Here is a 42,774-nt window from a genome sequence, read left to right as displayed (position 1 = left end):
TCCTGCCGGACAAGGCGATCGACCTGATCGACGAGGCGGGCTCGCGGATGCGGATCCGCCGGATGACGGCGCCGCCGGACCTGCGCGAGTACGACGAGAAGATCGCGAATGTGCGGCGGGAGAAGGAGTCCGCGATCGACGCGCAGGACTTCGAGAAGGCCGCGGCGTTGCGGGATCAGGAAAAGCAGCTGCAGCTGAAGCGGGAGCGGCGGGAGAAGGAGTGGAAGGCCGGCGACATGGATGTCGTGGCCGAGGTGACCGAGGAGCTCATCGCCGAGGTTCTGGCCACCGCCACCGGTATCCCGGTGTTCAAGCTGACCGAGGAGGAGTCGCAGCGGCTGCTGCGGATGGAAGACGAGCTGCACAAGCGGATCATCGGTCAGGACGACGCGATCAAGGGGCTGTCGCGGTCGATCCGGCGCACCCGCGCCGGGTTGAAGGACCCGCGCCGTCCGGGTGGGTCGTTCATCTTCGCCGGCCCGTCGGGTGTGGGGAAGACCGAGCTGTCCAAGGCGCTGGCGGAGTTCCTGTTCGGCGACGAAGACGCGCTGATCATGCTTGACATGTCGGAGTTCATGGAGAAGCACACCGTTTCGCGGCTGTTCGGCTCCCCGCCCGGTTATGTCGGGTACGAAGAGGGCGGTCAGCTGACCGAGAAGGTGCGGCGTAAGCCGTTCTCCGTGGTCCTGTTCGACGAGGTCGAGAAGGCGCACGGGGACATCTTCAACTCGCTGCTGCAGATCCTGGAGGACGGTCGCCTGACCGACGCCCAGGGCCGGGTGGTCGACTTCAAGAACACCGTCATCATCATGACGACCAACCTCGGCACGCGGGACATCTCCAAGGCCGTGGGGCTGGGCTTCGCGAAGGCGAACGACGAGGAGAGCACCTACGAGCGGATGAAGGTCAAGGTGCAGGAGGAGCTCAAGCAGCACTTCCGGCCCGAGTTCCTCAACCGCGTCGACGACATCGTGGTCTTCCACCAGCTGACGCCCAAGGAGATCATCCAGATCGTGGACCTGATGCTCGCCCAGGTGGCCGAGCGCCTGAAGGACCGCGACATGGGCCTGGAGGTGTCTCAGGCGGCCAAGCAGGTGCTGGCCGACCGCGGGTACGACCCGGTGATGGGCGCCCGTCCGCTGCGGCGCACGATCCAGCGCGAGCTGGAGGACACGCTGTCGGAGAAGATCCTCTACGGCGAGCTGCGGCCGGGCCAGGTCGTCAAGATCGACATCGAGGGCGAAGGCGACGCCGCGACGTTCACCTTCGTCGGCGAGACCGCGCCCGCCGCCGTCGCCGCGCCGAGCACCGCCGCGTCGAACGGCTGATCCCGGCGCATGCCCGACCAGCAGGCGTTCTGGATCGACGGCCGATCCGACCGCGAGCGCGTCCGCTACAGCGGCGTCAGCCACTACTCCGAGCGGGTGTGGGAGAACATCGGCGAGTTCGATGGGGTGTGGGGTGACATCGCGCCGGTCGCGTTCGCGTGCGCGGCCTGGCGGATCGCCACCCCGCCCCTGACCTCGCCGGGGTTCGTGCGCTGGCACCGGCGGATCCTGTCGGCCTCCTGCGACCGCAACACCTGGGACGGGTCGCTGACGGCGCGCGTCACGATCGTCTCCCCGCCGCCGGCCGCGCTGACGGTGTCGCGTGACTGGTGGCGCGACCGCGGCTGGCGGGATTGGCCGGAGATCTTCGGCCAGTTCGTCGAGCCCGCCGAGCAGGACCTCGCGAAGGTCCCCTATCTGCGTCCGACCCTGGTCGTGGACGCCCCGGTGCCGCTGGACGACCTGCCCGCCGCGCCGGACGGTCCCGCGCACGACCTGGCCGAGACGGCGCACCGGGCCCTCGCGGTCCTCGTACGCGAGCTGAACGACCTGCTCGCCCCGGTCGTCACCCACCTTGAACAAAACCCCCGCTAACCCCACCCCCATCGCAGATGGGAGGTCTTGTCCGCGATTTTTTGCAAGATCGTCAGGGGTGTTGCTGCAGACTGCGGCATCGCGTGCGACAAACTGCAAGATCACGCGGACTTTTTTGGGCTCTTGACACTGGCCTTGCACGGCCTCAGTCTGTTGCGCATAGTGCTATGTGTTTCGTCTTGCACAACCACTGCACGCTGACTGATCGAGGGAAAGAGAGACATGGCGCACGAAGTCCGCGGGGTCGTCGCGAGGGGCAAGGGACAGCCGGTCAGCCTGGAGACCATCGTCGTCCCCGACCCGGGTCCGGGTGAGGCGCTCGTGGCCGTGCAGGCCTGCGGGGTGTGCCACACCGACCTGCACTACCGCGAGGGCGGCATCAACGACGACTTCCCGTTCCTGCTCGGTCACGAGGCGGCGGGCGTGGTCGAGGCGGTCGGCGCGGGCGTGACCGACGTCGCCCCCGGCGACTTCGTCATCCTCAACTGGCGCGCGGTCTGCGGCGCCTGCCGGGCCTGCCTGCGCGGACGCCCGCAGTACTGCTTCGCCACCCACAACGCCACGCAGAAGATGACGCTGGCCGACGGCACCCCGCTGTCCCCGGCGCTCGGGATCGGCGCGTTCGCCGACAAGACGCTGGTGGCGGCCGGTCAGTGCACGAAGGTCGACCCGAGCGCCTCCCCGGTCGCGGCCGGCCTGCTCGGCTGCGGCATCATGGCGGGCCTCGGCGCGGCCATCAACACCGGCGGCGTGACCCGCGGCGACTCGGTGGCCGTCATCGGCTGCGGCGGCGTGGGCGACGCGGCGGTCGCGGGCGCGCACCTGGCCGGGGCGACCACGATCATCGCGGTGGACGTGGACGACACCAAGCTCGACTGGGCCCGCCGTTTCGGCGCCACGCACACCGTCAACTCCCGGGAGACCGACCCGGTGGAGGCGATCCGCGACCTCACCGGCGGGTTCGGCGCCGACGTCGTGATCGAGGCGGTGGGCCGCCCCGAGACGTACAAGCAGGCCTTCTACGCCCGCGACCTGGCCGGGACCGTCGTGCTGGTCGGCGTGCCGACCCCGGAGATGCAGCTCGAACTGCCGCTGCTCGACGTCTTCGGCCGCGGCGGCGCGCTCAAGTCCTCCTGGTACGGCGACTGCCTGCCCAGCCGCGACTTCCCCATGCTCGTGTCCCTCTACCAGCAGGGCAGGCTCGACCTGGACGCGTTCGTCACAGAGACGATCGCGCTCGAGGACGTCGAGGCGGCCTTCGAGAAGATGCACCACGGCGAGGTGCTGCGCTCCGTCGTGGTCCTGTGACCGGCCTCCCCCTGATCATCTCGATCCCCGACGTGCGACGTACGACCTTCAGGAGCGACCAGTGAGCACCACGAGCCTGCCCCCCAGCCTGATGGCCACGCTGCCGGGCGAGCACTACACCGACCCCCAGGTCTTCGCGCTGGAGCAGAAGCACATCTTCGAGTCGATGTGGTTCTGCGCGGTCAGGGCCGCCGACCTGCCCAAGCCCGGAGCGTTCAAGACCGTCCAGGTCGGCACCGAGAGCATCCTGATCACCCGGGCGCGGGACAACTCGATCCGCGCGTTCTACAACGTCTGCCGCCACCGCGGCGCGCGGATCTGCACGGAGGATTCCGGCGAGGTCAAGCGGGCCTTCCAGTGCCCCTACCACGCCTGGACGTACGACCTGGAGGGCAAGCTCATCGCCGCCCCCAACCTCACCAAGATGCCCGACCTCGACCGGGTCGAGTTCGGCCTGGTCAACGTGGCGGTGCGGGAGTGGCTGGGCTACGTGTGGGTGTGCCTGGCCGACGAGCCGCCCTCGTTCGAGGACACGGTGCTCGGCGAGGTGCGCACGCGTCTCGGCGACGTGGCCTCCCTCGACAACTACGACGTCGCCAACCTCGCGCTCGGCCGCCGGATCGTGTACGACGTGAAGGCCAACTGGAAGCTCATCGTCGAGAACTTCATGGAGTGCTACCACTGCGCGACCATCCACCCCGAGCTGACCGAGGTGCTGCCGGAGTTCGCCGACGGCTACGCGGCGCAGTACTACGTGGGCCACGGCGCGCTGTTCGGCGAGGGCATCCAGGGGTTCACAGTCGACGGCTCCGAGGGGCTCGACCGCATCCCGACCATCAGCGAGGATCAGGACAGGCGCTACTACGCCATCACGATCAAGCCGCAGGTGTTCGTCAACATGGTGCCCGACCACGTCATCGTCCACCGGATGTTCCCGCTGGCGGTCGACCGCACGGTGGTGGAGTGCGACTGGCTCTACCTGCCGGAGGTCGTGGCCTCCGGCAAGGACGTCAGCCGGTCGGTTGAGCTGTTCCACCGGGTCAACGAGCAGGACTTCGACGCCTGCGAGCGCACCCAGCCCTCGATGAGCTCCCGCACGTACGCCAAGGGCGGCGTGCTGGTGCCGAGCGAGCACCACATCGGCCTGTTCCATGATTGGGTGCGTGGCAAGATCGGCGAGTGAGTTCGGAGGAGATGCGGCGTGACACGTAAGCCCCCTCGGGAGGATGTCGGAGACGAACGCCTGGAGATCGGCTCGCCCAAGACCTGGGCGGGCGGGGTCCCGGCGGTCGGCCACGCGCTCGGCACGGCCTACCGGCAGATGGGCGCGGGACGGACGATGCTGACCCTGCTGCGGGTCAACCAGAAGTCCGGCTTCGACTGCCCGGGATGCGCCTGGCCCGAGGGCGACGGTCACCGCAGCCCCGCCGAGTTCTGCGAGAACGGCGCGAAGGCGGTGGCCGAGGAGGCGACGGTCCGCCGGGTCACCCGCGACTTCTTCGCCGAGCATCCGGTGAGTGAGCTGGCCCGGCGCAGCGACTACTGGCTGGGCCAGCAGGGCCGGCTCACCGAGCCGATGTACAAGCCGGCCGGCTCGGACCGCTACGAGCCGATCTCGTGGGAGGACGCCTTCGGCGTCGTCGCGCGCGAACTGGCCGCGCTCGACCACCCGGGGCAGGCCGTCTTCTACACCTCCGGCCGCACCTCCAACGAGGCCGCCTTCGCCTACCAGCTTCTCGTCCGCAGGTTCGGCACCAACAACCTGCCCGACTGCTCCAACATGTGCCACGAGTCGAGCGGCTCCGCGCTGACCGAGACGCTCGGCATCGGCAAGGGCACCGTGCTGCTGGAGGACCTGCACCAGGCCGACCTGATCTTCGTGGTCGGCCAGAACCCGGGCACCAACCATCCGCGCATGCTCACCGCGCTGGAGCGGGCGAAGCGGGCCGGCGCGCGGATCGTGGCGGTCAACCCGCTGCCGGAGGCCGGGCTGCTGCGGTTCCGGAACCCGCAGCGGCCCTCCGGCCTCGCCGGGACCGGGACGGCGCTGTCCGACCGGTTCCTGCAGATCCGCCTCGGCGGTGACCTGGCGCTGTTCCAGGCGCTGTCGCTGCTCCTGCTGGAGGCCGAGGACGCCGCGCCCGGCACGGTGGTGGACCGCGAGTTCATCGAGGCGCACACGCACGGGTTCGACGCCTGGGAGAAGCACATACGCGGGCTCGGCAGTGCCGATCGGTACTGGGACGAGGTGCTGGAGGCGACCGGGCTGACCCGGGCCGAGATCGAGGAGACGGCCCGCGACGTGCTGGCCGCCCGCTCGGTCGTGGTCTGCTGGGCGATGGGCCTCACCCAGCACCGCAAGTCGGTCCCGACGATCAGGGAGATCGTCGACTTCCTGCTGCTGCGCGGCAACGTGGGACGGCCGGGCGCGGGCGTGTGTCCGGTACGCGGGCACTCCAACGTGCAGGGCGACCGGACGATGGGCATCTACGAGAAGCCCAAACCCGAGTTCCTCGACGCGTTGGAGCAGGAGTTCGGCTTCCCGCCGCCGCGCGAGCACGGCCATGACACCGTGGAGGCCATCCGCGCCATGCGCGACGGGGACGCCCAGGTGTTCTTCGCCATGGGCGGCAACTTCGTCTCCGCGACGCCGGACACCGCCGCGACGGAGGCGGCCCTGCGCCGCTGCCGGCTCACGGTGCAGGTGTCGACCAAGCTGAACCGGTCGCACGCCGTGTGCGGCGAGCAGGCGCTCATCCTGCCCACGCTCGGCCGCACCGAGCGGGACGTCCAGGCCGGCGGCGAGCAGTTCGTCACCGTCGAGGACTCGATGGGCGCCGTGCACGCCTCGCGCGGACGGCTGCGCCCCGCGTCGGACACGCTGCTGTCGGAGGTGGCCATCGTGTGCCGGCTGGCCCGTGAGCTGCTCGGCGACGACCCGCACGTGCCGTGGGCCGAGTTCGAGGCGGGGTACGACGCGATCAGGGAGCGCATCGAGCGGGTGGTGCCGGGGTTCGGCGACTTCAACGCGAGAGCGCGCAGGCCGGGCGGCTTCCTCCTGCCGAACGCGCCGCGCGACGAGCGCCGCTTCCCCACGGCCACGGGGAAGGCGAACTTCACGGTCAACCCGCTGGAGGTGCTGCGCGTGCCCCCGGGCCGGCTCCTGCTGCAGACCGTGCGCAGCCACGACCAGTACAACACCACGATCTACGGCCTGGACGACCGCTACCGCGGCGTCAAGAACGGGCGCCGGGTGGTCTTCGTCCACCCCGACGACCTGGCCGAGCGTGGTCTCGCCGACGGCGACATGCTCGACCTGATCAGCGAGTGGCCGGACGGCGAGCGCGTGGCCGAGGGGTTCCGGGCCGTCGCCTACCCGACGGCGCGGGGCTGCTGCGCGGCCTACTTCCCGGAGACCAACGTGCTGGTGCCCCTGGACTCGGTGGCGGAGACCTCGAACACGCCCACGTCCAAGAGCGTCGTCGTGCGGCTGCGGCGCGCGGCGGAGGGAGAGGGCTAGCCGCCGAGGCGGTGACTGATCTCCTCGGCTCCCTTGACGAGGAGAGGGGCCAGCTCGCGCATGCGGCCCTCGCTGAACCGGTAGGCGGGCCCCGACGCGCTCACCGCCGCCACGACCTCTCCGCCGAAGGAGCGGACGGGAGCGGCGAGCGCGTTCAGGCCCACCTCCAGCTCCTCCAGCGTGAGCGCGTAGCCGCGCTCGCGCACCGTCGCCAGCTCCCGCTCCAGGTCCTCCGCCGAGGTCACCGTGCTGGGCGTGTAGCGCTGGAGGCCCGCGACGCGCAGCAGGTCGTCGCGGCGCTGCCGGTCCACGTACGCGAGCAGGACCTTGCCGCTCGACGTCGCGTGCAGGGGCGTGAGCTGACCCACCCAGTTGTAGGCGGTGACGGCGGAGGGGCCGCGCACCTGGTCGAGGTTGACCGCGTAGTGCGAGCGCAGGACGGCGATGTTCACGGTCTCGCCGATCTCCTCCGCCAGGCGGTGGCAGACGGGCCTGCTCTGCTGGGTGACGTCCATCCGCATGGAGACGCTTCCGGCGAGGCGGACGAGCCCGAAGCCGAGGCGATACTTGCCGCGGTCCTCGGTCTGCTCCACGAGCCCGCGCGCCTCCAGGGCGCCCAGCAGGCGGAACGCGGTCGACTTGTGGACCTCGATCTCGGCGGCGATCTCGGTGACCCCGGCCTCTCCGCGGTCGGCGAGGATCTCCATGATGCTGATCGCCCGGTCCACGGACTGCACGCCGCCGCCGCTGGCCTCGGTCCTGCCGGAAGCGTCGTTGCTCATAGCCGGACTGTAGCGCTTGAGCTTCCACGTCGCCCGGCCTCCGAGCCGCGGGCCGGCTCCCGGGGATGGGACGCGTTGAACCGGGGCTACCGGTGCCGGTCCGCCGCGGTCGTGAGGATGGCGAGAGTGGACGCGTCCGGCTGGTCGAGTGCGGCCGCCGACTCGTCGGCGAGCCCGGTCATGCGGCTCACCTCGGCGTCGGTCAGGTCGTCGGCGACCTCGGCCGCGGCGACGTTGGCACGCAGATGATCGGGGTTCGCCGTGCCGGGGATCACGACAACGGCCGGGGAACGGCGCAACAGCCAGGCCAGAGCGACCTGGGCCGGCGTCGCGCCGAGTCGTCGTGCGGGGCCGGTCAGCTCGGCGTAGGCGGTGAGCCGCCCGGAGGCGAGCGGGAAGTAAGGCACGAACATGATGCCCTGCCGCTCACAGTCGGCGAGGACCTGCACACCGCTGCGGTCGAGCAGGTTGAACCGGTTCTGCACGGCCGCGATCGGCGTCATCCTCTGAGCGCGGGCCAACATCTCCGGCGACGCCCCGGACAGGCCGATGCGGCGGATGAGGCCCTGGTCGCGCAGTTCGACGAGCACGCCGAGCGAATCCTCCAGCGGCACCTCACTGGGGATTCCGGGGGTGTCACCTCCCAGCCGCAGATAGGTCAGCTCGCTGATCTCCGTACCCATGTCCGCGAGGGCCTCGTGGACCTGCCGGCGGACCGTTCGGGGGTGACCGGTGACGAGCCATGACCCGTCCGCGCCACGCCCGGCGCCGACCTTGTTGCCGACGATCACCCCGTCCGGGAACGGCCGCAGTGCCTGCCCGATCAGCCGGTTGACGGTACGCGGCCCGTAGGCGTTGGCGGTGTCGAAGAACGTCACGCCCAGCTCGACCGCGAGGCGCAGCACTCGCCGGGCCGACTCGGGATCATCCGGCAGGTCCCAGACGTTCGGCCCGGCGAGTTGCATGGCGCCGTATCCGACTCGATTCATGGAATGTCTCCTCGATGTGGCGGATCAGTGAAACGCTCGAATGCGTAGCACTGATACGTCTCAGTGATACGCAAAAATGCGTAGCATTGCAACCGTGTACGAGGCGAAGAAGCGGCAGATCCTCGAGGTGGCGGCCGGCATCCTGGAGCGCGAGGGCGCTCAGGCGGTCTCCACGCGCTCGGTCGCGGCGGCGGCAGGGGTCCGCGCCGCGTCCCTCTACCAGCTCTTCGGCGACAAGGACGGCCTGCTCGCGGCTCTGGCCATCCTCGCCTTCGACCGCTACCTGGACGAGAAGCACCTCCTGCCGTCCACCGGCGATCCGGTCGACGACATGCGCCGTGGCTGGGATGCCCACGTCGACTTCGGTCTGCGCCACCCGGCCTTCTACCTGCTGATGTTCGGCACCGACCGGCCCGGCCGCCTGCCGCCCGCCGCGGCCGAGGCTCACGACCTCGTGCTGAAGTTCCTGGACCGCGTCGCGGCCGTCGGCCGTCTGCGGGTCCCGCCCGTACTGGCCGCCCGCCTCCTGCAAGCCGCCAGTACGGGCGTCACCCTGTCGCTGATCGCCGACCCGGATGAGAACCGCGACCTGGAGATCTCCGCGAGGGTGCGGGAATCCGTCATCGGCTCCCTCGTCACCGACGCGCCGCCGGACGCGTATTCCGGTCTCGCCTCCCGGGCACTCGCCCTCGACGCCGCCATCGCCGCCGCGGATCAGGCCGGCCTTCCGCTGCGGCCCGCCGAAACGGCACTCCTGCGCGACTGGCTCCAACGGCTCGCCCGCTGACCCGTGCCCGGCTGCGCCCCTGATCGGCCGATCGCGCTCGTCGGCGGATCCCAAGAAGCGTGAGCAAGCGAAGTCGGGCCGGGCACGCTGCGCCAGATCTGTGCCGGCTCCCCACGACGCGACCCGCGCCGTGGGGAGCCGGCATTTTCTACCGGTGGGTGCGTTGTATCTCCGGGAACGTCCGCGGATGCGGCCGGCACTGTCGCTGCTCGCACTGATCAGGGGAGAGGCTGTGATCACGGGCGGAAATGGGGGCTGAGGTAGTGGTGGATCGCCTGGGGTGGCGCGGCTATTCGTCTTTACCTGTGGCGGATCTGGTCAGCGCACCGACGTACAGGAAGGTGTTGGCCGGAGGCTGGCTCGGCGTGGTGGTGGATCCGGCATGGAAGGCGTTCATGTGCCGTCCGTCGTCGGTGACCAGTGTCCAGTAGACCAGTGAGGTGTCGCCTGTCGCGGTGTGGCAGGTCTGCGTGGCGGGATCGAGTTCGGCGGTGTCGCCGCGCACGGTCAGTGTCCAGTCGCAACCGTCCGGAGTGTGCGCGTTGATCCTGCCCTTCTTGTCCGTGGCGCTGAACCGGACCGTGCCCTGTTCCGGGTAGACCGTGCCCTTGTCGGTGGAGACGACGTTGGTGAGGGTGTGGAAGTCCGCCGGGTCGTAGCGGTAGTCCCCGAGGAACCGCTTGACGAATTTGCCGCTGTCCTTGCCGCCGACCACCTTGGTGCGGGAGCCGGACTTCATGGTGCCGATGAGATCCACTCCGTTGGGCTGATGGCTGACGGCCACGATCGACTCCGTCTCTCGGTTGCCCTTCACCTGGACGGACCATTTCGTGATGTTGCCCAAGGAACCGACCGCCCGGTTGACGCACTGCTGGGTGGTGGACGACAACTCCAGCCCGGTGCGCTGGACACGGAAGCCGCGTTCGTATCGGTGCCGGCCGATGCCGCGGTCGGCGTCGCCGTCGCGGCGAAGAGCGCGGCAACGGCCGCCGACAGAGCGAGTGAGGTTCGCGCAGCGATCGCGCAGGCGCGTGCGAGGCGAGAAAAAGGTGACATGAAGTGTTTCCTCGTTGCCTGGGGTGGTCAGCGGAGTGCGGGCAGGATCAGAAGCATCCGGGCCGGGAAATCCCCGTCGAAGTCTGCGAGGGCGAATCCGGGAGAGGGTGCGAACCAGAGGGTTCGGCGCGCGGCATCCCCGCGGCGTCCGGGCTCGCGGCTCGGAGCCCGGACGCCGCGGGGGGTCTCAGCTCAGGACTCATCGATTCGCGTTGTCACAGCCGTGACGTCGGGAAGACGCTTGTCCTCGGCCGATGTGGGCACCAGTCGCCGTACGGAGTCGGGAACGGGCCCGATCGTGAACACCTGCACGGACTGACCGACGGTGACGGCCCCGAATGAGGCTTCCTTGGGAACGTGGTGAGGGATCGAAATGACGTGGGCACCGGGGTCGAGGGTGTTCTCGTATACCCGCTCGGAGACGCTGGTCGACTCGGGTGGGGTGAACGATGTGGCCCACCAGACCTCCACGCGTACGTCGGCGGACTCGTGGATGGTGAGTCGCACGCAACGGTGGTCCGCATCGTAGGCGACTTCGTCGCCTTCCGGCAGCGGCGGACATGTGGCCGCCGCTACCTGCGCCGCGATCAGCTCGGGTATCCCGAACAATCCCTGGATGACGCGGGCGTCGGGATTCAGCCGCGTCAATTCATCGCGCACGTGCTGCTTGATGTCCGGGGGCACCATGCCCCCGAACACCAGGATGTCGACTCCGCCGGCGTCGTAATCGGTGAGAACCCTGTCGAACTGGTTCGTCGCGTTCGCGGTGTATCCCGTCTTGCGCAGGATGTCGACGGCGGTGACCAGGGCGCTCGGACTGCGGCCGACGACGAGGACGTTTGCGCCCGGGGGCTTCGCGGTCGGCTCGTGCGGGGTGCTCATCGACAGTTCTCCTTGATGTGGTCGGCCCCAGCCGTTTCGCAGGCGGGGTTGGCCCATCCAATGTTGGCCGGACCAATGTTGGTCTCGCCAACATAGCAAGTGTTGGTGAGACCAACAACTCTGTATGCTGAGCGGCATGCCCATGCGCCACCAGCCGGATCGGACTCCTGATCGCGTCAAGGACCGCCCCACCTGGATCGTCAGCCGTGTCTTCGCCCGCTCCTCCGCTCTCCTGGCGGCCGCATTCGAGGCCCACGCCGATGGCCTGCGCGGCTACCACTACCGACTGCTCGCCGCGCTTGAGCAATGGGGCGCCGCCAGTCAGGCGGACCTCAGTCGTGGTACGGGAATCGACCGCAGCGACGTCACGGGTGGCCTGACCGAGATGGAGGGTCGCGGACTGGTCGAGCGTCGTCCCGACCCCGAGCACAAACGCCGCAACATCGTCACCATCACCGAGGCCGGAAGGGAGGCACTTCTGAGACTGGACGACATCGTCGACGGCGTCCAGGCGGAACTGCTCGCACCGCTGTCGCCCGCTCAGCGGAAGCAGTTCATCGAGATGGGTCGTCTCGTGGCTGACCGGCGGGCCTGATTGACCTAATCGGCCATGGCAGCGCGTGCACGGCCTCTACGCCGGACGGTCATCGACGTCCCGGTCGGCGGGCGGACAGTAGTGGTGTCGGTGACAGTACGGCGCTTGGTCTGCCCGGCGCTGGGGTGCCCGTGGCAGACGTTCCGCGAATCTGAAACCGGCGAGCGCATCGAATAGCGGGACTGTAGCGCCTGACGCAATCCTGAGCTGGGGCGTCGCGGGATTCCCAGGAGAGAGTCGGCGGCACGCCCCGGAATCCACCGATCGGTGGAGTCGCTCCACCGCCTGGGCGAGTCGCCGCTTCCACCGCCCGCTCGGGAGATCGGGCGATCCGTTTGAGGTGCCTCTGTTGCGACGCTGAATCCCGTCGCGAACGAGAAGACGGAGGCACACTGACATGCGCAATGTGGTCTGGCTGATCAGCGGGTACGCCGCGGTCAGCCTGCTGACACTGGTGGCGATGATCGTGTTTCGGCACGACGCGACGATGGTCACCACCGAGGTCTGGGTCCGCGGTGTGATCGTCGCCGTCGGCTCGCTGCTCACGCTGTTCTTCGCGGTCCGGGCGGCCCGCGGCGACCGCCGGATGCTGTTGCGGCTGCGCGTCGTCACCGCGGTCATGGTGGTCGCGATCGCGGTGATCATCGCGCTGCCCGGACTGTTCCCGCTCTGGTTCAAGCTCGAGCAGGGCGTCTGCGGCCTGCTCCTGCTGGCCGTGGTCGTGCAGGTCAACCGGCGCTCGGTGGTCCGGCCGTGAGTGCGGTGATCGAGTTCGCTCTGCTCACGTCGCCCGTGTGGGCGGTCGGGGCGGCGGCTAGATTGTCCCACTGGGAGTAGGTACGCGATGCAGAGTTGGCAGATGGCCGGGCCGGCGGGCTGGGAACAGCGGTTCCGGCCCATGGTCACCGTGGTGCCCTACGTGCTGCTGGCCGTCATGGCCGCCCTGACCATCGCCTTCAAGCACGACCAGCCCGGCTCCCTCGCCATCGATCTCATGCTCTGCGCGGCGGCCGCGGTGTGGAGCCTGGCGCTCTTCACACTGCACCCGGCGTGGCGCGACCGGGTCGGCGTGATGGGCGTCTTCCTGGCAGGCCTGATCCTGTTCGGGCTGGTCATGGTCCTGCGCAATCCGTGGTTCGGCTTGTACACGCCGGCGCTGTACTTCTACGCGTACCGAATCATCGGCTGGCCGCGCGAGCTGTACTTCATCGCCGGCGTCGCGGTGGTGGCCGGAACCGCGCAGTCGGCCGGCCTGGACACCGGCTCCTGGGTCGGCCGCCTCGAGTACCTGGGGATCCTGCTCGTCAACATCGCGCCGATGTGCCTGCTGGCCTGGATGGGCCAGATCGGCGAGCGGTACTACGACTCCCGGGAGGCGGCGCTGCGCGAGGCCCGGGAGGCCAACGCGCGGCTGGCCGCGGCGCTGGCCGAGAACGCGGCGCTGCAGGGCCGGCTGGTGGAGCAGGCCCGCGCGGCCGGCGTCCTGGGCGAGCGGGCCCGGATGGCCCGGGAGATCCACGACACGCTGGCCCAGAGCCTGACCGGCATCGTCACGCAGTTGCAGGCCGCCGAGCACGCGGCGGACGACCCGGCCGCGTGGCGCCGGCACCACGAGGCGGCGACCGCGCTGGCCCGGGAGGGCCTGACCGAGGCGCGGCGCTCGGTGAACGAGTTGCGCCCGGAGCCGCTGGAGACCGGCCGCCTGGCCGACGCCGTCACCGAGGTGGCGGCCAGGTGGTCGGCCCGTCACGGCATCCCGGTCCAGGTCACGGTCACCGGCGAAACCCGCACGTTGCGCCCGGAGGCCGAGGTCGCCCTGTTACGGGTCGCCCAAGAGGCATTGGCCAACGTCGCCAAGCATGCCGGCACCGTCACCCGCGTCGGTCTCACGCTTTCCTACATGGACCAGCAGGTGGCCCTCGACGTCCGCGATGACGGCTGCGGCTTCGACCCGACCGCCCAGGTCGAGCGCGACGGGGGTTTCGGGCTGGTGGCGATGCGGCAGCGGATCGAGGCGCTGCCGGGCACGTTGCAGATCGAATCGGAGGTGGGGGGCGGGACGGGGATCTCGGCCTGCCTGCCCGCCGAGGCGCCGGAGGTGCGCGCGTGAGTGACCCGATCAAGCTGCTCATCGCCGACGACCACCCGGTGGTACGGGACGGGCTGAGCAGCATGTTCGCCCGCGACCCCGAGTTCACCGTGGTCGGCGAGGCGGCGGACGGGGCCGAGGCGGTCCGGCTGGCCGAGGCGCTCGGGCCGGACGTGATCCTGATGGACCTGCGGATGGCCGGCATGGACGGCGTCACCGCGATCGGCGAGCTGACCCGGCGCGGCGTGCCGGCCCGGGTGCTGGTGCTGACCACCTACGACACCGACAGCCACGTGCTGCCCGCGATCGAGGCCGGCGCCACCGGCTACCTGCTCAAGGACGCGCCGCGAGACGAGCTGCTGCGCGCCGTACGCGCGGCCGCCCGCGGCGAGGCCGCGCTTTCTCCGTCGGTCGCCGCCCGCCTGATGAGCCGGCTGCGGGCCCCGGCGCCGTCGACCGGCCCGTTGAGCCAGCGCGAGCTGGAGGTGCTGCGCCTGGTCGCGGCCGGGCACACCAACCGGGAGGCGGCCGCCCGGCTGTTCATCACCGAGGCCACGGTCAAGACGCACCTGCTCAACATCTATACGAAGCTCGACGTCAACGACCGTGCGGCCGCGGTCGCGGAGGGGTACAACCGCGGCCTGCTCGGTGCTCCCGAGCGTCCGTGAACGTACTCGGCGGTGAGGGGGTCAGCGGAAGACGACGGTGCGGTCGCCGTTGAGGAGGACGCGGTTCTCGCTGTGCCAGCGCACGGCCCTGGCCAGCACCTGCGCCTCCACGTCGCGGCCCGCGGTGACCAGCTCGCCCGGGTCGAGCGAGTGGTCCACGCGTGCCACGTCCTGTTCGATGATCGGTCCCTCGTCGAGGTCGGCGGTGACGTAGTGCGCGGTGGCGCCGATCAGCTTGACGCCGCGCTCGTGCGCCTGGTGGTAGGGCTTGGCGCCCTTGAACCCCGGCAGGAACGAGTGATGGATGTTGATCGCCCGGCCCTCCAGGCGCTTGCACATGTCGTCGCTCAGGATCTGCATGTAGCGGGCGAGCACGATCAGATCGGTGTCGAGCTCCTCGGCCAGCTCCAGGACGCGCCGCTCGGCCTCGGGCTTGGTGCCGGGCGTGACGGGCACGTGGTGGAACGGCACGCCGTAGAACTCGGCCAGCGGTTCGAGGTCCCGGTGGTTGGAGACGATGGCGGGGATCTCGACGTTCAGCGCGCCGACCCGCTGGCGGTAGAGCAGGTCGTTCACGCAGTGGCCGAACCTCGACACGAGCACGAGCGTCCTCGTCGGCGTCACGGCGTCCTTGATCTGCCAGGTCATCTGGAAGGAGTCGCCGACGTAGGAGAAGCCGCGGCGCAGCTCCTCGATGTCGCCGCGGCCCTCGGGCACCTCGAAGTGAACCCGCATGAAGAAGTGGCCGTTCGTGCGGTCGTTGAACTCCTGGCTCTGCAGGATGTCGCCCGCGTGCTGGACGAGGAAGCCGCTCACCGCGTAGACGATCCCCGGCCGGTCGACGCAGGAGAACGTGAGGACGAACTCGCGACCCTGGCGAGCGGACATGGATCCTCCTGAGTGCGTAATACGCAACATGGTGACGTATACGCAACAGAGTGACCCGTTGCGAGAAACAGGTCAAGAGCTTGATGCGCAATATGCGTAGAGTTGTGTCATGAGCAACGGGTTGGGTGACGGGGCGACCGTACAGTCCGTAGACCGCGCACTCACCATCCTGAAGTTGCTCGCCCGGGACGGCGAGCTCGGCGTCAGCGAGCTCGCGGCCACCCTCGGCGTGCACAGGTCCACCGCGTTCCGCCTGGTGGCGACGCTGGAGAGCCACGACCTGGTCGAGCAGGACACCGACCGCGGCAGGTATCGGCTCGGCGTGGGCGTGGTCAGGCTCGCCGGGGCGACCAGTGCGCGGCTCGACCTGGTGCGCGAGAGCCGGGCCGTCACGCCCGCGCTCGCCCGCGCGGTGGGGGAGACCGTCAACGTGGCCGTCCTCGCGGGCCGGGAGGCCCTGTACGTCGACCAGGTCGCCGGACCGTCGGCGCTCCAGCTGCACCACTGGGTGGGTCAGCGGATCCCCCTGCACGCGACGTCCAACGGCAAGGCCCTGCTCGCGCACGCGCCCGCCGCGCTGCGCGAGGAGGTGATCGCGGCCGGGTTGCCCGTCCTCGCCACGCGGACCGTCACCGATCCCGGCCGGCTGCGCGCGGAACTCGCCGAGGTGCGCCGCCGTGGGTACGCGACGGCGGTGGACGAACTGGAGGACGGCCTGAGCGCGGTCGCGGCGCCCGTCCTCGGTGCGGACGGCTCCGTCGTGGCCTCGCTCAGCGCGTCCGGCCCGAGCTTCCGGATGCCCGAGACGGCGATCGCCGCCGTGGCGGAGCAGGTCATGGCGGCAGCGCAGGAGGTGTCCGCCCGGATGGGATGGTTCGGCCCTGCCCGGCGCTGATCTGCGCCGTGCACGTTCGTCCGTGATCGCGGCGCCTCGTCGTTCAGCCGGTGCCGCTGCGGTAGGCGCCGGGTGGCGTTCCGTACTGGCGTTTGAAGGCGTGGGTGAAGGCGTACGGCGAGGTGTAGCCGACCTGCTGGGCGATCGTGTCGACGGGTGCGTCGCAGGTGCGCAGGAGCCGGGCGGCGGTGGTCAGGCGCCACCAGGTCAGGTAGGTGAGCGGCGGCCGTCCGACCAACTGGGTGAAGCGGCGGGCGAAGGCGGCGCGGGACAGGCGTGCCTGCCGGCCCAGCTCCTCGACGGTCCACCGCCGGCCCGGGTCCGCGTGGATGGCGCGGAGAGCGGCCGCGACGTACGGATCGTGCAGAGCCGCGACCCACCCTGCGCGGGAGTCGTCGCAGGAATGCCCGTCGCTGAACCAGGCCCGCAGTAGGTACAGCAGGAGCAGGTCCAGCAGCGTGGGGAGTGCGGCGTCGGCGCCGGGACGAGGCGGGCGCTGCAGTTCGGTCCCCAGGAGGTCGACCGCCGCGCGCAGCTCGGGATGCCGGCCTACCCGGGCGGGCAGGTGGATGACCTCGGGCAGGTCGCCCAGGAGTGGGTGGGGCCCGGATCGGTCCAGCAGGTAGGCGCCGCAGAGCATGACCGCCGTCGGCTGCCCGGCGGCGGGGCGCCCTGCGTCGCCGTAACGGATGCCGGAGAGGGGCGCGGGTGAATCGCTCATCGGGGTCGACGGGACGTCGGCCAGGCCATGGGCGGAGCCGCGCGGCAGGAACGCCACGTCGCCGGGCCCCAGCGCGACCGGCTCTGCCTCCGGTGGCAGGAGCCGGCACGTGCCCTGGAGTACGACGTGGAACCCGGCGGCCTGCGAGGCGGGAAACCAGCGGCCGAAAGGAGCGGATCGCGTGACCAGGGCCGCGTGCGGCCGGCCGGTGCGCGCCGTGCTGACGACGTCTGAGAGGACATCCACCTGATCACCGTAACCGAAGGCGATCAACAGAAGACGATGACGCAAACAGTCGAGCGGTTCGGCCATTCAGTCGTCTTCGTGCGCGGCTTTACGGTGCGATGGGCGCTGTGACCCGCACGGCGCCGGATCGCACCTCCGGGAGACCTCAGATGAAGATCGCCGTATTCGGCGCGAACGGATACCAGGGGAAGCTCGTCGTCGCCGAGCTGGCACGGCGCGGCGTCGAGGCCGTCCTGGTCGGCCGTGACCCCGTCCGCGTGGCAGAGGCCGCAGCCTCGGTCGGCCATCCCGACGCGGAAAGACGTGTCGCCGCCGTCGACGACCATCCCGGGCTCGTGGAGGCACTGCGCGGCTGTGACGCGGTCGTCAACTGCGCCGGGCCGTTCACTCCGTCGGGTGCGGCAGTGGTGCGCGCCGCGATCGCGGCCGGCCTGCACTATGTCGACACCGCGGGTGAGCAGCTCTACATCAACGGCGTCTTCGAGACTTTCGCGGCGGCGGCCGAGGCGGCCGGTGTCACCGTGGTGCCCGCCACCACCGACGCATGCCTGCCCGCCGACCTCCTCGCCCACCGACTCGCCGCCCGGCTCGGGCCGTTGGACGAGCTCACCAGCACCCATGTGATCGTCGGAGGCGGCGGACCGTCACGCGGCTCGCTGCGCTCGGTGATCGAAACCATCGAGTCGGTCAGGGCGGGCGGGCTCACCTATGACGACGGAGCGTGGCGGCCGGGCGTCCCGGCCCGGCGCGGTGCGGTCACCCTGCCGGGGGAGCCCGAGGCGATCCCGGTGGCGCGCTTCCCCCTGCCGGAGGTGGTCACCGTCCCGCGGCACGTCGCCGTCCGGCACATGGAGGGACTGGCCGAGGCGGAACTGGTGGAGCGGCTGAACAGGCCGATGCCGGCGGAGGTTGTCGCGCGCCTGCCTGAAGGGCCGAGCGAGGAGAGCCGCCGGGGGCAGCGCTTCACCTACGTGCTCGACGCCCTCGGCGCCGACGGTCGCCGTGCCCGCGGCGTCGTGCGGGGCGCCGACACCTACGGCACCACCGCGGTGATCGCCGTCGAGAGCGCGTGCCGCCTGGTCGCCGAGCCGGTGAGGGCGGGGGTCCTCGCCCCCGCCCTGGCGTTCGACTCCCTGGCGTTCCTTGACCGTCTCGCCCGCCGCGGGATTCGCTGGAGCATCGAGGAGCCGCCGGCCGGCTGACCCCCCGGATTCCCGGCGGGCCTCGCGCCACCCCTCGCGCGTCTCGTCCAGGCTGGGCGCCGCACATTCGAGAGGGTGCGGTTTCGCCCGGTTTTTGATGCTTGACACCCGGGATGCGACACGTCACGCTTGTTGCGTTAAACGCATAATGTTGCGAATTGTGCAACAAAATATGCAGCAACGGAGGTGGGTATGACGGGCCCGCGCGTCGTCATCATCGGAGCAGGCGTCGTCGGTGCGGCGCTCGCCGACGAACTGTCGGCCCGGGGCTGGACGGACGTCACCGTGGTCGACCAGGGCTCGGTGCCCGCGACCGGAGGCTCCTCCTCGCACGCCCCGGGACTGGTCTTCCAGATCAACGGGTCGAAGACCATGACCGAGATGGCGCGCTACACCGTCGAGAAGCTCTGCTCCCTCGACCTCGACGGCGAGCCCTGCTTCCTCCAGGTGGGCGGGCTGGAGGTCGCGACCAGCCCGGAACGGCTTGCCGAGCTGCACAGGCGGCACGGCTGGGCCACGTCCTGGGGCGTCGAGTCGCGCCTGCTCACCCCCGCCGAATGCGCCGAGCTCTTCCCCCTGCTCGACCCCGGAGTCGTGCTCGGCGGCCTGCACATCCCCACCGACGGCGTCGCCAAGGCCGTACGCGCGGTCGAGGCGCAGCTCAGGCGCGCCCGGTCCCGTGGCGTACGGGTGCTGGAGCGGCACGAGGTGCTCGACGTCCGCACCGAGGACGGCCGGGTGACCGCAGTGGTGACCGACCAGGGGGAGATCCCCGCCGACGTCGTGGTCTGCTGCGCCGGCATCTGGGGCCCGAAGGTCGCCGGCATGGTCGGGATGCCGCTGCCGCTCACCCCGCTCGCCCACCAGCTCGCCTGGACGGGGCAGGTGCCCGACCTCGCCGGACGCGAGGAGGAGGCGACGCTGCCGATCCTGCGCCACCAGGACGCCGACCTCTACTATCGCCAGCGGTTCGACGGCGTCGGCATCGGCTACTACGGCCACCGGCCGATGCCGGTTAGCCCCGAGGACCTGCTGTCCGTGGACGAGGCCGAGGTCATGCCGTCGGTGCTCACGTTCACGCCGGAGGACTTCGAGGACGCCTGGACCGAGACGCAGCGGCTGCTGCCCGGCACCCGCGCGGCCAAGCTCGACGAGGGCATCAACGGCCTGTTCTCCTTCACCCAGGACCACATGCCCCTCATGGGCGAGTCGCCCGACGTGAAGGGCTTCTGGGTCGCCGAGGCGGTCTGGGTGACCCACTCCGCGGGCGTCGGCAGGGCGATGGCCGAGTGGCTGGTCGACGGTCACTGCTCGTCCTTCGACCTGCACGAGTGCGACGTCAACCGGTTCGAGCCGCACCAGCTCGCGCCCGATTACGTGCTGGCCCGCGACTGCCAGAACTTCGTCGAGGTCTACGACATCATCCACCCGCTCCAGCCGATGGAGGAGCCGCGGCCACTCCGCCTCAGCCCCTTCCACACCCGGCAGCGCGAGCTGGACGCCTTCTTCCTGGAGGCCGTCGGTTACGAGCGGCCGCAGTGGTACGGCGCGAACGCCCGCCTGCTGGAGGGCCGCGACATCCCCACGCCCGACGACTGGGCGGCGCGCTACTGGTCGCCCATCGTCGGCGCGGAGGCCCAGGCGTCCCGCGAGTCCGTCGCGCTGTACGACATGACCGCGCTGAAGCGCCTGGAGGTGGCCGGCCCGGGCGCCCTCGCCTTCCTGCAGCGGCTGACGACGGGCCAGATGGACAAGTCGGTCGGCTCGGTGACCTACTGCCTGCTGCTCGACACCGACGGCGGCATCCGCAGCGACGTGACCGTCGCCCGGCTGGGCCGCGACGTGTTCCAGGTCGGCGCCAACGGCAACCTCGATCTCGACTGGTTCCACCGTCACCTGCCCCCGGACGGCTCGGTCATGGTCCGCGACATCACCGCGGGCACCTGCTGCCTCGGCGTGTGGGGCCCGCGTGCCCGCGACCTCGTCCAGCCGCTGACCGACGCCGACTTCTCCAACCAGGGCTTCCGCTACTTCCGGGCGAAGAAGGCGTACATCGGCACCGTGCCGGTCACCGCGCTGCGGCTGTCGTACATCGGCGAGCTGGGCTGGGAGCTCTACACCACCGCCGACCTGGGCGCCAAGCTGTGGGACACGCTCTGGCAGGCCGGGCAGCGGCACGGCATCATCGCCGGCGGGCGCGGCGCCTTCGCGAGCCTGCGGCTGGAGAAGGGCTACCGGTCATTCGGCACCGACATGACCTTCGAGCACGACCCGTACGAGGCCGGGCTCGGGTTCGCGGTGAAAATGGACAAGGGCGACTTCGTCGGCCGCGAGGCGCTGGAGCGGCGGAAGGAGAACGTGCGCCGCCGCCTCACCTGCCTGACCGTCGACGACCCCACCCAGGTGGTGATGGGCAAGGAACCGGTGTACGACGGCGAGAGCGCCGTCGGCTACGTCACCAGCGCGGCCTTCGGCTACACGATCGGCAAGGGCATCGCCTACGCCTGGCTGCCCGCCGAGCTGGCCACGCCGGGACGGACGCTGGAGATCGGCTACTTCGACCGGCGGGTGACCGCCGTGGTCGCCGAGGAGCCCCTGTTCGACCCGGCCATGGAACGGCTGCGCAGCTAGTGAGGACTGAAGTGAACGATTCGGTGATGGACGCGCCGCTCGCCGAGGCCGATCCGGAGGTCGCGGCGGCGATCGGCGAGGAGACGCGCCGCCAGCGAACCACGCTGGAGATGATCGCCTCGGAGAACTTCGCGCCCGTCTCGGTGATGCAGGCGCAGGGCTCGGTGCTCACCAACAAGTACGCCGAGGGCTACCCGGGCAGGCGCTACTACGGCGGCTGCGAGCACGTCGACGTGATCGAGCGGCTGGCGATCGACCGGGTGAGGGCGCTGTTCGGCGCGGAGGCGGCGAACGTGCAGCCCCACTCGGGGGCGCAGGCCAACGCCGCGGCCATGTCCGCGCTGCTGGAGCCGGGCGACACGATCCTCGGTCTCGACCTCGCGCACGGCGGCCACCTCACCCACGGCATGCGGATCAACTTCTCCGGCCGCCTCTACAACGTCGTGGCCTACCACGTGCGCGAGAGCGACAGCCTCGTGGACATGGACGAGGTCGGGCGGCTCGCCCGCGAGCACCGGCCCAAGCTGATCATCGCGGGCTGGTCGGCCTACCCGCGCCACCTCGACTTCGCCGCCTTCCGGCGCATCGCCGACGAGGTCGGGGCGTACCTGATGGTGGACATGGCGCACTTCGCCGGGCTGGTCGCGGCGGGGCTGCACCCGTCGCCGGTGCCGCACGCGCACGTCGTCACCACGACCACGCACAAGACGCTCGGCGGGCCCAGGGGCGGGGTGATCCTGTCCACCGAGGACCTCGCGAAGAAGATCAACTCGTCGGTGTTCCCGGGCCAGCAGGGCGGTCCGCTTGAACACGTCATCGCGGCCAAGGCCGTCGCGTTCAAGATCGCGGCGGGCGACTGGTTCCGCGACCGGCAGCGCCGCACGCTGGAGGGCGCGCGGATCCTCGCCGACCGGCTGCTCGCCCCCGACGCCGCCGAGACGGGCGTACGGGTGCTGTCCGGCGGGACGGACGTCCACCTGGTGCTGGTCGACCTGCGCGCATCGGAGCTGGACGGCCGCCAGGCCGAGGACCGGCTCCACGAGGCCGGGATCACGGTCAACCGCAACGCGGTGCCGTTCGACCCCCGGCCCCCGATGGTCACCTCCGGGCTGCGGATCGGCACTCCGGCCCTGGCCACCCGGGGGTTCGCCCGTCCCGAGTTCGAGGAGGTCTCCGACGTGATCGCCCAGGTGCTGCGTCCCGGCGCGGACCTGACGGCGCTGCGCGCCCGGGTCGAGGCCCTCGCCGCCAAGCACCCGCTCTACCCCGGCCTGAACGGAGCGGCCCAGTGAGCCCCGAAACTCAAGGGCGCAGGACGCCGGGCGCGGACCTGCCCGACCACCCCGACCGGCTGTGGCGCTCGGCCGAGCCCAAGCGCGCGTACGACGTGGTGATCGTCGGCGGCGGCGGGCACGGCCTGGCCACGGCCTACTACCTGGCCAAGAACCACGGCATCACGAACGTCGCCGTGCTGGAGCGCGGCTGGCTCGCGGGCGGCAACATGGCCCGCAACACCACCATCATCCGGTCCAACTACCTGTGGGACGAGAGCGCGGGCATCTACGAGCACGCGCTGAAGCTGTGGGAGGGGCTGGAGGAGGACCTCGGCTACCCCCTGCTGTTCAGCCAGCGCGGCGTGCTCAACCTGGCGCACAGCCTGCAGGACGTGCGTGACAGCGTGCGCCGGGTCAACGCCAACCGGCTCAACGGCGTGGACGCCGAGTGGCTGACGCCGGAGCAGGTCAAGGAGGTCTGCCCGATCGTCGACATCTCGCCCGGCGTGCGCTATCCGGTGCTCGGCGGCACCTACCAGCCCAGGGCCGGCATCGCCAAGCACGACTACGTGGCATGGGGCTACGCGAAGGCGGCGGCCGACCTCGGGGTCGACATGATCGAGCACTGCGAGGTGACCGGCCTCGACGTGCGCGACGGCCGGGTGACCGGCGTCCAGACCACCCGCGGCCCGATCGCGGCAGGGAAGGTCGCGCTCGCCGCCGCAGGGCACTCCTCGGTCGTCGCCGGATACGCCGGGGTGTCGCTGCCGCTGCAGAGCCACCCGCTGCAGGCGCTGGTGTCGGAGCTGCTCGAACCGGTGCACCCCACCGTCGTCATGTCGAACGCGGTCCACGTCTACGTGAGCCAGGCGCACAAGGGCGAGCTGGTCATGGGGGCGGGCATCGACGCGGCCAACTCCTACCGTCAGCGCGGCGCGTTCCACATCATCGAGCGGCAGATGTCGGCCGCGCTGGAGCTGTTCCCGGTCTTCGCCCGGGCGCACGTGCTGCGGACCTGGGGCGGCGTGGTGGACGTGACCCCCGACGCCTCGCCCGTCGTCGGCCTCACCCCCGTCGAGGACCTGTACGTCAACTGCGGCTGGGGCACCGGAGGGTTCAAGGCCACCCCGGGCGTCGGCTGGTGCTACGCCCACACCGTGGCCACCGGCGAGCCCCACCCGCTCAACGCCCCCTTCTCGCTCGACCGGTTCACCACCGGCAAGCTCGTCGACGAGCACGGCGCCGCCGCCGTCGCGCATTAACACCGGAGACAGACAGAATGCTGCTGATTCCCTGCCCGTGGTGCGGGCCGCGGGACGAGGCCGAGTTCCACTACGGGGGGCAGGCCCACGTCGCCTATCCGGAGGACCCGGCCGCCCTGTCCGACGAGGAGTGGGCCCGCTACCTGTTCTTCCGCGACAACCCCAAGGGACTGTTCGCGGAGCGGTGGAGCCACACCGCCGGATGCCGCCGCTGGTTCAACGCCGTACGGGACACCGCCACCAACGAGATCCACGCCGTGTATCGCGCGGGCGAGCCGCGGCCGGTGATCGCATGAGCGAGCGTAGCGAGCGAACCGGCGGGGCCGCCGTACAGCCGTATCGGCGTGAGGGGGCGACGGGAAAGACGCTGCGCTTCCGGTTCGACGGCCGGGAGTACGCGGGCCTGGAGGGCGACACGCTGGCCTCGGCGCTGCTCGCCAACGGCGTGCGCGCGGTGGCGAGCAGCATCAAGCTCGGCCGCCCGCGCGGCGTGTACGCGGCGGGCAGCGAGGAGCCCAACGCGCTCGTCCAGATCGAGGAGCCCTTCCCCGAGCCCATGCTCACGGCCACGACGGTCGAGCTGTACGACGGCCTGGTCGCCACGGGCCTGCCGGGACAGGGCAGGCTGGCCGACCGCCCCGACCCGGCGCGCTACGACGCCGTGCACGCGCACTGCGACGTGCTCGTGGTCGGCGCGGGACCGGCCGGCATCGCCGCCGCGGGCGTGGCCGCGCGGGCCGGCGCCCGGGTGATCCTCGCCGACGAGCGGCCCGAGCCGGGCGGCAGCCTGCTCGGCACGGCCGAGACGCTCGACGGCGCGCCCGGTCGCGAGTGGGCGGCCGGGGAGGCGGCCGCGCTGGCCGCCCTGCCGGAGGTGCGCGTGCTGCGCCGCACCACGGTCCTCGGTCACTACGACGACAACTACGTCATCGCGGTGGAGCGCCGGACGAACCACCTGGGCGCCCAGGCGCCCGCCGACGTGGCGCGCGAGCGCGTGTGGCGCATCCGGGCCAGGCGCGTGGTGCTGGCGACCGGCGGCCATGAGCGGTTCGTCGCCTTCGCCGGGAACGACCTGCCCGGCGTGATGCTGGCGGGCGCGGCCCGCACCTACGCGAACCACTACCGCGTCCTGCCCGGCTCGCGAGCGGTGGTGTTCACCACCAACGACAGCGCGTACGCCGCGGCGCTCGACCTCGCCCGCGCCGGTGTCGAGATCGCCGCGATCGCCGACGTACGGCACGCCCCCGGCGAGACCTGGGTGGCGCGCTGCGCCGAGCGCGGCATCGAGGTCCTGACCGGCCACGTGGTCACCGCCGTGAAGGGGGAGGGCGAGGTCTCCTCGGTCGAGGTCGCTCCGCGCCCGGAAGCACAGGGCTCGGGTGGCCAGGCCCGGGAGATCCCCGCCGACCTGCTGCTCGTGTCCGGCGGCTGGACGCCGGTGGTGCACCTGTTCAGCCAGGCCGGGGGCACGCTGCGCTACGACGAGGAGCTGGGCGCGTTCACGCCCGGCGAGACGCGCCAGGCGGTGGAGGCCGCCGGGTTCGCCCGGGGCGTCCGCACGCTGCGGGAATGCCTGGAGGACGGCGCCGAGGCGGGCCGCCGCGCGCTCGCCGGGGCCGGTCTCACCGCGCCGCCCGAGATCGACGTCCCTGCCGCCGAGGAGGAGCCCGCCGCCGCACCCGCCGAGCATGTGTGGCTCGTGGAGAGCGGCGACTACGGCACGCACTTCGTGGACCTGCAGCGGGACGTCACCGTGGCGGAGGTGCTGCGCGCGACGGGCGCGGGCCTGAGCTCGGTCGAGCATGTCAAGCGCTACACCACGGCGGGCACGGCGCACGACCAGGGCAAGACGTCCGGGCTGCTGACCGGCGGTGTCGTGGCGCACGCGCTCGGCGTCGACGTCGCCGAGCTGGGGACCACGACGTTCCGCGCGCCGTACACGCCGGTGTCGTTCGCCGCGCTGGCGGGCCGCGACCGGGGGCCGCTGCACGACCCGGTGCGCGTCACCGCGCTGCACGAGTGGCACGTGGCGCGCGGAGCGCTGTTCGAGAACGTCGGCCAGTGGAAGCGGCCCTGGTACTACCCGCAGCAGGGCGAGGGCCCGGGTGAGGACATGGAGGCCGCCGTGCTGCGCGAGTGCCGGGCGGCCCGCGAGGACGTGGCCGCGATGGACGCCTCCACGCTCGGGAAGATCGACGTGGTCGGCCCCGACGCGGCGGTGCTCCTCGACCGGCTCTACACGAACATGATGAGCACGCTCAAGGTCGGCTCCATCCGCTACGGCGTGATGTGCCGCCCCGACGGCATGGTCTTCGACGACGGCACCGTCATCCGGCTGGCGGACGACCGCTTCCTCGTCACCACGACGACCGGCAACGCGGCCGCGGTGCTCGACTGGATGGAGGAGTGGCTGCAGACCGAGTGGCCGGACCTGCGGGTCCACTGCACGTCGGTCACCGAGCAGTGGGCGACCGTCGCGCTCGTCGGGCCGCGCTCCCGCGAGGTGCTGGCGCGGCTCGCGCCGGGTCTGGCGGTGGACAACGACAGCTTCCCCTTCATGACGTGGCGGGACGCCGAGGTCGCCGGGATCGAGGCGCGGGTCTGCCGGATCAGCTTCTCTGGCGAGCTGGCCTACGAGATCAACGTGTCCTCCTGGTACGGGCTCGCCCTGTGGGAGGCGGTCATGGCGTCCGGCGAGGTCACGCCGTACGGCACCGAGACCATGCACGTGCTGCGTGCCGAGAAGGGGTTCCCGATCGTCGGTCAGGACACCGACGGCACGGTCACCCCCCAGGACCTCGGCATGGAGTGGATCGTCTCGAAGAAGAAGGCCGACTTCGTCGGCAAGCGGTCCTTCGCCCGGGCGGACACCTCCCGGCCCGACCGCAAGCACCTGGTCGGCCTGCTGCCCGAGGACCCCGGCGTGCTGCTGCCCGAGGGCGCCCACCTCGTGGACACCTCGGCGCTGCCCGAGCCGCCGGTCCCGACGCTCGGCTTCGTCACCTCCAGCTACCGCAGCGCCGCGCTGGGCCGTACGTTCGCGCTCGCGCTGGTGAGTGGCGGACGCGAGCGGATCGGCGAGCGGCTGTACGCGCCGGTCGGGGCGGACCTGGTGCCCGTCACCGTGACTTCGCACGTCCTGTACGACCCGGAAGGAGCGCGCCGCGATGGTTGAGCCGGCGGCTGTGTCGATGGCTGAGCGCAGGAGTCCGGCCGCGGCGTTCGCGGCCAGGTTCGAGGCGGCGAGCGCGGGCGGCGGCCTGCGCCTGGCCGAGATCCCCTTCCTGTCCCAGATCAACCTCCGGGTGGACCCCAAGAGCCCGGCGGCGGAGCGCATCGGGACGGCGATGGGGGTGCCGCTGCCGATGGAGCCCGGCACCGCGGCGGGCGGCGGCGACCTGGAGGTCCTGTGGCTCGGGCCCGACGAGTGGCTGGTGGTCGGTCCCGATGGCGCCGCTCCGGGGCTTGTGGAGCGGCTTGCCGAGGCGGCGGCCGGCGAGCACGTCTCGGTCGTCGACGTGTCGGCCCAGCGCACCGCCCTGGTGGTCGCCGGGGAGCGGGCGCGGGACGTGCTGGCCCACGGCTGCGTGCTGGACCTGCACCCCCGGGTGTTCGGCCCGGGGCGGGTCGCCCAGACCACGCTGGCCAGGGCGGGAGTCGTCCTGGTCGCCGGTGAGGACGGTTTCCGCCTGCTGGTCCGCTCGTCCTTCGCCGCGTACGTCGCGGAGTGGCTGCTCGACGCGTCCGTCGAGTACGTCACGTCCCCGGCCGGGGAGGCCGACCCGGCCTGACGCCGGGCCGCGGTCCTGCCGGTCAGGCGTGTGACATAGCATCGAGGGCGCTCGTAAGGAGGGCAGTCCGCACCCCGGTGGGAGACCATGTTCCGCACGCTGATGAAGTCGAAGATCCACCGCGCGACCGTCACGCAGGCCGATCTGCACTACGTCGGCTCGGTGACCATCGACGCGGACCTGATGGCCGAGGCCGACCTCGTCGAGGGTGAGAAGGTCGACATCGTCGACATCGACAACGGCAACCGCCTGTCCACCTACGTGATCGAGGGCCCGGCCGGCTCCGGCGTCATCGGAATCAACGGCGCCGCCGCCCGCCTCATCTCGGTCGGCGACCTTGTGATCATCATCGCGTACGCGCTGGTCGCCGAGGAGGAGGTCAAGGCGCTCAAGCCCCGCGTCGTCTTCGTCGACAAGGACAACAAGCCGCTGCACGTGGGCTCCGACCCCGCCGCCGTGCCCGACGGCATGGGCCTGACCCCCGGCGACCACGTCGCGTAGGAGGCCGGGGAACTCCCGCGCTGTCCGGTGAGGCCGGTCGTCTCGCGCGCCCGCTCGCCACGATCCGCCCGCCACGATCCGCCCGCCCCATGCCGAACTCGGCCGCAGGGGTGTCGTCGAACCGCTCGGCAGCCTCACGTCGGATGACGGCGTAACCGAGGTGCCCGGCGGCCCCATGGAGCTGATCGCCCGCCGCTCCACCGCCCCGCCGTGCGGATGTCCGGCGGGGCGCCGGCTTGTCGACGTCTCGCGCTGCCGAACCCCCTTCGGGGTTCGGCTTTTCGGGTTCGGTGGTAATCCTGGGGCTTCTGCGAGGACTACTTGGCGTGAACGATTCCGAAGAACGCTTCACGAACCTCTACGACCGGCATTACCGGGCGGTGCTGGGATACGCACTGCTGCGCGCCGACCACAGCGTCGCCGAGGACGTGTGCAGCGAGACCTTCCTGGTCGCCTGGCGGCGCCTGGCCGAGCTGCCCGAGCCCGTGCTGCCCTGGTTGCTCGGCGTGGCCCGCAACCTGCTGGCCAAGCAGCGCGACTCGCGTGGCCGGCGCAAGGCGCTGGTGGACCGCATCGCCGCGCTCGGCACCGAGCGCGACAACGTGGCCTGGGACATCGCCGACCATGTCGTCGACCGGGACACCGCGCTGGCCGCGCTGGCGACCCTGCCCGAGCAGGACGTGGAGGCGATGGCGCTGGCGAGCTGGCACGGCCTGCCGCCCGAGCAGGCCGCAGCCGTCATGGGCTGCTCCACCCGCACCTACAACGTGCGGCTGCATCGTGCCCGCAAACGACTGGTCCGGGCGTTACGCGCCGAATCGAACAGGAGCACCTCACCGGCGCGGACCGCCGCCGGCAGGCAGCGGTTCGCGGAGGAGACGTGATGGCCGCCGAACCCCCTCGCAGCACTTCCCCGGAGGAACGCATGACCGACCGTATGTTCGCCCAGCTCAAGCCCGCACGGCTGGAGGAGCTGACCGAGGCGGCCCACAGCCGCCACCGCGCGGACGACCTCGCCCGTGCCTTCCGCACCCCGCCCGCACCGCCGAAGGCGGCCGTACCGTTCAGGCGGCGCCCGTTGCTTCTGAGTGGCGGCCTGGTGGCCGCCGGGCTCGCCGCAGCAGTGATCGTCGCTCCCCACGTGGCCCCGCAGCCCGGGCCGGCCCCCTCGGCCGCGCTTTCGCGGACCGTCGCCACCCGTCCCGCCGCCCTCGACGCCCGTAGCGTGCTGCTGGCCGCCGCCGAGAGCGCGGCGAGGACTCCGGCGAGCACCGGCCGCTACTGGTACACCCGCGAGCGCACCTTCAGCCGGGTCCGGGTGGACGAAGACGCATATGTCGCCAAGCTGAAGGCTCTGGCCGCCGAGCGGGACAGGAGAGCGGCGTCCGGTTCGAAGGAGGCCGCCGACCGGTGGCTGGACGCGCAGGTGAGCAAACTGAAGAAGACGAGCGACTTGGCGTACGCCGCCTATTCGGGCAGCACCGACGAGAGCTGGCGTGCCCGCGCGAAGGGGGACGTCAACCGCAACGTCCGCAGGTCCGACGGGAAGATCACGTTCGGCTCGCCGGAGGACGAGGAGAAGTGGCGCAGCTCGGGATCGCCCCGTCTGATCAAGGGGGGCCGGACCGTCGACGACGACCGGCTCGACCGGGTCCTGTCGATCGACAACCCCAGCCTCACCATCCGGAACGTGGACCGGTTGCCCACCGGGGAGAAGGCATTCGGGCGGCGTCTGCACGAGCTGTACCGGGCACGCCCGTCCGGCGGCACGGACGAGGACTTCTCGGTCTACCTGTGGCAGACGGCCGTCGACCTGCTGAACGCCCCGATCACGCCGGGCACGCGGGCCGCGCTGTTCCGGGTGCTGGCCGGTGAGCAGGGCCTGACCGCGCTGGGCGAGCGTGCCGATTCGCTGGGGCGGACAGGGGCGGCCCTGGCGGCGACCGAACCCGGCGACCACGGCGAGTCCATCGAGTATCGGATCATCGTGGACCCGGGCTCGGGCAGGCTGCTGCAGTACGAGGTGGCTGGGGACGGCGCGTCCGCCCCCTACCTCCGGGTCACCCTGGTGGACGCCGGCTGGGTGGACGCCCTCGGCCGCCGGCCCTGACCTCCGTAGGTGACGGCGGGCCGGTCACGGCGGCGACGATCTCGCCGGGCCATGCCGCGACCGGCCCGCCGCCGACGCCTCAGAGGAGGGTCATCTGACCGGAGCCCGCGAGGGGGTCGCGGTGTTTGCGCAGGTGCCGCCACTGGGGGAGGTCGTCGAGGTAGGACCACGAGAGCCGGTGGTGCGGGGTCGGGCCCGTCTCCGCCAGCGCCTGCTGGTGGACGGGGGAGGGGTAGCCCGCGTTGGCGGCGAAGCCGTACGCCGGGTGCTCCTCGCCGATCTCCGCCATCAGACGGTCGCGGTGGACCTTGGCCAGCACCGACGCGGCGGCCACCGACACCGAGCGCTGGTCGGCCTTGATCTCGCACCGCACCCGCCACGGCCGGCCGAGGAAGTCGTGCGCGCCGTCGAGGAGCACCACGTCGGGCCGCAGCGGCAGGGCCTCCAGCGCACGGCACGCGGCCCGGCGCAGCGCCTCGGTCATGCCGACCTCGTCGATCTCCTCCGGTCCGGCCGCGCCGTACGCGTGACAGGTGAGCCACTCGGGCAGGACCGCGGCGAACGCCTCCCGCTGGGCCGGGCCGAGCAGCTTGGAATCGGTCAGCCGGACCGTGCGCTCCCCGCGTCCCGGCAGCTCGGGCGGCGGGCCGAAGGCGGTGACGGCCGCGCAGACCATCACCGGGCCCGCCCACGCGCCGCGGCCGACCTCGTCCACGCCCGCGATATGGACCGCCCCCGCGGCACGCAGCTCGTCCTCGATCTCGTATCCGGCCGCCCGCCGCGGGGATGTCGCGGGTGCGGCGGGGGATGGGGCGCCGGGCTCAAGTCCGGGCAGGGCGTCGGTCATCCCCGTATCTTCCCAGGCCCGGCGAGCCCTTCCCGGCCGATTCCGGCACAGAGCACGGATCGGGTACCCCGGTGCCCCAGCCGCGCGCTGCCTCAGGAGCAGGTGGTGCCGTTGAGGGTGAAGGCGGCGGGCGGGGGGTTCTCACCGGAGTAGGCGCCGTTGAAGCCGAGGTACAGCGACTGGCCCGGCTTGATCGTCTTGTTCCATTCGTAGTTCTCGGCCGTGACCGCGGTGCCGGACTGGGTCCAGACGGCCGACCATCCGTTGGTGACCCGCTGGGAGGCGAGCGGGAAGCTGAAGCCGAGCTTCCATCCGGCGATGGCGGCGGTGCCGGTGTTGGTGATCGTGACAGTGGCGGTGAACCCGCCGCCCCAGGTGGTGGGCGCGTACGTGACCTTGCACGTGCTACCGGAGGACGCGGACGGCGACGGGCTGGGCGAGGAGGTTCCGCCCGGCTGCGCGACGGCCGTGTACGGCGCGGAGGGGTTGCTCAGGTTGCCGGCGGCGTCGCGGGCGACGACCTGGAAGGTGTACGGCTTGCCGCCTTCGAGGCCCGAGACGATGTCGCGGGGGATGCCGTTCTCGCCCTCGTAGGCGTAGCCGTGGTCGGTCTGGCGGAAGAGGTCGTACTTGGACGGGACCCCGCTGTCGTCGCTGACGCTGTTCCAGGCGAGGAAGACTCCCCCGGGGATGTCCATCCCGCTCACTGACGTCAGCCCGGTCGGGGTGCCGGGCGGGGTGGTGTCCGTCCCGGGGCTCGGGCTGGCGGCGGGCGGCTCGACCATGGCCCGCTGGCGGACCAGGTCGGAGGGCGCGCTGAGGTTGCCTGCGGCGTCCTTCGCCACGACGTAGAACAGGTAGTCGCGCCCCGGAGTGAGGCCCACGATCGCGAGGACCTTGTCGTCGGCCGGCGTGGAGACCTGGGCCGGCACCTTGCTGAAGGCGCCGTCGATCCAGGCGTACACGTCGTAGCCGGAGACCGCCACGTTGTCGGTGGAGCGGGTCCAGGTCAGGCCCGCCGCTCCGTTGATGTAGACGCTGTACGGTCCCAGCCCCTCCGGGCGGGTCGGCGGGGTCCGGTCGATCGGCGACGGGCTGGGCGGGGGAGCGGACGGCGACATGCCGCTGAGATAGTTCGCGGCCTGCGTCACCTCGTTGGACGGCGGGCCGGCGTTCCCGGCCACGTCCCTGGCGATGACCCGGAACGTGTACGACTGCCCAAGGGTGAGGCCGCTGACGATGGAACCGGTGCCGGTCGTCGTACGGACTGCCGTGAAGACGCCGTCCTGCTTGATCTGGACGTCGTAGCCGGTCACGCCCACGTCGTCGGTAGCGGCGCCCCAGCACAGCGACACGCCGACGCCGAGGCCCGACCCGGGCGCGCCGGGCAGCGGGCAGTGGAACAGCGTTCCCGGCGCGCTGGGCGGGGTGGTGTCAGCTGCGCCGACGGCAGGCGCGGCGGACGCGGCGAGCGCGAGGCCGGCGCCCAGGATCACGGAGGCCGGACGGAGACCCTTGACGGGCATGTGGTTCACCTTTCCGATGGGGGCGGCCCGGCGCATCGGGGGACGCGCCGGGCCGTCGGCGGGATCAGGAGCAGGTGGTGCCGTTGAGGGTGAAGGCGGTGGGTTTGGGGTTGCTGCCGGTGTAGGCGCCGTTGAAGCCGATCTGGATGGACTGGCCGGGGTTGATGGCCTTGTTCCAGTCGAGGCTGGTGGCGGTGACGTTGGCTCCGGTCTGGGCCCAGGTGGCCGACCAGCCGGGCGGCGTGATCGTCTGGTTGCCGGGGAAGGCGAACTTCAGGGTCCAGCCGTTGATCGCCGTGGTGCCGGTGTTGGCGAGCGTGACGGTCGCGGTGAAGCCGCCGCCCCAGTCGCTGGTCCCGTAGGTCACCTTGCACCCGCCACCCGCAGACGGAGACGGTGATGGAGACGGGCTGGGCGACGGCGACCGAGAGGGGCTGGGCGAGGGGGACGGGGTGGGCAGGCCCGACTGGGCGGTCGCGGTGAGCGTGGCCGAGGGCTGGCTGGTGTTGCCGGCCGCGTCCCTGGCCACCACGTAGAACGTGTAGCTGGTCCCGGCCACCAGCTTGTCGGCGACGTACAGTGCGGACGTGGACGAGCCGATCTTGGTGAAGCTCGTGCCCTGCTTCATATAGACGTCATAGCCGGTGACCCCGGTGTCGTCGGTCGAGGCCGTCCAGCACATCGGGACGGCGTTGACGAAGTCCGCTCCGCAGACCCACAGCCCGGTGGGCGCGCTCGGCGGCGTGGTGTCCACCGAAGCCGACGGCGAGGGAGACGGCGACGGCGATGGGGACGGAGAAGGCGACGGCGACGGCGAGGGCGACGGGCTGGGCGTGCCGCCGGGCGGCGTGCCCCACACCAGCGTGTTCCCGTCGTACACCGGCACGTGCGAGGCCGCTGACGCCGACCAGTCGTTGGACGGATCCCAGGTCGCGCCGTTCGGCACCGAGATCCGCAGTTGCGTGCTGCGGCGGTAGAGCTGGGCGTCGCCGGGATAGATGGGCTTGCCGGTGCAGTCCACCTCGGCGTAGTAGGTGCGGTCCTGCGCGAGCGTCGGCCCGGTCACGGCACAGCCGTTGCTGTCTCCGCCGGTCACCTTCACCTGGGAGACGGAGATGGAGCCGTCGAGCGTGAAGTAGTAGCGCGCCTTGCCCGACTGGAGGACGCGCGGCGGCCAGTTCGACGTGTTGGTGATGGTGACGCTCAGCGAGGTGCCGTCCACGCCGGTGTAGACGTTGCCGGTCTCGGCGTGGATCTCGTCGTACTTGTTCTCCGGGGCGGGGAAGCCCGCCGCCGGCGTCCCGCCGTACTCCTTGGCGAACCGCGCGAGCACGTTGGTGATGCCGGAGTTGTAGTCGATGGCGACCTCGTTGCGGACGTAGTCCGTACGGCTGTCGGTGTAGGCGTCGGTCTGGTCCGGGCCGCCGGCGAGCGCGCCGTACAGGACGTGCAGGTTCGGGCCGCTGGTGTCGCTCATGTAGCCGAGGTACTGGCCGCTTGCCGCCCGGTGGTGGACGTGCGTGGGCGGGTTCGTCCCGAAGCCGACCATGTAGCTGGAGTGGCGGGGGTTGTCCCCGAGCGCGTAGTCGACCTGCCGCTTGGCGAAGTCGTGGTAGCGGGCGTAGAGGGGGTCGTCCGGGCCGAGGTGGTCGGCGTAGACGAGGGCCACCCACGCGGTGTTCAGCGCCATGCGCAGCGAGGCCCAGTTGAAGATGTAGGCCAGGCCGCCGGGGGTGACCGGTCCCTTCTTGCCCTTGTATCCGACCGTCCAGTAGTCGAGGTAGCGCTGGACGTCGTCCTTGTACTGCTGCTCGCCCGTCAGCGTGGCCATCAGCGCGTAGACGCCGTACTCCTTGTCGTTCCAGCCGAGGCCGAAGGTGTACGCCGGGACGGCGGTGCCGCCCGCGCCCTGGCCCACGTCGGGCTCGCTGCCCATCTTGGGATAGAACTCGCGGGCCTTGTCGAGGTAGCTCCCGGTGCCGGTGGCCTGGTAGAGCCACACGGCCGCCCAGGCCAGTTCGTCCCAGTACATCTTGGTCGCGCCCGGGTGGTCGGAGCCGCCCTCCCAGGTCGAGTTGTAGTAGCCGGAGATGCCCGGCACGCAGCTCGTGTACGCCGTGTCCTGGCCGTTGGAGCCCTTCGTCGTGTCGGCGAACGTGAACAGCTGCTTGGCGTGGGTGAGCAGCGTGTCGGCGTACGACGGGTCGGCCGGCCGGAAGGCCATCGAGGAGGCCGCCATGGCCGCCGCCGTCTCGGCGACGACGTCGGTGCCCTTGCACGTCGGGGTGATCTTGTAGACCGGCCGCGCCATGCCCTTGATGTCGATCACCTCGGGCGGACCCCAGTACGCGTGGTCCACGCTGCCGTCGCCCACTTGGACGTACAACGTCTCCGGCTCGGGATGGGCGGCGATCAGGTAGTCGGTGGCCCACTTGAGGTTGTTCAGCATGGGCGTGAGCTGGGTCCCGTAGCCGGTGCGGTTCTCGACCAGGCCCCAGGCCAGCATCGTCGTGGTGAACGCCATCGGGAAGCCGAACTTGACGTGGTCGCCCGCGTCGTACCAGCCGCCGGACAGGTCCACCCCGGCGGCCTTGCCGTCGTTCAGCGTGCGGTCGCCGCGCCACTCCACCCGGCTCCAGGCGGGCTTCTTGCCGGACTGCTGCGCCTCGTAGAAGTAGATCGACTTCTGCAGGGCCTCGGTGTAGTTGTACGAGCTCGCCGCCTGAGCGGGCGCCGGGCCCGGGACGAGCAGGGCGGCCAGTATGGCGGCCACCCCGCCCAGGGACAGGAGTCTCATCGATGGCCTCATCTCAGGAGCAGGTGGTGCCGTTGAGGGTGAAGGCGGCCGGGCTGGGGTTGCCGCCGGTGTAGGTGCCCTGGAAGCCGATCTGGACGGACTGGCCGGGGTTGATGGTCTTGTTCCAGTCGAAGCTGGTGGCGGTGACGGCGGTGCCGGTCTGGGTCCACGTGGCCGACCAGCCGGGCGGGCTGATCTTCTGGTTGCCGGAGAAGGCGAACTTGAGGGTCCAGCCGTTGATCGCGGTGGTGCCGGTGTTGGCGATCGTGACGGTCGCGGTGAACCCGCCGCCCCAGTCGTTGGGCGCGTACGTCACCCTGCACCCGCCACCAGCGGACGGAGACGGAGAGGGGGAGGGGGACGGGCTCGGTGAGCGGCTGGGCGAAGGCGACGGGCTGGGGGACGGCGACGCCGAAGGGGACGCCGACGGCGAGGGCGACGGCGACGGGGAGGCGGATGGCGACGGTGAGGGCGACCGTGAGGGCGACCGTGAGGGCGACGGCGACGGGCTGGGTGAGGGCTCGGCGCCGGGCGGCGTGCCCCAGATGACGCGGCCGTCGTTGCCGTACAGCGTCATGTGGTCCGCGCCCTTGGCCGACCAGTCGTTGGACGGATCCCAGGTCGCGCCGTCGGCCACGCCGATGCGCAGCTGCACCTCGCGGCGATACTCCGACTGGCCGCCGGGGAAGATGAGCGTCCCGGTGCAGTCGACCTCGGCGTAGTAGGTGCGCCCCTCCAGCAGGTGCGGCCCGGTGGGCTGCTTGCACTGCGTGTAGGACGTGCTCACCGTGACCTGGCTCGCCGTCGTCGAGCCGTCGAGCGTGAAGTAGTAGCGGAACTTCGCCTTGTCGAGCACGGTCGCCGGCCAGGCCGACTTGTTGATGACGAACGTCTTGGCCGCCGTCTCCCGGCTCGTGTGGGTGATGGTCGGCTCCAGGGAGAACTCCGGGCCGTCGGGCGTCTCGCGCGGCAGCGTGGCCAGGGGCGAGCCGCCGTACTCGCCGTAGAGGACGGCGAGCGAGCTGGTGATGCCGGAGTTGAAGTCGAGCGCGACCTCGTTCTTCACGTAGTCGCCGCGGCTGTCGGTGTAGGCGTCGGCGCCGTCCGGGCCGCCGACCAGCGCGCCGTACAGGATGTGCCTGCTGACGGTGGGCTCGCCGTCGGGACCGGCGTTGGTCCAGGAGCCGTGCGCGCCGCGGTGGTGCGGGTTGCGCGGCGGGTTGGTCCCGAAGCCGATCATGTAGCTGGAGTGCCTGGGGTTGTCGCCCAGCGCGTAGTCGACCTGCCGTTTGCCGAAGTCGTGGTAGCGCGCGTACAGCGAGTCTCCCGAGCCGAGGAAGTCCGCGTACCTCATCGCGACGAAGGCCGTGTTGGCGGCCATGCGCAGCGAGGCCCAGTAGAAGATGTACGCCAGGCCGCCGGGCGTGATCGTGCCCTTCTTGCCCTTGTATCCGACCGTCCAGTAGTCGAGGTAGCGCTGGACGTCGTCCTTGTACTTCTGCTCGCCGGTCAGCTCGGCCATCTGCTCGTAGACGGCGTACTGCTTGTCGTTCCAGCCGAAGCCGAAGTTGAAGACCGGCACCTGCTGCCCGTTGCTGCCCGGGTCCTCCTGGGTGCCCATCTTCGGGTAGAACTCGCGGGCCCGGTCGAGGTAGCTCGCGGTGCCGGTGGCCCGGTAGAGCCAGACGGAGGCCCAGGCCAGCTCGTCCCAATACATCTTCGTGGCGCCCTCGACCTGCCCGCCCTCGCCCGTGGAGTTGTAGAACCCCTGCGCGGCGCTGACGCAGTTCACGTACGCCGTGTCGCGGCCGTTCGTGCCCTTGGTCGTGTCGGCGAACGTGAACAGCTGCTTGGCGTGGGTGAGCAGCGTGTCGGCGTACGACGGGTCGGTGGGCCGGAAGACGACCGACGAGGCGGCCATCGCGGCGGCGGTCTCGGCGGCGACGTCGGTGCCCGGGCACGACGCGGTGATCTTGTAGACCGGTCGCTTGTGGCCCTTGGCCTCGACGGTCTCCGGCGCTCCCCAGTAGGAGTGGTCCTCACCGCCGTCGCCGACCTGGACGTACAGGACGTTCGGCTCGGGGTGGGCGTCGATGAAGTAGTCGTTCGACTGCCGGAGCGTGTTCAGCAGGTACGGCAGCTGGCCCGAGCGCTCGTAGGACGCCCGGTAGTCCGCGCCGCCCCACGCCAGCGTGGTGGTCATGGCCGCCATCGGGAAGCCGAACTTCACGTGGTCGCCCGCGTCGTAGAAGCCGCCGGACAGGTCCACCCCGGCGGACTTCCCGTCGTTGACGGTCGAGTCGGCGCGCCAGGTCACCCGGTTGGTGGACGGGAGGTGCCCCGACTCCTGCGCCTCGTAGAACAGGAACGACTTCTGCAGCGCCTCGCCGTAGTTGAAGGACGCGGCCGCAACAGGGGTGGAAGTCGAGGTGACGGCCAGCAGGGCGCCGGCCAGTGCGGTCGCCGTGCTCGCGCTCAGCAGCCGTCGCGGTAGTCGCATCACGTGCCCCTCGAAAGGACGACGGGCCGGCCCCGCCGCGCGGGGCCGCCCCGGAAGCGGGCGGGACGATCTCGGGAGGACTCCCGCCCGGATGGTGCGTACGCGAGGTGGCGCGATCCAAGCACGCTCCGGTCACGGAGCGATACGTCCAGGTCAGGGCGGTCGAGGGCATGTCGCGGAGCTGAAACTTTCAGCTCCGCGCCGCGTCAGCTGCGCCCTGCTTTCAGCTCCGCCCTGCTTTCGGCTCCGCCCTGCTTTCGGCTCCGCGTTCACAGCAGCAGCATGAGCACACCCGCGAGGAGGATTCCGGCGACGGCCAGGGTCACCGCGAGCAACGCGGTCCTGCCGAACCGGCGGCGGATGAGTTTCGGATTGTGTGCCATCACGAGCGCCTTTCGTCTCGCCGAGTCAGTTCTCGGACGTGTGCGTGCGCGGTGTGGACGGATGCGTCGCCGTGAGCTCGCGTGCCCGGCGCAGCAGCGCCGCCCGGCGGGCATGGGCGTGCACGGCCAGCACCAGTGCGGCCGCCACGAACAACCCTCCGATCGCCAGCACGGGGGCGAGGCCGGTGCCGCGCCGCACCGCCGGCACGGCGAGAGCCGCGGTGGTGGCCAGCGAGGCGGCCAGGGCGATCCACGCGGCGATCACGCGGTCAGTGGCGAACAGCGGCACCCGGCGCATGAGCAGCCATCCGCCGTAGCCGGCCCAGGCCAGGCAGATGACGGCGAGAAGGGCGAACATCACCTGCGTGCGGCCGGGCAGCGGTCCTGGCTCGCCTGCCCACAGGGCGGTCACGAACGCCGTGCCCGACAGCCCGGACAACAGCGACGTCACCGCGCGGACGCGCCTGGCACGGGACAGCGCCGGTTCGAGCCGCTCGATCATTTCCCGCGCCGACAGCGGCGGCTCCTCGGTCATGGCCGGTATCCTTCTCCTCCAGCTGCGCGCGCAACAGGCGACGTGCGCGGTTGAGCCGCGACTTGACCGTCCCGGCGGGGATCTCGCAGATCTGCGCGCAGTCCTCCACCGAGAGGTCCTGCAGGTAGAACAGGACGAGGATCTCCCGCTCCGGCATGGGCAGGCCCGACAGGAGGCTCACCAGCTCGGCGCGGTCCACCGCGGCGTCCACGGGATCGTCGACGGTAACGTCACCGGCCGCCAGAGTCTCGTGCCCGTGCTCGTGTTCCTTGGCGTACTGGCCGCGCAGACGGTCGGTGACCGATCGGCGCGCGATGGTGAACAGCCAGGGCGCGAACCGGGCGGGTTCCCGCAACCGGGGCAGGCCGCGGATCACGGCCAGCCAGATCTCCTGGGTGACGTCGTCGGCCCGTTCGGCATCGAGCATGCGCCGCACGTACGTCCACACGGGCATCTGCCAGCGGGCGACCAGCTCGGCCAGCGCCGCGCGCTCGCCAAGCTGGGCACGCACCACCAGCAACTCGTCGGCCATCTCGTCCTCCCGTCTTATTGCACAGTCGGACGAGGGGCCGATCAGGTTCACGCATCCGGCCTCTGGATGGGATGCCGCGGTGGCGGCCGCAGAAGGGAACGGGCCGGGGAGGGCGGCCCGCCGGACTCGCGGCCGGACGCCCGGGTGACGTCCGGCCGCGAGGCGCCGCGCGCGCGGGCCGCTCCGGGCCCGGCGCTCGACTTCGCCCTACGGGCGGTGGCGCGATGTGGTCACGCCTGCACCGGCGCGGGCGCGTACGTCTCGACCTCCTGGTGCCGCATCCGGTGGATCAGCGTGTCCAGCGCCCAGGCGCCGGGCCCGAAGACCGCGACGAGGAAGAACGACCAGCAGAACATCGCCGCCGCCTCGCCGCCGTTCTGGATCGGGAACAGGCCCTGCGGCATGTGCACGGTGAAATACGCGTACGCCATCGAGCCGGAGCACAGCAGCGCGCTTACGCGGGTGAGCAGCCCGACGAGGACGAGCGTCCCGAACACCAGCTGGATGGCCGCCGCCCACCAGCCCGGCCACGTGCCGATCGCCAGGGCGTGGCCGGTGCCGCGGTTGCCGCCCAGCACGCCGAAGATCGTCGCCACGCCGTGGCAGACGAACAGCAGTCCCGTGACGATGCGGAAAAGCGAGAGGACTGGTCCCCTGATCTGGTCCGTTTTCATGTGATCACCTTCTTGTCGTGCCTGCCGGATGGGCCGCGTCGCATGCGCGCGGACACGATCCGGGCAGGCCGATGGGAACGCGCCGGAAAAGCTGAGATCCGGCGGAAGGGAAACGGGAAACTCCGGCCATCGCCTATTCGTAGTCATGGCGAAGTAAATCGGCCGTCATCTCCTGCGTTCCGTGGCTCACATTGTCGGCGGATTGGGCGTCCGGCGGTGCGAAGCCGCGCGGTTGTGCGAGCAAAAGACCCAGATCCGCTGGTCAAAGCCCAAATAAGCAGCATCGTCGCTGACGGCTTCGGCGGTTCGTCGGTGAACCACGTGGCCGCGCCTCGCTTATTCAGCGGTGAATATGCGCGGGGCGGCTAGCCCCAAGAATGCTGATGTCGGTGTCGCTGGTCAAGTCTTCAAGTAATTCTCTGTCAGGAAGCGGCGACACGATGTTGGTGAATTCACGACGCCGGCCCGGTCACCTGCCGGTTCTCCGGGGTCGCGGACGGTCCCGCCACGGGAGGCTGCGTGAAACTTTCTCGCATCAGTGCTCTGGCGTCAGCGCCGGGAACCCCTGGGCGCTACCTCGTCCAGAGGCACTCCTGCGCCGTACGCACGAGTGCCATCAGCCCGGCCGACAGCCGTTCACCCCGCCACGCGAGCGCGTACGTCAGGCGAAGGTCGCCCGCGTCCAGCGGGACGAAGGCGACGTCGTCCCTGCGGACGGACGTCACGACCAGGGAGGGGGTGGGCAGCAGGCCGACGCCGGCCGCGACCAGATCGAGCGCCGCGGCGAAGTCGTCGATCTCGTCGGCCACGACGTGCTGCCGGTGCGGCCCGACGCGGGCGGCGAGCCGCGCCCACATCCCGCCGGGCGGACGTTCCCGAGGCAGCAGGACGCGGTGCCGCGCGAGCCGTTCGGGCTGCACGCGGGGCAGTCCGGCGAGCGGGTCCCCGGCCGGCACGGCCAGATGCCCGACGGGCACGTGGAAACGGGCGGCGGTGGTCAGCTCTCTCGGGAAGGGAGCGGCGAGGACGGCCGCGGTGACCTCGCCGGCGGCGAGGGCGGCGAGGGCGGCGGCCCGGCCGGCCGGGCACAGCTCCACTTCGGCCGGGGGATCGAGGCGTGCCATCCGGCGGGCGATCCGCGCCGCGAGGCCGCCGACCGGCGGGGGATAGGCCAGGCGGACACCGGCGCCCTCCGGCGCGGCGAGCCGCCTCGCCTCCGCCGAGAAGGCGGCCGCCGACTCCAGCAGCGCCTCGGCGTACGGCAGCAGTGCCTTGCCGGCCGGCGACAGGTGGACCTCCCTGCTGGTCCGCTCGAACAGGCGGACCCCGAGCGTGCGCTCGAGACGGCCGACGGCCTGGCTCGCGGCGGGCTGGGAGACGCCCAGTTCGGCGGCGGCGCGGGAGAAGCTGAGGTGCCGGGCGACGAGGGTAAAGCAGCCGATGTCGCGCAGCGGCGGGCCGGAGTCCACGCTCCAGTATGGGGAGATCAGACGGTCCTGCGCAGACGCAGGTGGCAGCCCGTCTGGCGGTAGAACGCCACCTGGTCGTAGTAGAACCGCCCGCTGGCGAACACGCCGTCGTCGCCCATCGTGTAGGAGACCGCCGCGGGGAAGACCACGCGGCGGCCAGTGCCCATGATCTCCATGCCGCCCGGCAGCAGCAGCACTCCGGTGTGGGTGCCGCTGAACGTGAACTCCGTGACGACGCTGTCGTCGAGGACGGCCCGGGTGGTGATCTCGTTGTGCAGGTCGGGAAACGCCGAGAAAAGCTGCCGGAAGTACCAGCCGATCTGCTCGTGACCCTCCAGCACCCCCGCAGGCGTGACGACCACGGCCCCCGGGGCGAGGCAGCGGAGCAGTCGCTCCTCGTCGTGAGAGCTGATCGCGTCCGTGATCGCGTCGAGCAGCGCGTTGATCTCGGCCATGCGCCTCCCGTCCCCATCCTGGAACCCCTACCCATGGAAACAGGTGGCGACGCCGGGGCGGGACGCAGGGGCGGGTCAGTCCTTGCGGGCGACCCCGCACAGCGCGTCGACCTCGGACGCCTCCCCGAGCTGGGTGGGGTCGGGCCGCCACCGCGACACCGACACCACCCCCGGTTCCAGCAGGGTGAGGCCGTCGAAGAAGCGCGCGAACTGCTCGGGCGTCCGCAACCGGTAGGGGTCGCCGCCTTCGGCGCGGATGCGCTCCGCCTCGTCGGCCGCCTCGGGCAGGACGACCTTCGTGCCGTCCTCGAAGACCAGGTGGCTGCCGGACGGCAGGGCGTCCATGAGCCGGCGCACGATCGCGTACGCCTCCTCGTCGTCGAGCACCTGGCCCATGATCCCCAGCAGCATGAGGGCCACCGGCTCGCGGAAGTCGAGCGTCTTCGACGCGGCGCTCAAGATCTCGTCGGGAGCGCGTACGTCGGCCTCGATGTAGTCGGTCACGCCGGGCGGGCTGCTGGTCAGCAGGGCGTTCGCGTGCACCAGCACGAGGGGGTCGTTGTCCACGTACACGACGCGGGACTCCGGCGCCACCCGCTGCGCCACCTGGTGGGTGTTGTCGGCGGTCGGCAGGCCGGTGCCGATGTCGAGGAACTGCCGGATGCCCACCTCGCCCGCCAGGTGCCGTACGGCCCGGCCGAGGAAGCCCCGCGACTGCCGGGCGATGTCGACGATGCCGGGGTACGCCTGCCGGATCTGCTCGCCGAGTTCGCGGTCGACGGTGAAGTGGTCCTTGCCGCCCAGGAAGTAGTTCCAGATGCGTGCCGAGTGCGGCACGCTCGTGTCGAGCTTGGGACGGTGCTCCTCGCCAGGGCCGTCCACGAAGCCGTCGCTCATCCGGTCCTCCTGCCGTCACGTGATCAATGCCCACCTTAGA

The 42,774-nt window shown here is 71.2% G+C and carries 37 protein-coding genes; 21 read left to right on the top strand and 16 right to left on the bottom strand.

The window, feature by feature from the left end; all coding sequences use genetic code 11:
- From BXA11_RS35520 to BXA11_RS35500, 5 genes are all read left to right on the top strand, one after another.
- A partial coding sequence (locus BXA11_RS35520) for an AAA family ATPase (protein ID WP_143734710.1) occupies positions 1–1,328 on the top strand: 1,328 nt, incomplete at its 5' end.
- 9 nt (positions 1,329–1,337) lie between these two features.
- A complete protein-coding gene (locus tag BXA11_RS35515; RefSeq protein ID WP_076441668.1) occupies positions 1,338–1,922 on the top strand; it encodes a hypothetical protein in 585 nt (194 codons plus the stop codon).
- Positions 1,923–2,144: 222 nt separating this feature from the next.
- Positions 2,145–3,230, top strand: coding sequence for an S-(hydroxymethyl)mycothiol dehydrogenase (locus BXA11_RS35510; RefSeq protein WP_076441666.1), 1,086 nt, complete (start codon positions 2,145–2,147; stop codon positions 3,228–3,230).
- Between the two features lie 91 nt (positions 3,231–3,321).
- Positions 3,322–4,413 (top strand): aromatic ring-hydroxylating oxygenase subunit alpha, encoded by a 1,092-nt coding sequence (locus BXA11_RS35505; RefSeq protein WP_204053690.1) that lies wholly within the window; start codon positions 3,322–3,324, stop codon positions 4,411–4,413.
- An 18-nt stretch (positions 4,414–4,431) separates the two neighbouring features.
- Entirely contained in the window at positions 4,432–6,750 is a 2,319-nt protein-coding gene (locus tag BXA11_RS35500; protein ID WP_076441662.1) for an FdhF/YdeP family oxidoreductase, read from the top strand.
- Here the strand turns inward: BXA11_RS35500 and BXA11_RS35495 are convergent.
- Both BXA11_RS35495 and BXA11_RS35490 read right to left on the bottom strand, forming a co-directional pair.
- Positions 6,747–7,532 carry an IclR family transcriptional regulator gene (locus BXA11_RS35495; protein WP_076441660.1) on the bottom strand — a complete coding sequence of 262 codons (786 nt, stop codon included), beginning with the start codon at positions 7,530–7,532 and terminating at the stop codon, positions 6,747–6,749. The two genes, BXA11_RS35500 and BXA11_RS35495, sit on opposite strands and share 4 nt — an antisense overlap.
- Before the next feature lie 86 nt (positions 7,533–7,618).
- On the bottom strand, positions 7,619–8,521 hold the full coding sequence (locus tag BXA11_RS35490; RefSeq protein WP_076441658.1) for an aldo/keto reductase: 903 nt from the start codon (positions 8,519–8,521) through the stop codon (positions 7,619–7,621).
- A 94-nt stretch (positions 8,522–8,615) separates the two neighbouring features.
- Here BXA11_RS35490 and BXA11_RS35485 point away from each other — a divergent pair, with 94 nt between their 5' ends.
- Entirely contained in the window at positions 8,616–9,308 is a 693-nt protein-coding gene (locus BXA11_RS35485; protein WP_083744810.1) for a TetR/AcrR family transcriptional regulator, read from the top strand.
- Between the two features lie 289 nt (positions 9,309–9,597).
- Here BXA11_RS35485 and BXA11_RS35480 read toward each other — a convergent pair whose 3' ends face one another.
- Positions 9,598–10,122: a hypothetical protein gene (locus tag BXA11_RS35480; RefSeq protein WP_143734709.1), complete on the bottom strand. Its 525-nt coding sequence runs from the start codon at positions 10,120–10,122 to the stop codon at positions 9,598–9,600.
- A gap of 434 nt (positions 10,123–10,556) precedes the next feature.
- Positions 10,557–11,246, bottom strand: a complete 690-nt coding sequence (locus BXA11_RS35475) for a hypothetical protein (RefSeq protein ID WP_076441651.1) — start codon at positions 11,244–11,246, stop codon at positions 10,557–10,559.
- 124 nt (positions 11,247–11,370) lie between these two features.
- On the opposite strand from BXA11_RS35475, the gene BXA11_RS35470 reads away from it, so the two are divergent.
- The 4 genes from BXA11_RS35470 to BXA11_RS35455 all read left to right on the top strand — a co-directional run bounded on the left by BXA11_RS35470 (position 11,371) and on the right by BXA11_RS35455 (position 14,598).
- Entirely contained in the window at positions 11,371–11,841 is a 471-nt protein-coding gene (locus tag BXA11_RS35470) for a MarR family winged helix-turn-helix transcriptional regulator (protein WP_239105014.1), read from the top strand.
- Between the two features lie 397 nt (positions 11,842–12,238).
- The gene (locus tag BXA11_RS35465; protein WP_076441649.1) at positions 12,239–12,598 is read left to right on the top strand and encodes a hypothetical protein; all 360 of its coding nucleotides are present in this window, start codon (positions 12,239–12,241) and stop codon (positions 12,596–12,598) included.
- A gap of 102 nt (positions 12,599–12,700) precedes the next feature.
- Complete coding sequence (locus BXA11_RS35460) at positions 12,701–13,951, top strand: sensor histidine kinase (protein ID WP_076441647.1); 1,251 nt, start codon at positions 12,701–12,703, stop codon at positions 13,949–13,951.
- Positions 13,948–14,598, top strand: coding sequence for a response regulator (locus BXA11_RS35455; RefSeq protein ID WP_030510634.1), 651 nt, complete (start codon positions 13,948–13,950; stop codon positions 14,596–14,598). Before BXA11_RS35460 ends, BXA11_RS35455 begins: the two co-directional genes overlap by 4 nt.
- A gap of 21 nt (positions 14,599–14,619) precedes the next feature.
- On the opposite strand, the gene purU is transcribed toward BXA11_RS35455, so the two are convergent.
- Positions 14,620–15,486, bottom strand: a complete 867-nt coding sequence (gene purU / locus BXA11_RS35450; protein WP_030510633.1) for a formyltetrahydrofolate deformylase — start codon at positions 15,484–15,486, stop codon at positions 14,620–14,622.
- A gap of 109 nt (positions 15,487–15,595) precedes the next feature.
- Between purU and BXA11_RS35445 the strand changes: the two genes are divergently transcribed.
- Positions 15,596–16,381 carry an IclR family transcriptional regulator gene (locus tag BXA11_RS35445; RefSeq protein WP_076441645.1) on the top strand — a complete coding sequence of 262 codons (786 nt, stop codon included), beginning with the start codon at positions 15,596–15,598 and terminating at the stop codon, positions 16,379–16,381.
- A gap of 43 nt (positions 16,382–16,424) precedes the next feature.
- Here the strand turns inward: BXA11_RS35445 and BXA11_RS35440 are convergent, their stop codons facing one another.
- Positions 16,425–17,348, bottom strand: a complete 924-nt coding sequence (locus tag BXA11_RS35440) for an AraC family transcriptional regulator (protein ID WP_076441695.1) — start codon at positions 17,346–17,348, stop codon at positions 16,425–16,427.
- Positions 17,349–17,497: 149 nt separating this feature from the next.
- Here BXA11_RS35440 and BXA11_RS35435 point away from each other — a divergent pair, with 149 nt between their 5' ends.
- The 10 genes from BXA11_RS35435 to BXA11_RS35395 all read left to right on the top strand — a co-directional run bounded on the left by BXA11_RS35435 (position 17,498) and on the right by BXA11_RS35395 (position 30,119).
- Positions 17,498–18,550 carry a saccharopine dehydrogenase family protein gene (locus BXA11_RS35435; RefSeq protein ID WP_076441643.1) on the top strand — a complete coding sequence of 351 codons (1,053 nt, stop codon included), beginning with the start codon at positions 17,498–17,500 and terminating at the stop codon, positions 18,548–18,550.
- Positions 18,551–18,742: 192 nt separating this feature from the next.
- Positions 18,743–21,181, top strand: coding sequence for a GcvT family protein (locus BXA11_RS35430; protein ID WP_076441641.1), 2,439 nt, complete (start codon positions 18,743–18,745; stop codon positions 21,179–21,181).
- Positions 21,182–21,207: 26 nt separating this feature from the next.
- Complete coding sequence (gene glyA / locus BXA11_RS35425; protein ID WP_076441639.1) at positions 21,208–22,473, top strand: serine hydroxymethyltransferase; 1,266 nt, start codon at positions 21,208–21,210, stop codon at positions 22,471–22,473.
- Entirely contained in the window at positions 22,470–23,717 is a 1,248-nt protein-coding gene (locus BXA11_RS35420) for a sarcosine oxidase subunit beta family protein (RefSeq protein WP_076441637.1), read from the top strand. Before glyA ends, BXA11_RS35420 begins: the two co-directional genes overlap by 4 nt.
- Before the next feature lie 17 nt (positions 23,718–23,734).
- A complete protein-coding gene (locus BXA11_RS44135; protein WP_030510626.1) occupies positions 23,735–24,013 on the top strand; it encodes a sarcosine oxidase subunit delta in 279 nt (92 codons plus the stop codon).
- Positions 24,010–26,892: a 2Fe-2S iron-sulfur cluster-binding protein gene (locus BXA11_RS35415; protein WP_204053680.1), complete on the top strand. Its 2,883-nt coding sequence runs from the start codon at positions 24,010–24,012 to the stop codon at positions 26,890–26,892. The genes BXA11_RS44135 and BXA11_RS35415 overlap by 4 nt, the downstream gene beginning before the upstream one ends.
- Complete coding sequence (locus BXA11_RS35410) at positions 26,885–27,508, top strand: sarcosine oxidase subunit gamma (RefSeq protein WP_076441635.1); 624 nt, start codon at positions 26,885–26,887, stop codon at positions 27,506–27,508. Before BXA11_RS35415 ends, BXA11_RS35410 begins: the two co-directional genes overlap by 8 nt.
- Positions 27,509–27,595: 87 nt before the next feature.
- A complete protein-coding gene (panD, locus tag BXA11_RS35405) occupies positions 27,596–28,009 on the top strand; it encodes an aspartate 1-decarboxylase (protein WP_076441633.1) in 414 nt (137 codons plus the stop codon).
- Between the two features lie 326 nt (positions 28,010–28,335).
- The gene (locus tag BXA11_RS35400; protein WP_076441631.1) at positions 28,336–28,893 is read left to right on the top strand and encodes an RNA polymerase sigma factor; all 558 of its coding nucleotides are present in this window, start codon (positions 28,336–28,338) and stop codon (positions 28,891–28,893) included.
- A gap of 41 nt (positions 28,894–28,934) precedes the next feature.
- Complete coding sequence (locus tag BXA11_RS35395; protein ID WP_076441629.1) at positions 28,935–30,119, top strand: CU044_5270 family protein; 1,185 nt, start codon at positions 28,935–28,937, stop codon at positions 30,117–30,119.
- Between the two features lie 79 nt (positions 30,120–30,198).
- Here BXA11_RS35395 and BXA11_RS35390 read toward each other — a convergent pair whose 3' ends face one another.
- The 10 genes from BXA11_RS35390 to BXA11_RS35345 all read right to left on the bottom strand — a co-directional run bounded on the left by BXA11_RS35390 (position 30,199) and on the right by BXA11_RS35345 (position 42,734).
- Entirely contained in the window at positions 30,199–30,966 is a 768-nt protein-coding gene (locus tag BXA11_RS35390) for a ribonuclease HII (protein ID WP_083744809.1), read from the bottom strand.
- A gap of 92 nt (positions 30,967–31,058) precedes the next feature.
- The gene (locus BXA11_RS45085) at positions 31,059–32,492 is read right to left on the bottom strand and encodes a cellulose binding domain-containing protein (protein ID WP_159454896.1); all 1,434 of its coding nucleotides are present in this window, start codon (positions 32,490–32,492) and stop codon (positions 31,059–31,061) included.
- Between the two features lie 64 nt (positions 32,493–32,556).
- Positions 32,557–35,289 (bottom strand): glycoside hydrolase family 9 protein, encoded by a 2,733-nt coding sequence (locus BXA11_RS35380; RefSeq protein ID WP_239105013.1) that lies wholly within the window; start codon positions 35,287–35,289, stop codon positions 32,557–32,559.
- A 13-nt stretch (positions 35,290–35,302) separates the two neighbouring features.
- Positions 35,303–37,789, bottom strand: a complete 2,487-nt coding sequence (locus tag BXA11_RS35375) for a glycoside hydrolase family 9 protein (protein ID WP_076441691.1) — start codon at positions 37,787–37,789, stop codon at positions 35,303–35,305.
- A 408-nt stretch (positions 37,790–38,197) separates the two neighbouring features.
- Complete coding sequence (locus tag BXA11_RS42695; protein WP_143734707.1) at positions 38,198–38,470, bottom strand: hypothetical protein; 273 nt, start codon at positions 38,468–38,470, stop codon at positions 38,198–38,200.
- Complete coding sequence (locus BXA11_RS35365; RefSeq protein WP_076441621.1) at positions 38,442–39,239, bottom strand: RNA polymerase sigma factor; 798 nt, start codon at positions 39,237–39,239, stop codon at positions 38,442–38,444. Before BXA11_RS35365 ends, BXA11_RS42695 begins: the two co-directional genes overlap by 29 nt.
- A gap of 230 nt (positions 39,240–39,469) precedes the next feature.
- Positions 39,470–39,913, bottom strand: coding sequence for a DoxX family protein (locus tag BXA11_RS35360; protein WP_076441620.1), 444 nt, complete (start codon positions 39,911–39,913; stop codon positions 39,470–39,472).
- 572 nt (positions 39,914–40,485) lie between these two features.
- On the bottom strand, positions 40,486–41,382 hold the full coding sequence (locus BXA11_RS43490; RefSeq protein WP_076441618.1) for a LysR family transcriptional regulator: 897 nt from the start codon (positions 41,380–41,382) through the stop codon (positions 40,486–40,488).
- A gap of 17 nt (positions 41,383–41,399) precedes the next feature.
- Positions 41,400–41,837, bottom strand: coding sequence for an ester cyclase (locus tag BXA11_RS35350; RefSeq protein WP_076441616.1), 438 nt, complete (start codon positions 41,835–41,837; stop codon positions 41,400–41,402).
- A gap of 75 nt (positions 41,838–41,912) precedes the next feature.
- A complete protein-coding gene (locus BXA11_RS35345; RefSeq protein WP_076441614.1) occupies positions 41,913–42,734 on the bottom strand; it encodes an SAM-dependent methyltransferase in 822 nt (273 codons plus the stop codon).
- Between the last annotated feature and the right edge of the window lie 40 nt (positions 42,735–42,774).

The sequence above is a fragment of the Microbispora rosea genome (assembly GCF_900156315.1).
Classification (GTDB): domain Bacteria; phylum Actinomycetota; class Actinomycetes; order Streptosporangiales; family Streptosporangiaceae; genus Microbispora; species Microbispora rosea.
This window is presented reverse-complemented; position numbering and strand designations above follow the sequence as displayed.

Bases quoted from the DNA above. Each gene is read 5' to 3' on its own strand.
- BXA11_RS35515 (WP_076441668.1), top strand. From the start codon at position 1,338: ATGCCCGACCAGCAGGCGTTCTGGATCGACGGCCGATCCGACCGCGAG.
- BXA11_RS35510 (WP_076441666.1), top strand. From the start codon at position 2,145: ATGGCGCACGAAGTCCGCGGGGTCGTCGCGAGGGGCAAGGGACAGCCG.
- BXA11_RS35505 (WP_204053690.1), top strand. From the start codon at position 3,322: ATGGCCACGCTGCCGGGCGAGCACTACACCGACCCCCAGGTCTTCGCG.
- BXA11_RS35495 (WP_076441660.1), bottom strand. From the start codon at position 7,532: ATGAGCAACGACGCTTCCGGCAGGACCGAGGCCAGCGGCGGCGGCGTG.
- BXA11_RS35490 (WP_076441658.1), bottom strand. From the start codon at position 8,521: ATGAATCGAGTCGGATACGGCGCCATGCAACTCGCCGGGCCGAACGTC.
- BXA11_RS35475 (WP_076441651.1), bottom strand. From the start codon at position 11,246: ATGAGCACCCCGCACGAGCCGACCGCGAAGCCCCCGGGCGCAAACGTC.
- BXA11_RS35470 (WP_239105014.1), top strand. From the start codon at position 11,371: ATGCTGAGCGGCATGCCCATGCGCCACCAGCCGGATCGGACTCCTGAT.
- BXA11_RS35465 (WP_076441649.1), top strand. From the start codon at position 12,239: ATGCGCAATGTGGTCTGGCTGATCAGCGGGTACGCCGCGGTCAGCCTG.
- BXA11_RS35460 (WP_076441647.1), top strand. From the start codon at position 12,701: ATGGCCGGGCCGGCGGGCTGGGAACAGCGGTTCCGGCCCATGGTCACC.
- purU (WP_030510633.1), bottom strand. From the start codon at position 15,486: ATGTCCGCTCGCCAGGGTCGCGAGTTCGTCCTCACGTTCTCCTGCGTC.
- BXA11_RS35445 (WP_076441645.1), top strand. From the start codon at position 15,596: ATGAGCAACGGGTTGGGTGACGGGGCGACCGTACAGTCCGTAGACCGC.
- BXA11_RS35435 (WP_076441643.1), top strand. From the start codon at position 17,498: ATGAAGATCGCCGTATTCGGCGCGAACGGATACCAGGGGAAGCTCGTC.
- BXA11_RS35430 (WP_076441641.1), top strand. From the start codon at position 18,743: ATGACGGGCCCGCGCGTCGTCATCATCGGAGCAGGCGTCGTCGGTGCG.
- glyA (WP_076441639.1), top strand. From the start codon at position 21,208: ATGGACGCGCCGCTCGCCGAGGCCGATCCGGAGGTCGCGGCGGCGATC.
- BXA11_RS44135 (WP_030510626.1), top strand. From the start codon at position 23,735: ATGCTGCTGATTCCCTGCCCGTGGTGCGGGCCGCGGGACGAGGCCGAG.
- BXA11_RS35415 (WP_204053680.1), top strand. From the start codon at position 24,010: ATGAGCGAGCGTAGCGAGCGAACCGGCGGGGCCGCCGTACAGCCGTAT.
- BXA11_RS35410 (WP_076441635.1), top strand. From the start codon at position 26,885: ATGGTTGAGCCGGCGGCTGTGTCGATGGCTGAGCGCAGGAGTCCGGCC.
- panD (WP_076441633.1), top strand. From the start codon at position 27,596: ATGTTCCGCACGCTGATGAAGTCGAAGATCCACCGCGCGACCGTCACG.
- BXA11_RS35395 (WP_076441629.1), top strand. From the start codon at position 28,935: ATGACCGACCGTATGTTCGCCCAGCTCAAGCCCGCACGGCTGGAGGAG.
- BXA11_RS35390 (WP_083744809.1), bottom strand. From the start codon at position 30,966: ATGACCGACGCCCTGCCCGGACTTGAGCCCGGCGCCCCATCCCCCGCC.
- BXA11_RS45085 (WP_159454896.1), bottom strand. From the start codon at position 32,492: ATGCCCGTCAAGGGTCTCCGTCCGGCCTCCGTGATCCTGGGCGCCGGC.
- BXA11_RS35380 (WP_239105013.1), bottom strand. From the start codon at position 35,289: ATGAGACTCCTGTCCCTGGGCGGGGTGGCCGCCATACTGGCCGCCCTG.
- BXA11_RS35375 (WP_076441691.1), bottom strand. From the start codon at position 37,789: ATGCGACTACCGCGACGGCTGCTGAGCGCGAGCACGGCGACCGCACTG.
- BXA11_RS42695 (WP_143734707.1), bottom strand. From the start codon at position 38,470: ATGCGCCGGGTGCCGCTGTTCGCCACTGACCGCGTGATCGCCGCGTGG.
- BXA11_RS35365 (WP_076441621.1), bottom strand. From the start codon at position 39,239: ATGGCCGACGAGTTGCTGGTGGTGCGTGCCCAGCTTGGCGAGCGCGCG.
- BXA11_RS35360 (WP_076441620.1), bottom strand. From the start codon at position 39,913: ATGAAAACGGACCAGATCAGGGGACCAGTCCTCTCGCTTTTCCGCATC.
- BXA11_RS35350 (WP_076441616.1), bottom strand. From the start codon at position 41,837: ATGGCCGAGATCAACGCGCTGCTCGACGCGATCACGGACGCGATCAGC.
- BXA11_RS35345 (WP_076441614.1), bottom strand. From the start codon at position 42,734: ATGAGCGACGGCTTCGTGGACGGCCCTGGCGAGGAGCACCGTCCCAAG.